44 protein-coding genes, 3 tRNA genes and 1 pseudogene (2 of these 48 running past the window's edge) are annotated in these 57,071 nt (G+C 73.8%); 28 read left to right on the top strand and 20 right to left on the bottom strand.

Annotation, left to right across the window (positions count from 1 at the left end):
• The 3 genes in view from AC0ZLC_RS10790 to AC0ZLC_RS10780 are tightly spaced (each overlapping or abutting the next) and all read left to right on the top strand, a layout consistent with a single transcriptional unit that may run on beyond the window.
• Positions 1-166: the 3' portion of a Trm112 family protein gene (locus AC0ZLC_RS10790; protein WP_476751687.1), read on the top strand. 68 nt of this gene lie to the left of the window's left edge; 166 of the gene's 234 nt are visible here — the last part of the coding sequence; its start codon lies beyond the left edge, outside the window; its stop codon occupies positions 164-166.
• Positions 163-1,041, top strand: a complete 879-nt coding sequence (locus tag AC0ZLC_RS10785; protein ID WP_476751686.1) for an FkbM family methyltransferase — start codon at positions 163-165, stop codon at positions 1,039-1,041. The genes AC0ZLC_RS10790 and AC0ZLC_RS10785 overlap by 4 nt, the downstream gene beginning before the upstream one ends.
• The gene (locus AC0ZLC_RS10780; protein WP_476751685.1) at positions 947-1,552 is read left to right on the top strand and encodes a hypothetical protein; all 606 of its coding nucleotides are present in this window, start codon (positions 947-949) and stop codon (positions 1,550-1,552) included. The genes AC0ZLC_RS10785 and AC0ZLC_RS10780 overlap by 95 nt, the downstream gene beginning before the upstream one ends.
• On the opposite strand, the gene AC0ZLC_RS10775 is transcribed toward AC0ZLC_RS10780, so the two are convergent.
• The 3 genes from AC0ZLC_RS10775 to AC0ZLC_RS10765 all read right to left on the bottom strand — a co-directional run bounded on the left by AC0ZLC_RS10775 (position 1,533) and on the right by AC0ZLC_RS10765 (position 4,543).
• The gene (locus AC0ZLC_RS10775) at positions 1,533-2,447 is read right to left on the bottom strand and encodes an ATP-grasp domain-containing protein (RefSeq protein ID WP_476751684.1); all 915 of its coding nucleotides are present in this window, start codon (positions 2,445-2,447) and stop codon (positions 1,533-1,535) included. The two genes, AC0ZLC_RS10780 and AC0ZLC_RS10775, sit on opposite strands and share 20 nt — an antisense overlap.
• Positions 2,448-2,549: 102 nt before the next feature.
• A complete protein-coding gene (locus tag AC0ZLC_RS10770) occupies positions 2,550-3,767 on the bottom strand; it encodes an MAB_1171c family putative transporter (protein WP_476751683.1) in 1,218 nt (405 codons plus the stop codon).
• Complete coding sequence (locus tag AC0ZLC_RS10765) at positions 3,764-4,543, bottom strand: toxin-antitoxin system, toxin component (RefSeq protein WP_476751682.1); 780 nt, start codon at positions 4,541-4,543, stop codon at positions 3,764-3,766. The genes AC0ZLC_RS10770 and AC0ZLC_RS10765 overlap by 4 nt, the downstream gene beginning before the upstream one ends.
• Positions 4,544-4,905: 362 nt before the next feature.
• Here AC0ZLC_RS10765 and AC0ZLC_RS10760 point away from each other — a divergent pair, with 362 nt between their 5' ends.
• Genes AC0ZLC_RS10760 through AC0ZLC_RS10750 form a run of 3 tightly spaced genes read left to right on the top strand, consistent with a single transcriptional unit; the run spans position 4,906 to position 8,934 of the window.
• Complete coding sequence (locus tag AC0ZLC_RS10760; RefSeq protein ID WP_476751681.1) at positions 4,906-5,991, top strand: O-methyltransferase; 1,086 nt, start codon at positions 4,906-4,908, stop codon at positions 5,989-5,991.
• Positions 5,992-6,035: 44 nt separating this feature from the next.
• Positions 6,036-7,517: an acyl-CoA synthetase gene (locus AC0ZLC_RS10755; RefSeq protein ID WP_476751680.1), complete on the top strand. Its 1,482-nt coding sequence runs from the start codon at positions 6,036-6,038 to the stop codon at positions 7,515-7,517.
• On the top strand, positions 7,510-8,934 hold the full coding sequence (locus AC0ZLC_RS10750; RefSeq protein WP_476751679.1) for a carboxyl transferase domain-containing protein: 1,425 nt from the start codon (positions 7,510-7,512) through the stop codon (positions 8,932-8,934). The genes AC0ZLC_RS10755 and AC0ZLC_RS10750 overlap by 8 nt, the downstream gene beginning before the upstream one ends.
• Here the strand turns inward: AC0ZLC_RS10750 and AC0ZLC_RS10745 are convergent.
• Positions 8,912-12,550: a S8 family serine peptidase gene (locus tag AC0ZLC_RS10745; RefSeq protein ID WP_476751678.1), complete on the bottom strand. Its 3,639-nt coding sequence runs from the start codon at positions 12,548-12,550 to the stop codon at positions 8,912-8,914. The genes AC0ZLC_RS10750 and AC0ZLC_RS10745 overlap by 23 nt on opposite strands.
• Positions 12,551-12,874: 324 nt before the next feature.
• On the opposite strand from AC0ZLC_RS10745, the gene AC0ZLC_RS10740 reads away from it, so the two are divergent.
• The 3 genes from AC0ZLC_RS10740 (at position 12,875) to AC0ZLC_RS10730 (ending at position 15,917) form a co-directional block, all read left to right on the top strand.
• Positions 12,875-13,912 (top strand): rod shape-determining protein, encoded by a 1,038-nt coding sequence (locus AC0ZLC_RS10740; protein WP_358851109.1) that lies wholly within the window; start codon positions 12,875-12,877, stop codon positions 13,910-13,912.
• 9 nt (positions 13,913-13,921) lie between these two features.
• Positions 13,922-15,352 carry a GAF domain-containing protein gene (locus AC0ZLC_RS10735; protein WP_476751677.1) on the top strand — a complete coding sequence of 477 codons (1,431 nt, stop codon included), beginning with the start codon at positions 13,922-13,924 and terminating at the stop codon, positions 15,350-15,352.
• Between the two features lie 88 nt (positions 15,353-15,440).
• Positions 15,441-15,917: a hypothetical protein gene (locus tag AC0ZLC_RS10730; protein ID WP_476751676.1), complete on the top strand. Its 477-nt coding sequence runs from the start codon at positions 15,441-15,443 to the stop codon at positions 15,915-15,917.
• A gap of 82 nt (positions 15,918-15,999) precedes the next feature.
• Here AC0ZLC_RS10730 and AC0ZLC_RS10725 read toward each other — a convergent pair whose 3' ends face one another.
• On the bottom strand, positions 16,000-16,911 hold the full coding sequence (locus tag AC0ZLC_RS10725; RefSeq protein ID WP_476751675.1) for a DUF4231 domain-containing protein: 912 nt from the start codon (positions 16,909-16,911) through the stop codon (positions 16,000-16,002).
• A 338-nt stretch (positions 16,912-17,249) separates the two neighbouring features.
• Here AC0ZLC_RS10725 and AC0ZLC_RS10720 point away from each other — a divergent pair, with 338 nt between their 5' ends.
• Complete coding sequence (locus tag AC0ZLC_RS10720) at positions 17,250-18,083, top strand: AAC(3) family N-acetyltransferase (RefSeq protein ID WP_476751674.1); 834 nt, start codon at positions 17,250-17,252, stop codon at positions 18,081-18,083.
• An 84-nt stretch (positions 18,084-18,167) separates the two neighbouring features.
• Entirely contained in the window at positions 18,168-18,917 is a 750-nt protein-coding gene (locus AC0ZLC_RS10715) for an SDR family NAD(P)-dependent oxidoreductase (protein ID WP_476751673.1), read from the top strand.
• A 405-nt stretch (positions 18,918-19,322) separates the two neighbouring features.
• Here AC0ZLC_RS10715 and AC0ZLC_RS10710 read toward each other — a convergent pair.
• The 3 genes from AC0ZLC_RS10710 to AC0ZLC_RS10700 form a co-directional block, all read right to left on the bottom strand.
• Positions 19,323-19,399: transfer RNA gene (locus AC0ZLC_RS10710), tRNA-Ile, on the bottom strand.
• Positions 19,400-19,565: 166 nt separating this feature from the next.
• A tRNA-Asn gene (locus AC0ZLC_RS10705) sits at positions 19,566-19,638 on the bottom strand.
• A gap of 5 nt (positions 19,639-19,643) precedes the next feature.
• Positions 19,644-19,716 (bottom strand) — tRNA-Asn (locus AC0ZLC_RS10700).
• A gap of 146 nt (positions 19,717-19,862) precedes the next feature.
• On the opposite strand from AC0ZLC_RS10700, the gene AC0ZLC_RS10695 reads away from it, so the two are divergent.
• From AC0ZLC_RS10695 to AC0ZLC_RS10680, 4 genes are all read left to right on the top strand, one after another.
• A complete protein-coding gene (locus tag AC0ZLC_RS10695) occupies positions 19,863-20,165 on the top strand; it encodes a YtxH domain-containing protein (RefSeq protein ID WP_476751921.1) in 303 nt (100 codons plus the stop codon).
• Positions 20,166-20,284: 119 nt separating this feature from the next.
• The gene (locus AC0ZLC_RS10690; RefSeq protein WP_476751672.1) at positions 20,285-21,736 is read left to right on the top strand and encodes a xylulokinase; all 1,452 of its coding nucleotides are present in this window, start codon (positions 20,285-20,287) and stop codon (positions 21,734-21,736) included.
• 174 nt (positions 21,737-21,910) lie between these two features.
• The gene (locus AC0ZLC_RS10685; RefSeq protein ID WP_476751671.1) at positions 21,911-23,644 is read left to right on the top strand and encodes an ABC transporter ATP-binding protein; all 1,734 of its coding nucleotides are present in this window, start codon (positions 21,911-21,913) and stop codon (positions 23,642-23,644) included.
• Positions 23,644-25,572, top strand: a complete 1,929-nt coding sequence (locus AC0ZLC_RS10680) for an ABC transporter ATP-binding protein (RefSeq protein ID WP_476751670.1) — start codon at positions 23,644-23,646, stop codon at positions 25,570-25,572. Before AC0ZLC_RS10685 ends, AC0ZLC_RS10680 begins: the two co-directional genes overlap by 1 nt.
• A 69-nt stretch (positions 25,573-25,641) precedes the next feature.
• Here the strand turns inward: AC0ZLC_RS10680 and AC0ZLC_RS10675 are convergent, their stop codons facing one another.
• The 5 genes from AC0ZLC_RS10675 to AC0ZLC_RS10655 form a co-directional block, all read right to left on the bottom strand.
• Entirely contained in the window at positions 25,642-26,985 is a 1,344-nt protein-coding gene (locus AC0ZLC_RS10675; RefSeq protein WP_476751669.1) for a sigma-70 family RNA polymerase sigma factor, read from the bottom strand.
• Positions 26,986-27,184: 199 nt separating this feature from the next.
• On the bottom strand, positions 27,185-29,086 hold the full coding sequence (gene dnaG, locus AC0ZLC_RS10670; RefSeq protein WP_476751668.1) for a DNA primase: 1,902 nt from the start codon (positions 29,084-29,086) through the stop codon (positions 27,185-27,187).
• A gap of 46 nt (positions 29,087-29,132) precedes the next feature.
• Positions 29,133-30,398: an NAD(P)/FAD-dependent oxidoreductase gene (locus tag AC0ZLC_RS10665; protein ID WP_476751667.1), complete on the bottom strand. Its 1,266-nt coding sequence runs from the start codon at positions 30,396-30,398 to the stop codon at positions 29,133-29,135.
• 93 nt (positions 30,399-30,491) lie between these two features.
• Positions 30,492-31,874, bottom strand: coding sequence for a deoxyguanosinetriphosphate triphosphohydrolase (locus AC0ZLC_RS10660; protein WP_476751666.1), 1,383 nt, complete (start codon positions 31,872-31,874; stop codon positions 30,492-30,494).
• 795 nt (positions 31,875-32,669) lie between these two features.
• Positions 32,670-33,560, bottom strand: a complete 891-nt coding sequence (locus tag AC0ZLC_RS10655; protein WP_476751665.1) for a sirohydrochlorin chelatase — start codon at positions 33,558-33,560, stop codon at positions 32,670-32,672.
• 227 nt (positions 33,561-33,787) lie between these two features.
• Between AC0ZLC_RS10655 and AC0ZLC_RS10650 the strand changes: the two genes are divergently transcribed.
• Together AC0ZLC_RS10650 and AC0ZLC_RS10645 are read left to right on the top strand one after the other, a co-directional pair.
• Entirely contained in the window at positions 33,788-34,519 is a 732-nt protein-coding gene (locus tag AC0ZLC_RS10650; protein WP_476751664.1) for a SanA/YdcF family protein, read from the top strand.
• Between the two features lie 190 nt (positions 34,520-34,709).
• The gene (locus tag AC0ZLC_RS10645) at positions 34,710-36,887 is read left to right on the top strand and encodes a molybdopterin oxidoreductase family protein (protein WP_476751663.1); all 2,178 of its coding nucleotides are present in this window, start codon (positions 34,710-34,712) and stop codon (positions 36,885-36,887) included.
• 6 nt (positions 36,888-36,893) lie between these two features.
• Here AC0ZLC_RS10645 and AC0ZLC_RS10640 read toward each other — a convergent pair whose 3' ends face one another.
• Together AC0ZLC_RS10640 and cutA are read right to left on the bottom strand one after the other, a co-directional pair.
• Positions 36,894-37,325: a gamma-glutamylcyclotransferase family protein gene (locus AC0ZLC_RS10640; RefSeq protein WP_476751662.1), complete on the bottom strand. Its 432-nt coding sequence runs from the start codon at positions 37,323-37,325 to the stop codon at positions 36,894-36,896.
• Positions 37,322-37,654, bottom strand: a complete 333-nt coding sequence (cutA, locus tag AC0ZLC_RS10635) for a divalent-cation tolerance protein CutA (protein WP_476751661.1) — start codon at positions 37,652-37,654, stop codon at positions 37,322-37,324. The genes AC0ZLC_RS10640 and cutA overlap by 4 nt, the downstream gene beginning before the upstream one ends.
• 115 nt (positions 37,655-37,769) lie before the next feature.
• Here cutA and AC0ZLC_RS10630 point away from each other — a divergent pair.
• The 3 genes and pseudogenes from AC0ZLC_RS10630 to AC0ZLC_RS10620 all read left to right on the top strand — a co-directional run.
• A pseudogene (locus tag AC0ZLC_RS10630) lies at positions 37,770-37,955 on the top strand (M4 family metallopeptidase); the annotation flags it as partial.
• A 289-nt stretch (positions 37,956-38,244) separates the two neighbouring features.
• Positions 38,245-38,775, top strand: a complete 531-nt coding sequence (locus AC0ZLC_RS10625) for a hypothetical protein (protein ID WP_476751660.1) — start codon at positions 38,245-38,247, stop codon at positions 38,773-38,775.
• A 234-nt stretch (positions 38,776-39,009) separates the two neighbouring features.
• Positions 39,010-39,594 (top strand): class F sortase, encoded by a 585-nt coding sequence (locus tag AC0ZLC_RS10620; RefSeq protein WP_476751920.1) that lies wholly within the window; start codon positions 39,010-39,012, stop codon positions 39,592-39,594.
• Between the two features lie 87 nt (positions 39,595-39,681).
• On the opposite strand, the gene AC0ZLC_RS10615 is transcribed toward AC0ZLC_RS10620, so the two are convergent.
• On the bottom strand, positions 39,682-40,467 hold the full coding sequence (locus tag AC0ZLC_RS10615) for a sulfite exporter TauE/SafE family protein (RefSeq protein WP_476751659.1): 786 nt from the start codon (positions 40,465-40,467) through the stop codon (positions 39,682-39,684).
• Positions 40,468-40,761: 294 nt separating this feature from the next.
• Here AC0ZLC_RS10615 and AC0ZLC_RS10610 point away from each other — a divergent pair, with 294 nt between their 5' ends.
• The 5 genes from AC0ZLC_RS10610 to AC0ZLC_RS10590 all read left to right on the top strand — a co-directional run bounded on the left by AC0ZLC_RS10610 (position 40,762) and on the right by AC0ZLC_RS10590 (position 46,444).
• Positions 40,762-41,988, top strand: a complete 1,227-nt coding sequence (locus AC0ZLC_RS10610; protein WP_476751658.1) for an NAD(P)/FAD-dependent oxidoreductase — start codon at positions 40,762-40,764, stop codon at positions 41,986-41,988.
• The gene (gene nirB, locus AC0ZLC_RS10605; RefSeq protein ID WP_476751657.1) at positions 41,988-44,591 is read left to right on the top strand and encodes a nitrite reductase large subunit NirB; all 2,604 of its coding nucleotides are present in this window, start codon (positions 41,988-41,990) and stop codon (positions 44,589-44,591) included. Before AC0ZLC_RS10610 ends, nirB begins: the two co-directional genes overlap by 1 nt.
• Positions 44,588-44,938, top strand: a complete 351-nt coding sequence (gene nirD, locus AC0ZLC_RS10600) for a nitrite reductase small subunit NirD (RefSeq protein WP_476751656.1) — start codon at positions 44,588-44,590, stop codon at positions 44,936-44,938. The genes nirB and nirD overlap by 4 nt, the downstream gene beginning before the upstream one ends.
• A 62-nt stretch (positions 44,939-45,000) precedes the next feature.
• On the top strand, positions 45,001-45,585 hold the full coding sequence (locus AC0ZLC_RS10595; RefSeq protein WP_476751655.1) for a TetR/AcrR family transcriptional regulator: 585 nt from the start codon (positions 45,001-45,003) through the stop codon (positions 45,583-45,585).
• 94 nt (positions 45,586-45,679) lie between these two features.
• The gene (locus AC0ZLC_RS10590; protein ID WP_476751654.1) at positions 45,680-46,444 is read left to right on the top strand and encodes an SDR family NAD(P)-dependent oxidoreductase; all 765 of its coding nucleotides are present in this window, start codon (positions 45,680-45,682) and stop codon (positions 46,442-46,444) included.
• Between the two features lie 60 nt (positions 46,445-46,504).
• On the opposite strand, the gene AC0ZLC_RS10585 is transcribed toward AC0ZLC_RS10590, so the two are convergent.
• The 3 genes from AC0ZLC_RS10585 to AC0ZLC_RS10575 form a co-directional block, all read right to left on the bottom strand.
• Positions 46,505-47,431, bottom strand: a complete 927-nt coding sequence (locus AC0ZLC_RS10585) for an oxidoreductase (protein ID WP_476751653.1) — start codon at positions 47,429-47,431, stop codon at positions 46,505-46,507.
• A gap of 208 nt (positions 47,432-47,639) precedes the next feature.
• The gene (ppdK, locus tag AC0ZLC_RS10580) at positions 47,640-50,381 is read right to left on the bottom strand and encodes a pyruvate, phosphate dikinase (RefSeq protein WP_476751652.1); all 2,742 of its coding nucleotides are present in this window, start codon (positions 50,379-50,381) and stop codon (positions 47,640-47,642) included.
• A gap of 428 nt (positions 50,382-50,809) precedes the next feature.
• The gene (locus AC0ZLC_RS10575; RefSeq protein WP_476751651.1) at positions 50,810-52,021 is read right to left on the bottom strand and encodes an ROK family protein; all 1,212 of its coding nucleotides are present in this window, start codon (positions 52,019-52,021) and stop codon (positions 50,810-50,812) included.
• Between the two features lie 143 nt (positions 52,022-52,164).
• Here AC0ZLC_RS10575 and AC0ZLC_RS10570 point away from each other — a divergent pair, with 143 nt between their 5' ends.
• Both AC0ZLC_RS10570 and AC0ZLC_RS10565 read left to right on the top strand, forming a co-directional pair.
• A complete protein-coding gene (locus AC0ZLC_RS10570) occupies positions 52,165-53,673 on the top strand; it encodes an amylo-alpha-1,6-glucosidase (protein ID WP_476751650.1) in 1,509 nt (502 codons plus the stop codon).
• Positions 53,670-55,607: an amylo-alpha-1,6-glucosidase gene (locus AC0ZLC_RS10565; RefSeq protein WP_476751649.1), complete on the top strand. Its 1,938-nt coding sequence runs from the start codon at positions 53,670-53,672 to the stop codon at positions 55,605-55,607. Before AC0ZLC_RS10570 ends, AC0ZLC_RS10565 begins: the two co-directional genes overlap by 4 nt.
• A 51-nt stretch (positions 55,608-55,658) precedes the next feature.
• Here the strand turns inward: AC0ZLC_RS10565 and dusB are convergent, their stop codons facing one another.
• Positions 55,659-56,810: a tRNA dihydrouridine synthase DusB gene (gene dusB / locus AC0ZLC_RS10560; protein ID WP_476751648.1), complete on the bottom strand. Its 1,152-nt coding sequence runs from the start codon at positions 56,808-56,810 to the stop codon at positions 55,659-55,661.
• A gap of 210 nt (positions 56,811-57,020) precedes the next feature.
• Between dusB and AC0ZLC_RS10555 the strand changes: the two genes are divergently transcribed.
• Positions 57,021-57,071, top strand: the start of a protein-coding gene (locus tag AC0ZLC_RS10555) for an MFS transporter (protein ID WP_476751647.1). It continues 1,410 nt past the right edge of the window; the window shows 51 of its 1,461 coding nt (coding positions 1-51); its start codon is at positions 57,021-57,023; its stop codon lies off the right edge, out of view.

Genomic DNA, 57,071 nt, shown 5'->3' with positions numbered 1-57,071 from the left:
CGCCGCGGACGGGTCGGCGGCCCCGGCGACGGACGAGGCGCTCTACAACCCGCGTCTGCGCCGCCGTTACCCGGTCGTCGACGGCATCCCGCAACTGCTTCCGTCCTCCGGGGAGCAGGTCACGGAGGACGAGCACGAGGATCTCCTCAAGCGGATGGTCCGATGACCACGCTCGCCGCCCGGCTCGCTCCGTTCCTGCCGGTGCGGCTGGTCGCCGCGGCCGCCCGGCTGGTCTATCCCCGCTTCGAGCCCGAGCTGGCCCGTCTGGCCGAGCTGTGTCCTGCGGACTGCGACACGGCGGTGGACGTCGGCGGCTGGTACGGGCCCTGGACCCGGCGGCTGTCCGGCCGGGCCCGCCGGGTGGTGACCGTGGAGCCGGTCCCGCACCTGGCCCGGCTGGTGTCCTCGGCCGGCTACCGGAACGTCCGCGTGATCACGGCCGCCGCCGCCGACCGGCCGGGCACCGCCCGGCTGTGGCTGCCCGCGGGCGACGCCGGTGACCGGGGCGTGTCCTCGCTGGTCCGCAGGGACATCCACGCCCGCGCCGTGGAGGTCCCCTGCGTCACCCTGGACAGCCTGGATCTGCGTGGCGTCGGCTTCGTGAAGATCGACGTGGACGGCAGCGAACTGGCGGTGCTGCGGGGCGCGGACACGCTGCTGGCCCGCGACCGGCCCGCCCTCTTCGTCGAGCTGGAGGCCCGCATCCAGCCGGTCGCCCCGGTCGTCGCCCACCTCGCCGAGCGGGGGTACGAGGGCTGGGTGCTGCCCGGTGACACCTGGCGCCCGCTCGCCGGCTTCCCGCTGGAGGAGCACCAGGCCCGCACCGCGCACGTGGTCTCCCACGGCCTGCTGCGCCGGGTGCTGCCGTGGCGCGGGCCCCGTTACGTCAACTCGGTGCTGTTCCTCCCCGACGGCCGGCGTCCGGACGGCGGCCGCGTACGCGACGATGGACCGCATGCCGGCCAAACGCCCCGTGACCCCGTTCACCCCCGCCGACTTCCAGCTGGTCCTGCTGCGCCGCATGGCCGACCACAACCCTGACCTGGTCGAGGACGCCCGGCACGAGCTGGGCGCCTCCCCCGCCGACCTGCGCGAGGCGAACCGCCGCTGGCAGGCGATGCTGCGCTCCCCGCGCTCCTGGGGCGCCGCCGCCCGGTACCGCTCCGTCCTCGGTGCCCCGGAGTCCGTCGAGGAGCGCCGGATCGGCGACCTCGACTGCGAGGCCCTGCTGTGGCCCGTCCCGCTCTGGCCGGACCTGCGCTTCGAGGTGCTGCTCGCCCCGAACGGCGCGGCCTGGAACGAGTGGCTGGTCCGGGCGCCCGGCGCCCCCGGTCCCGAGCTGCGCACGCTGGACGACCTGCGCCCCTGGTCCTGCACGGTCGACGAGGCGGCCCGCGCCTTCGCCCCGGCCCGCCCGCTGGAGGGCAGCGCGCCGACCCGCTGGGGGCTCGCGTTCACCGCCCCGGACGGATCGGGCGTACCGCGCCCGTGCGCCGCCGAGTTCACCTGGGGGCTGCTCCAGCGGGTGGCCGTCAGCGAGCGGCCCGGATGACCGCCTCGGCGACCACGTGCAGCGACTGCGGGTGCAGCCAGAGGAACAGGTTGGGCTCGACCAGTTCCAGTTCCATGACGCGCGGCTCCCCGTCGTCGCCGTCTACGAGGTCGACCCGGGCGTACAGCAGGCCGGGGCCGCCGGAGCCGCCCGCCGCCGCCACGGCGTCCGGGACGGCGGCCAGCGCCCGCTCGGCCACGACGAGTTCGGCGGGGGTCACCTCCCAGTCCTGGAGCCGGGGGTGCGACACCTTCGTTCCGTCGTACGGCGCCCCGGGTTCGAGGACGGCGCCCTTGCGGCTGGCGTGCAGGAAGCGCCCCCCGAAGAACTGCAGCGCCCGCTCCCCGGTGACGTCGACGTTGCGCAGGTAGGGCTGCACCATCGCGGTCAGCCCCTCCGCGTGCATGCGGGCGAGCTGCCGCTCGGCCGTCTCCCGCTCGCCGGGGGTGTAGCGGGCGGCGAGGCGGGCGCCCGCGCCGGTGGTGGGCTTCACCACGAACTCGTGGTCGCCGGGGAGTTCGAAGGTGTCGCCGGGGGCGACGTAGCGGGTCGGGACCACCGGGACGCCCGCCGCGGCCAGGTCCCCGAGGTAGCGCTTGTCGGTGTTCCAGCGCACGACGTCCGCCGGGTTGGCGAGCCGCGTCAGCTTCCCGCACAGCTCGGCCCACGCCACGAACTCCGCCACGCGCCGGCTGTAGTCCCAGGTGGACCGGATCAGGACGAGGTCGAAGGCGGCCCAGTCGACCTCCGGGTCGTCCCAGTACGCGACGACGGCCTGCGCCCCGGCGTCCTCCAGGGCCTCCTGGAGCGCGGGCAGGTCCCGGTCCACGATGCCCACCTCGCCGAGCCGGTAGGTGACGAGTGCGACACGGGCACGGACTGTGTTGCGGGCCACGGCGGCTCCATCCTCGAGTGTTCCGGCGGACGAGCCGCAGGCTAACAAGGTCCCCGTCAGCGGAAACCGGCGGTTGTCGCTCCGCCCCCGGGTGCCCTCCGGTCAGGAGGCCGGCACACCCGCCCTCGCGCCGTTCGCGTGCTCGCGGACCGCCCGGACGTCGTCCGTCCTGCGCAGGGTCCGGGACACGGCCTCGATCTCCGCCAGCAGCTCCTCGACGTCGGGGCTGCCGAGGGAGCGCCCGACGTCGTCGGCGGGCGCGCGTCTCCCGGCCCCGACGGCGTCCTGGACCGTCACGACATGGGCGAGGAGCCGCGCCTCGGCCGCCCCGAAGCCCTGGTGGAGCGCCGCGTCGAGGGCGCGGCGGCGCAGGTCCTCGTCCAGGTACCGGGCGAGGTGGAGCAGCGCGTCCCGGATGAACGTCTCGCGGCGCGTCAGGCGCAGTTCGGGCGTGGCCCGCAGCTTGAACGCGACGCGCCCGCCGGTGACGGTCCGCAGCAGCCGGTACAGGGGCCGCAGGCGCCAGTGGCTGAGCCGGGTGCGCGTGCGGCGCTGGAGGTACTGGCCGCTGTGGGGCAGCACGAAGCCCGCCGCGATCAGGACCGCGGAGACACAGGCGACGGGGGGTGCCAGGTCCGTGCTCAGCCAGTCCAGGTCGCGGCCGGTCCACCGGGCGAGCACGGCGGACAGCTTCGCGCCGTCGTAGAGCAGGTTCATGGCGTAGCCGACGCCCATGAACCGCAGGCCGGCGCGCAGCCATCCGTCGAGTCCGCCGGCGCGGATCCAGTTCCGGATCACCCGGTAGGTGATGAGGCAGGCGGCGGTGTGCGCGAGCAGGTAGAGCAGGATCTCCTCGCGCATGAAGGCCGTGGTGGCGTAGTACGTGTCGAGGTCCCGCACCCGCTCGACGGGGACGTCGGCGAGCGCGAACAGCGCCCACAGCGCGACGATCACGGCCGTGTAGACGGTGACGACGCGTCCGGTGGTCCGCCGGGTCGTCGGCGAGTGCCCGGACAGGCCGTTGCGCCAGGCCAGGGTCAGCAGCAGGCAGGAGCCGCAGAACGCGGTGAGCAGGGTGTAGACCAGGGGCGCAGAGATGTTCGGTACGCCGGTGACGCGGTTGGTCCAGGCGATGGTCGGCGGCGCGGCGAAGACGAAGACCGCGCAGGCGAGCAGGAGCAGGCCGCCGACGGCCCGCAGCAGCGGGTCCTGCCAGAGCTTGATGATGCTGGGCAGCCTGATGGCGAGGGTGAGGGCCAGGACGGCCAGCGGGATCCAGAACGAGATGTACATCCCGTCGAAGAAGCCGGCCGGGCTCATCGCCGCTCGGTCCTCGGGTCGCGGTAGCCCAGGGACGCCTGGATGGGGCTGCCGGCCGCGGGTCCTGTGGTGCCGGGGCGGGTCACCCAGGACCGGAAGGCGCTGGCCAGGTGCAGGCCGAACTCCTCGGCCTCCGCCTCCTCGGCCTCGTGGGAGCCGTTGCGGGCGGCGACGGTGAGGGCGATCCCCGGCCAGCCGGGGGTGCCGGGCACGGCCCGCACCCGGGGGGTGCCGACGGTCCCGGGCGACGTGGGTCCCTCGGGGCGGCCGGGCGACGCGGGGCGGCCGGGCGACGCGGGCCCGTCGGGGCGGCCGGGCGTGTCGGGCGGCGCGATCCGGCCGGGTTCACCGGACAGGGCACGTGCCGCGGCGGCGGCGCCGACCACGTGGTGGTCGTGGTGCCCCTCCTTCAGATGCCACAACTCATGGCCCAAAATCACCAGTTGCTGCACCGTCTCGGCGCGCTCCTCGACGATCACGAGGTCGAAGTCCTGGAACTGCAGCCAGAGGCCGGTGACCTCGATCTCGTCGGGAAAGCGCTCGAAGCGCAGCTCGACGGGACGCCCGTCACGCCGCCGGCTCATCTCCGCGCACAGGGCGCGGGCCAGCTCCCGCACGTCGACCGGTGGTTGGAGCCGGCCGCGCAGCGCACGGGTGAGCTCCGCCGCCAGGGCGCGCATCTCGGAGTCGGCCCTGGGCGGGAACAGCGCGGTGACCGCGCCCGCAGCCCTGCGGACCCGGGCGGCGAACTCCCGTCGTCCGCTGGGGAGTCTCACCGTCGCCCCTCCTCGCGGCTCGGCGTCCCGTCGGGCCCGGGGACGGCCGCCCGTCCGGGCACGCCGTGGCGCTCCGGCGTCCCGGGAGGGGACGGCAGGGACTCACTCACTCATGGGCTCCCGGCAGTTGACCCGTCAAGTGTCTTTGAACGCCGAGACTACGGGCACCGTCCGGCCCGCGCCACGTTTCCCGTGACGATCACGTGCCGGACATGGCCGGAACGGGCACGTGCCGCCCCGGCGGACGCACCGGGTCTCCGGCGGCCCACCGCGGTGAAACGGGCCGGGACGGTCCTCGGCGGGTGGCGCGATCACTCTCCCGGGCGAGGCGGGACGGCCTTTGAAGGGGCACGATCGACTCCATGGCGATCTCAGGAACGGACGCGTACGACCACTTCGCTGAGCCCCTGCCCCCGCTCGTCGGGCGTGCCGTCGCCGCCGCGCGGCGCCATGGCTTCACGCACTCCTGCCGGCCCGAACAGGGGCGGCTGCTCCAGCTGCTGGCGAGCGGCGCCCGGAGCCGCATCGGGGAGACGGGCACGGGCTGCGGGGTGGGCATGGCGTGGCTGGCGTCGGGGGCGCGGGCGGGAGTCGAGCTGTTCAGCGTGGAACGGGACGCCGAGCGGGCCCGGGTCGCCGCCGAGGTCTTCGCCGGCCGGCCCGAGGTGCGGATCGTCCACGGCCGGTGGCAGCGGATCGGCGAGCACGGCCCGTACGACCTGCTGGTCCTGGACGGCGGCGGGCACGGCAAGACGCACGACGACGGCACGGCGGGCCTGTTCCCCCTCCTGTCCCCCGGCGGCACGATCGTCGTCGACGACTTCACGCCGGCCACGAGCTGGCCGCCCCTGCACCACGGCGTCCTCGACCGGGCCCGGCTGCACTGGCTGAACCACCCGCTGCTGCACGCGACGGAGGTCCGGCTGGCCGAGGACCTGTGCACGGTGGTCGGCACCCGCAGACCGCCGGCCGCCGACCGCCTGCACGCGCTGGAACGCGGCCAGATCTGCCGCGGCGTCGTCACGCACACCCCCCGCTTCGGCGTGTTCGTCGACCTCGACGGCATCGAGGGGTTCGTCCGCATTCCCGAACTGACCTGGCGGCACATCGACTCCGTCGACGAGGTGGTGCGGGTCGGACAGGAGGTGACCGCCCAGGTGCTGGACATCGACGCGGAGCGGCAGCAGGTGCAGCTCTCCCTCAAGGCGCTCCAGCCTGACCCGATGGCCGCGCTCGGCCGGGACGGGCTCGGGCGGGTGGTGCGCGGGACCGTCACCCAGGTCGCCCCGTTCGGGGTGTTCGTCGAGGTCGCCGACGGCCTGCGGGGACTGGTGCACAACGACGCGCTCGCCGGTCTGCCAGGACCGCCCCGCGCGGGCGACGAACTCAGCGTCGAGATCGTCGGCATCAACCTGGTACTCCGGCGGATCTCACTGGCCCTGGTGTAGGAACGAGCACGAAGACGAGCCCCTGCGACCTAGGAGTACGCCGCGTGTCCTCCCTCTTTCCGGCCCTGACGGGCGGCTCGGCCGCCGCACGGCCCGCGCTGCGCTTCGGCGACCGTGCCCTGACGTACGCGCAGCTCGCCGCCGCGGCGGACGCCCTGGCCCCGCGGATCCGTGACGCCGGCCGGGTCGCCGTGTGGGCGACGCCTGCCCTGGAGACCGCGGTCGCCGTCGTGGCCGCCCTCCAGGCCGGTGTGCCCGTCGTGCCGCTCAACCCGAAGTCCGGGGAGGGCGAGCTGGGGCACATCCTGGCCGACAGCGCCCCGTCGGCGGTGCTGGCCGCAGGGGGCGACCGGCTGCCGCCCGCGCTGGGCGCCCTGGCGCGGGTGGACGTCGGCGCATCGGGCACCGGCGCGGCCGGACCGCCCGTGGACGCGGATCCCTCGGCGCCCGCCCTCGTCGTCTACACCTCGGGCACCACCGGCCCGCCCAAGGGTGCCGTGATCCCGCGCCGCGCGGTCGCCTCGACGCTGGACGCGCTGGCCGACGCCTGGCAGTGGACCGGCGACGACGTACTGGTGCACGGGCTGCCGCTCTTCCATGTGCACGGACTGGTCCTGGGCGTCCTCGGACCGCTGCGCCGCGGTGGTTCCGTGCGCCACCTGGGCCGTTTCAGCACGGAGGGCGTGGCGCGCGAGCTGGGTGACGGCGCGACGATGCTGTTCGGGGTGCCGACGATGTACCACCGGATCGCGGAGGCGCTTCCCGGCGACCCCGCGCTCGCCGGGGCGCTCGGCCGGGCCCGGCTGCTGGTGTCCGGCTCCGCCGCGCTGCCCGTGCACGACCACGAACGCATCGCGGCCGCCACCGGGCGCCGGGTGATCGAGCGGTACGGCATGACGGAGACACTGATGATCACGAGTGTGCGGGCGGACGGAGAGGCCAGGGCGGGCACGGTCGGGGTGCCGCTGCCCGGCGTCGACGTGCGGCTCGTCGAGGAGGACGGCACCGTCATCGGCGGCTACGACAGCGACGGGACGCCCGTCGGCTCGACGGACGGGGAGCGCATCGGCGAGATCCAGGTGCGGGGGCCCAACCTGTTCTCCGCGTACCTGAACCGGCCCGACGCGCACGCCGCCGCGTTCACCGAGGACGGCTGGTTCCGCACCGGCGACATGGCGGTGCGCGACCCCGACGGCTACGTCCGCATCGTCGGCCGCAAGGCCACCGACCTGATCAAGAGCGGCGGTTACAAGATCGGTGCGGGCGAGATCGAGAACGCGCTGCTGGAACACCCGGCCGTACGCGAGGCCGCGGTCACCGGCGAGCCCGACGCCGACCTGGGCGAGCGGATCGTGGCCTGGGTGGTGCCCGAAGGCCCCGCGGGGCCCACCCTGGAAACCGAGCTGGCGGACCACGTGGCAGGCCGGCTCGCCCCGCACAAGCGCCCGCGCGCCGTGCGCTTCCTGGACTCGCTGCCCCGCAACGACATGGGCAAGATCATGAAGCGGGCGCTGACGCGTGACTGACCGCCCCTCGGCCCGCGAGGCCCTCGCCCTGGCCACCGGCGGCGCCGCCTTCACCGAACTGGACGTTCCTGAGGGGGAGTTCGCGCCCGACGGCCCGCTGGGGTGGCAGGGTTACGGCGCCGCACGCGCCCGGGCCGCCGAGCGCACCGGTGAGACGGAGTCCGTCGTCGTCGGGCACGCGAGCGTCGGCGGCACCGACGCCGTGTTCGTCTCCTTCGAGTTCGGGTTCCTCGGCGGCTCGCTGGGCGAGCGCACCGGCGACCGGCTGGAGGCGGCGCACGTCCACGCCCGCGCGCACGGTCTTCCGGTCGTCTCGCTCGTCGCGACCGGCGGCAGCCGGATGCAGGAGGGCATGCTCGCCCTCACCCAGCTCCAGCGGGTGGCACGGCAGTCGGCGCTCACACGGGACGCGGGGCTGCCGCAGCTGGCGGTGGTACGGGATCCGACGACGGGCGGCGGCTGGGCGACGCTGGGGGCCGGCGCCGACGTGATCCTCGCGCTGCCCGGCGCCCAGGTGGGGTTCGCGGGCTCCCGGGTGCGTCCGCCGGACGCGGATCCGGCGGCGTACACGGCCGAGGCGCAGCTGGCGGCGGGCGCGGTCGACGCCGTCGTACGGCCCGAGGACCTGAGCGGGACGCTGGCCACGTGGCTCTCGCTGCTGGCCTCGCCGTCGAAGGAGCCCGCCCCGCCGGCGCCGTCCCCGGCCGCCCCCGGCGAACTCCCGGCCACCGGCTGGGACGCCGTCCTGCGCGCCCGTTCCCCCGAACGGCCGCGCGCCGAGGCCTACTTGGACGCCTATTTCACCCGGCGCGCGGCGCTCGGCGGCGACCGGTGCGGCGGCACCGACGACGGGATGCGGTGCGGGTTCGGCGAGCACGGGGGACGGACGGTCGCGTACGCCGCCCAGTGCGGGACGGCGACCCGTCCCGCGGGGTACCGCACCGCCGCCCGGCTGATCCGCCTCGCGGGCCGGCTCGGCATCCCCGTCCTGACGCTGGTGGACACGCCGGGCGCCGCGAACGACGCGGACGCCGAGCGGCAGGGTGCGGGGGCCGCGATCGCCGACGTCTTCGCCGCGGTCGCCGGCGCCCGCACCCCGGTCACCACCGTCGTCGTCGGCGAGGGCGGTTCCGGGGGCGCTCTCGCCCTGGCGGCGCCCGGCAACACGTGGGCGGCGCCGGACAGTTACTTCTCGGTCATCGCCCCGGAACTGGCCGCCGCGATCCTCAAGCGCCCCCCGGACCAGGTGCGCGCGACGGCCGGCCAGCTCCGCGTACGCCCCCAGGACCTGGTCGCCCTGGGGGTCGTCCGCGGCATCGTGAGCGCGAAGAATCCGGGGTCCGTCCGACCGTTCCCGTCCGGTCCCGGCCCGACGACGGGAATGGCCACCGGCGCTACTGCACCCCCACCGCCCTGATGATCTCCTGGTGCACCGAGCCGCCCCGGTCGTCGTGCGCCGAGGCGCGCAGCGAGATGTACCGGGCGTCGCGGGGCACGGTCAGCGTGCCCCGCGAGGCCCCCGCGCTCCCGGAGAGCCGCACCGCCCGCCACGTCCTGCCGTCGTCGTACGACACCTCCAGCTTCCCGCCGCCGATGCTGCCGGAGCCGGCCGCCCCGGCGACGTACTCGGCGTGGATGCCGACCGGCACCCGGCCGCCGCGGACGTCGCCCGCGAGGTCGGTGTCGAGGTCGTAGCCGAGGTTGAGCAGGGGCAGCAGGGTCCAGCGGTCCTCGGGGGTGGCCGCCGACCTGAAGGTCCACTCGGAGCGGCCCCTCGTCGACAGCTTCCAGCGGTCCGCGTCGAGGGCCGTGGTCGTGACGACCCGGTAGCCGTGTTCGTCGGCTGGCGCGTCCCAGACGTACGTGCCGGAGCCGGTCCGCCGGTCGACGAGGACGCCGTCCTGGTGGACCTCGGTGACCTGGGTCATGCCGTTGCCCTCGCTCCACGCGTCGCCGAAGCCGGTGTGGTCGGGCCCGGAGTCGCCCCAGCCCGGGGTGTTGAACTGCAGCTGGCTGCCCGCGCGCTGCTGGCCCCAGCCGAGTCCGGTGCCGAGCCACGGGTGCCAGACGGGCTTGAACCAGTCGAGCACGGTGTGCGTCCCGCCCCGGTGGCGGAGCACTCCGCTGCGCTCCTCCAGCGCGCCGTCCGCCGTCGTCACCGACTCCTGCCACTGCTGGCCGGTCGCGGTGGAGACGTAGTCCGTGCGCTCGGCGGGGAGGTCGATCCGCTCCCGGAAGCCGATGCCGACGGGGAAGGTGTCGGTGAGCGAGTAGCGGAACTCGCCGCCGCCCGCCGGCTTCACCGCGTGGAACCGGGCGTCCAGGACCGCGAGTTCGCTCCGGCCGGGAGCGTACGTCAGGTCCCCGCGGGGGACGGCGCCGCGATGTCCCTCGGACAGGTCGTACACGTAGGGCGTGTTGCGCGTGCCGGTCATGTCGACCCGCCCCGCCGCGCGCAGCCGGGCCGCGTCGGCCGCGTTCACGGTGGCGATCTGGAGCGGCCGGTTGGCGTTGTCGTCCGTGCCGAACCAGGCGCTGAGCCGGCCGGGCGCGTCGTCCGTCACGAAGAGGGCCGCGGCGCCGGCGTCCTGGGCCGCGGCGGCGAGCGCCGCGGGTTCGGTCCCGGCGGCCTTCCGTGCGAGGACGGCCTTGCCGCGGACGCCGGTGAGGACGCCGCCCGTGAAGGTTCCCGCGTCGACGAGCGGCAGCCTGCTGCGGCCCTCGGTCAGCGTGCCGCCCGGCTGGACGACGGCCTCGCCGATCCCCTCGACCTCCAGCAGGGGTTTCCCGAGCCGCCACACGGTCCGGTACTCGAAGCCGCCCTCGGTGACCTTCCCGGTGGGCGCCGCGAAGACGCTGTCGTAGGTGACGGGCACCTGCACGGCGCCGAACAGGTCCGAGCCGCCCCCGCTGCGGTCGTACTCCATCAGGAGCTGCCGGGTCTCGGTGCGCCGGTCGACCTTCGCCTCGATCTCCCGCAACGCCCGCCCGTCCAGGGTGACTTCGCGGTCGCGGTCGAGGGTGATCCCGGGTGCGGCGAGGAAGCCGAGTCCGAGGGAGTCGCGGCCGTGGCTGCCGCGCACGTCGAGGAAGGAGGTCAGACTGTACGTGCCCGGCTTCAGGCGCAGCTCCAGCGTCCCGGAGTCACCGACCGCCGCCGGCGACGGGTCGGTGTCCCGAGCGAGTCGCTGCACCGTCAGGTCGGCGGCCGTCGGGGCCCCGTCGCGGTCCTTGACGTGCACGGTGAGGGTGTACCGCTCCTCCTCCTTGACCAGCCCGAACACGGTGTGGGCGACCGGTTCGCCGCCCGCGCTCGCCACGACCTGCCCGGAGGTGTTCCCGACCGGCGCCCTCGCCCCGTCGCCCGTGAGGGTGGTGGACGCGGTCCCGTGCGCGGGCACGGTGAGCGCGGAGTCGGCGAGGGTGGCGACACCGTCCGCAGCGCCCCGCACGGCGAGGGTCAACTCGACCGCTTCGTCCGAGGAGTTGGAGTAGGTGATCGTCCTGTGCACCGGCTGGTTCGCGTCGTACGGCCAGCCGTAGTACCCGAGGTCGGCGCTGCCGGTGGCGGTGATCTCCGCCGTCACCGCGTCCGGCACGTCCACCCGTCCCGCGCCGAGCACGTAGGCGGACGCTTCGAGGGGCGCGGACGTCGACATGAGCGCGTCCTTGAGCCGGGCGCCGGTCCAGTCGGGGTGCGCCTGGGCGAGGAGCGCGGCGACGCCCGCGACATGCGGGGTCGCCATCGACGTACCGCTCATGGAGGTGTAGGCGCCGCTGCCCTCGGTGAGGGAGGAGCGGGCGGCGAGGATGCCGACACCCGGCGCGGACAGGTCCGGCTTGAGGGCGTTGTCGCCGAAGCGGGGTCCCGCGCTGGTGAAGTACGCGGCCTCGTCGGCGGAGTCGACCGCGCCGACGGTCAGCGCGGAGTCCGCGGCGCCGGGCGAGCCGATCGACGACGGGGCTCCGGTGTTGCCCGCGGCGACGACGAACAGCGCGCCGGTCTCCTTGGAGAGGGCGTCGACGGCCGCCGCCATCGGGTCGGTGCCGTCGCTCGGTTCGGACGACCCGAGGCTCATGGACACCACGTCGGCGCCCACGTCCCGCGCCGCCCACTCCATCCCGGCGATGATCTGCGACTCGCTGCCGGCCCCTTGGTCGCCGAGCACCTTGCCGACGGCGAGGACGGCGTCCGGTGCGACGCCCCGCTCCCCGCCGTCGGAGGCGGCGCCGCTGCCGCCGACGGTCGACGTGACGTGCGTGCCGTGCCCGTTGCGGTCGGCGACCTCCTCCCCCTCGATGAAGCTCCGGGCCTCGGCGACCCGTCCGGCCAGGTCGGGGTGGCCGGTGTCGACGCCCGTGTCGAGGACGGCGACGGTGACGCCCTTGCCCGTGAGGCCGGCCTCCCAGGCCTTCGGCGTGCCGATCTGCGCGTTGCTCTCGGCCATGTCGGCCCGGACGCGCCCGTCGAGCCACACCTTGCCGACGCCCTGCTGCCGGGTCAGGGCCCGCCAGAAGGTCCGCCCCTTGGCGGCGTCGACGGCGAGCGCGCGGATGCTGGGCAGCGCCCGGGTCCGGTCGGCGCCGCGCGGGGTCACCACCCGGGTGTCCTCGTCGTACGTCACGATGAGCGGCAGTGCGCCGGCCCGCCGGTCGCCGAACCCCTGCCGTATCAGCCCGCTCACGTCGAACAGCCGCCGGTCCAGGGTGCCCGCCCGCAGGTACGGCAGCGCCTCGTCCGGTGTCACGGTGACGGTGCCGTCGGCGACCTGGGTGCGCACGGCACCCGTCGCGCCCGCCGGCCGCTCGACGGTGACGGTCTGCCGGCCGCCGCCAAGGCCGGTGACGGTGACCTTGTCGCCGGTGACGAGAGTGACGGTGCGGGCGGCGTCCGCGGTCCGCGTCGCGGCGGGGGCGCCTGCGTCCCCCGCGGTCCCGGCGTCCTTGGCGGCCGCGGGCCCCCCGGGCAGCAGCGCCAGCACGAGGCCGGCCGAAAGCAGCGTCGCCCCTCGTCCGGCTCTTCCTCTGGTCATCGAAGCTCTCCGCCTCTCGTCGTCGACCGCGCCGACGGCACGCCGCCCGTGCGGAGCCGTGCCCGCCTGCTGCGACGAGTGTCGGGCCCCGCCGTCGCGGGGGAGCCGACGGGACCTGGCGGGAAGCTGCCCCGGCGGTTTCCCGCCAGCGCCGCCGGACCGCCGCCGTCCGGACCCGCCGCCCGCAGTGCCCCGTAACCACCCGTCCAGCCGCACCCCGCCCGGCCCTCCCCAGCGGGCGACGCCCCGTCAGGTCCCGCACGATGCCAGTGAGGACCGCCGCCCGGCGGAGCCCCACGGTCTGTGCTCTCGGGAGGTACCGCCATGACCGGCAGTCTGGACCAGTTGCGCCGCTGTCATTTCGCCGTCGACCTCGGAGCGGCACGGACCCGTGTGTACGTGAAGGGCGCCGGGCTCGTCGTCGACCAGCCGAGTGCCGCGGCCATCAACACCAGGACCGGCGCCCTGATCGCGGTCGGCGAGTTCGCCGAGAAGATGACCGGCCGCACACCCGACTACATCCGGGTGGTCCGGCCGGTGTCCGGCGGCACGGTCGTCGACATCGAGATGGCCCAGCGCATGCTGCGCCAGCTGCTCGGTGACAAGGTCCGCCGCGCCCTGCGCCGCAAGCCCCGGCTGCGGGCCGCCGCCTGCACCCCGCACGACGCCGACCCGCTGGCCCAGCGCGCCACCATCGAGACGCTGGTGGGGCTCGGGGCGCGGCGCGTCGAACTCGTCGACACGCTCATCGCCGCCGCCGTCGGCTGCGGGCTCCCCGTGGAGCAGCCCGAGGCCACCATGGTCATGGTCTGCGGGGCGGCGGCCACCCAGGTGGCGGTGCTGTCGCTCGGCTCGATCGTCACCGCCGAGCGGATCCCGGTGGGCGGCGAGGCCGTCGACCACGCGATCGTGCAGCACCTGCGCCACCAGCACGAACTGATGCTGCCCAGCCAGTCCGTACGGCCGCTGCAGCTCGCCCTCTCCGGCAACGGGCTCACCCCGCACGGCCCCGCCTCCACCGAGATCCACGGCCGGGACGTCGCCACCGGCCTCGCCCGTTCCGTGCACGTCGACACCGCCGCCGTGCGCAACGCGATCCAGACGCCGCTCACCGCCGTGCTCGACGGCATCGGCAAGGTGCTCCGCGTCTGCCCGCCCGACCTGGTGGCCGACCTCGCCGACCGCGGGATCATGATGGTCGGCGGCAGCGCCCTGCTCCCCGGTCTCGACCAGATGCTGCGGGAGGCGACGGGCATGCCGGTCCACATCGCCGAGCGGCCCGACGTGTGCGCGGTCCAGGGCCTCGGCTACATGCTGGAGGGCAGGGTCGAGCCCCTGGTACTGGACCCGCTGGCGGGCTGACCCGCGCCGATGACCGATCCCGTCCCCCGTCTCCCCTCCCTCCTGGAGGTGGTCCTGAGCGTCGGGACGGACCTGGAGCTGCGGGCCACGCTCCAGCACATCGTGGACGGCGCCGCGGAGCTGACCGGCGCCCGGTGCGCGGCGCTCGCCATGGTCGATCCGAAGCACGACGGCCCCGTGGAGATCCGTACCGCGAATCTGGCCGCGGGCGACCGCAGCCCGGTCGGCCGGACGGACGACTTCCTGGCGGTCCCCATCCGCGTCGACGACGAGGTGTTCGGCAACCTCTACCTGGTCGACAAGCCCCGGGGCCCCTTCACGGACGAGGACGAGCAGCTGCTGCGCGTCCTGGCCGCCCAGGCCGGCATCGCCATCGCCAACGCCCGGCTGTACGAGACGGCACGCCAGCGCGAGCGCTGGATCGAGGGCGCGGCGGCCGTCACGAACGTGCTGCTCACCGGGGAGGCCGCGGCCGACGCCCTGATGACGGTCGCCGAACGGGCCCGGATCCTCGCCGACGCGTCCGCCGGGGTCATCCTGCAGCCCACCGAGGAGGGCGGCATGGAGATCGTCACCGCGTCCACGCCCGACGACCCCGGGGACCTCGTCGGCACCATGATCGAACCGGGCAGCCCGGTCCTCGGACAACTCCTCGGCGGGCAACCGGTGTTCGTGGAGGACTCGGCCACGGACACCCGGATGACGACGCATGTGCGCCACCGGTTCGGGCCCAGCATGCTGCTCCCCCTCCAGACGGCGGGCCGGCTCATCGGCACCCTCGCCCTGCCCCGGCACCGCGGCGGCCGCCCGTACACGCCGGTGGAGCGGCTCCTCGCCACCCAGTTCGCCTCCCAGGCCGCGGTGGCCCTCGTCCTCGCCGACACCCGGCAGCGCCGAGCGCGCCTCGCCGTTCTGGAGGACCGCGACCGGATCGCCCGCGACCTGCACGACCTGGTAGTCCAGCGGCTGTTCGCGACGGGCATGATGCTTGAGTCGGCCCAGCGCCGCACCAAGGGCGGCGACGTGCACGACACGCTCGGCAGGGCCGTGGACGAGCTGCAGTCCACCGTCCAGGAGGTCCGTACGGCGATCTTCGCGCTCCAGCAGCCGCCCGCCGACGCCCCCACCACCTTCCGCGGCAGGGTGCTGCGGGAGACCGCGGGGGCCGCGGCGCTCCTCGGTTTCCAGCCGTCCACGCGCTTCACCGGCGCCGTCGACAACCGTGTCCCCGAACCCGTCGCCGTCCATCTGCTCACCGCGCTGCGCCGCGCCCTCGCCGCCGCGGCCCGGCGCACCGGGGTCTCCCGGGTGGAGGTGGCGGTCGACGCGACGGCCGAACTGCCGGACGGGCGGGCGGGAGTACGCCTGACGGTGTACGACGACGGGACGGCGGACGAGGGCACACCGGGCACGACGATGACGTGGCAGTCACCCCTGTGAGCTGCCCGTGCGCCTCGAACGCACGTCGCCGGGCCGGTGTCCCGACGCTAGTGTGGAAGGGACGGCCTCGACTGCGAAGGTGGTTCTCGTGACCAGGATCGGCGTCACCGGGCACCGAGGGATCCCCGCCGCCGCACTTCCGTCCGTCCGCTCCGGCATCAGGGCCGAACTCCGCTGCTGCGGTGGCACGGAGGCCCTCAGCAGTCTCGCGGCCGGCGCCGACCAGCTCTTCGCGGAGCTCGCCCTGGACCACGGCATCCCGGTCACCGCCGTGATCCCCGGCATGGACTACGAGGCCCATCTCGGCGGCGACGAGGTGCGGGCCGCGTACCAGCGCCTGCTGAAGTCCTGCTCCTCCCGCGTGAGACTGCCCGTCGAGCCGACGCACGAGGAGGCGTACTACGCGGCCGGCCGCTGGATCGTCGACCACACGGACCGCCTGGTCGCCGTCTGGGACGGGCGTCCGGCGCGGGGGCTGGGCGGCACCGCCGACGTGGTCGCGTACGCGCGCCGCAGCGGCGTCCCCGTCCGGGTGCTGTGGCGGCCGGGAGTGGTCCGGCACTGACCCGGGCGCGAAATCCCGGGGCGAACCGCACGAGGGGACCCGGCCGCCAACCCCGGTGCGCGCCAGCGGTGCTGAGAGCCACTCAGCTGCCGAAGCGCACCAGCCAGTCCGTGTGCTGCGGGCTGACCAGCCGCTCCGCCTCGGCGACCGCGTCGGCCCAGCCGTCCTCGGTGACCGTCGTCGCCATCCCGATCCGCGCGGTCTCCAGGTCCTGCTCTATCAGCGAGTGCGCGTACGTGAGCGGGCGGTGCCTGCGGACCTCCTGCCAGGCCACGCCACCCGCCGCCGCGGCGCTCAGCACGCCCGTCAGGTCCCAGTCGCCGAGCGCGCCCATCGCCCGCAGCACGGCCGCGAGCAGCGCCAGCAGGGTCAGTACGGCCGTGACCGTCGACCAGCGTGCGGCGGCGCGGCGGGCCCGCGCGGCCCGGTTGCCGTACCAGACGAGCTGTTCCACGACCCGGTCGCGCAGATAGAAGTCCCGGCGCACCTCGAAGGGCTTGGCCCGCATCGTCCGCATGGCGGGCGTGATCTGGCCGACGGCGAGACCGGTCGCGGCGTGCTCGTCCTCCCAGCCCACCTTGCGCAGTTCCCGCAGCCGGTCGTCCAGCCGTTCCGTGAACATCCCGTCGGGGTCGACGAGCCGGGAGTGGAAGGGGCCGCCGTGCACCATGTACTGCCAGGCCAGCGACTTCACCGTCTCGGCGACGGCCCGGTGCGCCTGCCAGTGCGCACGCGCGCGCCGCCGGGAGGCGTGCACGCCGATCACGATGGTGAGCGCGTACAGGACCGCGGCGGCCGCTGCGACGGCGTGCTCGTTCACGTGTTCCGCCAGCGTGGCGGCGCAGGTGGCGAGCAGCAGGACCACCAGCTGGGCGCGAACGGCGAGAAACGATTCACTCTGTCGGGCGAGCGCCTGCTGATCGCTCGCACGGAACAGCGGGGGCAGGTCACTCACGTTCACAGTGGTGCTCGGTACGGGAGTCCCGTCCCCCATCGCCCGCCCCCCGGTGAGAAAAGGTGTGACTCGCCATCGTCGCGCCGAACGCGGGACAGGACCAGTACTGTCTCGGCCGTGCGACGGCACGGTCCGCGCGCGCAGCCGACCGGAGCCGGGCCGCCCTCTCGACCACCCGGTGCGGTACCGGACCGACGACTTTCAGCCGTCCCGCTCCCCGAGTCCCGCCGTCGACCGGGGTCCGCCCCGGTGGCGTTCTTGCCCGTCCGGCCGATGTGCCCGACCGTGAACCGACAGTGCGTGAACCGACAGTGCGCGAACCGACAGTGACGGACGCCGTACGGGCCGGCCGGCGTGGACGGAGGGGAACCACCACGATGCGACGTGAGCTCAGCCGGCTCCGCGACACCCTCGCGGAGCTGGGCGTGCCCCGCGGCGGAGTCCTTCTCGCGCACGCCTCCCTCGGCGGCAGCGGACTGCGTGCCCGCGAGGTGCGGGACGCACTCCTGGACGTGCTGGGGCCGGGCGGCACCCTGGTCGTCCCGGCCTTCACCCCGGAGAACTCCGACACCTCGCCCGCGTACCGGCGCCGCGTCCGCGGCATGACCGGACGGGAGCGTGCCGACTTCCGGGCGTCGATGCCGCCCTTCGTCCCGGACACCACCCCCTGTCCGGCGATGGGCGTACTGGCCGAAACCGTCCGCACCACTCCCGGGGCCCGGCGCAGCGCGCACCCCCAGACGTCGTTCGCCGGACTCGGGCCGCGCGCCTGTGAGTTGCTCGAAGGACACGACCCGCACTGTCATTTCGGGGAGCGTTCACCGCTGGCCCGGCTGTACGAGGCGGGCGCCCGCGTCCTGCTGTTCCGCGTCGGGTTCGGGGTGTGCAGCGCGTTCCATCTGGCCGAGTACCGGACAACCCCGCCGTCCCCGCCGCGGACCTACCGCTGCGTGGTGCCGGACCCGGGCGGGGGCGGCGGCGGGGGCACGTGGATCTCGTACGAGGACATCGAGCTGGACGACGGCGACTTCGCCGCCGTGGGCGCGGGGCTGCCCCGGGCGCTGCTGCGGGAGCGGGACGTGGCGGGGCGTCCCGTGGTGCTGCTGGCGCTGCGGGACGCCGTCGACCACGCGGCCGTCCGGCTGTCCGCGTCCCGGCGGGGTGCGAGCCGTCCGGGTGATCCCCTTGACGGCGCATCACCCGCTCCGTAGCGTCACGCTTCGTACGTACATGTGATTGCTATTCACATCCAGGGACGAGTGCGCGCACGAGGGCGAGGGCGAGAACTGATGGCCATGATCCAGCGACGTGTGGTGGTGTCCGGCGGAGGTACCGGGATCGGGCTGGCGACGGCGGAGGCGTTCGCCGCGGAGGGGGACCGGGTGGTGCTGCTGGGCCGCCGCGAGGACGTACTGCGCGAGGCGGCCGAGCAGCTCGACGACCGCTACGGCGCGTCGACGGCGACCTGGTACGCGGCGGACCTCTCGGACCCCGACCAGGTGGCCGCGGCGACCGCCTCCATCACCGCGGACGAGACGCCGCTCGACGTGGTGGTCGCCAACGCGGGCGGCAACGTGGCCCCGGCGCACGACGGCACGCTCGCCTCCATCGCCGACAGCTACCGGCGCAACTTCGACGCCAACGTCCTGACCGCCGTCCTGCTCACCGAGGCCCTGCTGCCCCACATGCGCCGCCCCGGCGGCCGCATCGTGCAGCTGTCCTCCATCGCCGCCCTGCGCGGCCCCGGGTCCTACGGCGGTTCGAAGGGCTGGATCAACACCTACACGTTCGACCTGGCCCAGCGTCTCGGCCCCGAGGGCATCACGGTGAACGCGGTCGCGCCGGGCTTCGTCGGCGACACGGAATTCTTCGGCGACCGCGCCACCCCGGAGTTCGTCGAGTCCCGCGTGGCCCAGACCCTGACCCGCCGCGCGGGCCGCCCCGCGGAGATCGCCGCGGCGATCAAGTACGTCAGCTCCCCGGAGGCGGCTAACCTGACGGGCCAGCTCCTGCACATCAACGGCGGCGCGGCCCTGGGCCGCTGACGGAGCGTCGCAAGCCGTGCCGCGAGTCCGGGTCCGGCTCGGCGGCTGATGCCGCGCTGGGAGCAACCTGTCGGGCCGGCACCATCCGTATCGACACCCGGACCCTGTCCGTCCCGGCCCTGGAGGTCGGCCTCGGCGACGGCAGCGCCTGGCGCGGTTTCCTCGCCATGGTGAAGCCGGGCGGCGACCACATCCTCACCGGCACCGACCACCTGCTGTTCCTGCTCCTGCCCGCGCCGCTCGCGGCCACCGGGCGGCGCTGGGACGGCCCGGCCGGCGGCCGGACCGCGCTCGGCCGGATCGGCAGCGGGCCGGTTGGCGATCACCAGAGACGGCGACAGCCCCTCGGCATCCGAGAGGCTGGGGAGTTCCTGCAGCGTGTAACGATTCTTCAGGGGGACGCCTTGGTGGGGCGGGTGGGACTCGAACCCACGGCCGACGGATTATGAGTCCGCTGCTCTAACCGGCTGAGCTACCGCCCCATTACGGCGCGTCGCGCACATGTGTGCGCGCCGTCTGCCGCAGCATAGCCGCTCATACGATCTCCTGCTTCGGATGGTCGGCTTCGCATGACCTTGAGGACCGCGACGCGGAGCGCACGGTTCCCCCGGACATGAAAAAGGACCCCTGAGGGGTCCTCTTCCACTGCTCTCCCGACTGGACTCGAACCAGTAACCTGCCGGTTAACAGCCGGCTGCTCTGCCAATTGAGCTACAGGAGACCGAGCTCCCCCGACTGGACTCGAACCAGTAACCTGCCGGTTAACAGCCGGCTGCTCTGCCAATTGAGCTACAGGGGAATGTCTCGTTGCATCGAACGCACCCACCTGGGTATTCGCCAGGAAGCGCGCGTTCGCTGCGACACATACATTAGCGCAAGCAGGGGGGTGCTCCGCCAATCGGTACTCCCCTGCACCGATGCCGACGCAAGGAAAGGGTGGCTGCCATGCGCTACCGGCTCATGTTCATCACCGGACTGGCTCTGGGTTACGTGCTGGGGACGAAGGCCGGCCGTGAGCGCTACGAGCAGTTGAGGAAGAGCGCCCGACAGGTGGCGCAGAACCCGGCGGTGCGCAACACCGCCGAGACCGCCGCCCAGCAGGGGCGGCAGTTCGCGGGCAAGGCGTACCACGCGGTCAGCGAGAAGGTGGGCGACCGCATGCCCGAGACCGTGGCGGACCGCGTGCGGTCCCTGCGGGAGCGGAACGCCCGTCCCGGTGAGGACGACTGGGGCACCACGAACACCTGAGGTCACACGCCTCACGGCCGCCGGCGGACCGATGTCCGCCGGCGGTCCGGCGTGTCCGGCCGCGCCCGCCCTCCCGGGCCCTGCGCGCACACCCCCCTGCGTACGGCAGAATTTCCGCCATGGGGATAGTCGCCGGGTTGGACAGTTCGCCCGATTTCACTCGTATCGTCGTCTGCGACACGGAAACGGGTGCCGTGCTCAGGCAGGGGTATGCGCCGCACCCGGTCGACAGCGCGGAGGGCGGCCGCCCCTCCGACGTCGATCCACAGGCCTGGCTGCTGTCCCTGGGCGAGGCCGCGAGCGGCGGCCTGCTGGAGGGCGTGCAGGCCATCGGCGTCTCCGCCCAGCAGAACGGGCTCGTCCCCCTGGACGCCCAGGGCAACACGGTCCGCCCGGCGCTCGTCGGCGGGGACAAGCGGGCCCAGGTCGCGGCCGCGGACCTGATCGACGCGCTCGGCGGGCGCGAGGCCTGGGCGCAGGCCGTCGGGTGCGTGCCGCAGGCGGCGCAGCCGGTGACCAAGCTGCGCTGGCTGAACAGGACGGAACCCGACGCCGCGCTGCGCACCGGCGCCCTGCTCCAGGCGCACGACTGGCTGGTGTGGCAGCTGCTCGGGCGTCCCGCGCGACGAACCACCGACCGGGGCGGGGCCTCGGGGACCGGCTACTGGTCGGCGGCGACGGGGGCGTACCGGCCGGATCTGGTCGAGCTGGCGCTCGGGCACCAGGCCCTGCTGCCCGAGGTGCTCGGGCCGTCGGACGCCGCGGGCACCACGCCCGAGGGGCTGCTGATCTCAGCGGGGACCGGCGAGACCATGGCGGCGGCCTTCGGCCTCGGGATCGGGCTCGGGGACGCGGTCGTGTCCCTGGGTGCCTCCGGTTCCGTGATGGCCGTGCACCCCGAGGCGCTGGTCGACTCGTCCGGGATGATCACCTCGCTCGCGGACGCCACCGGCATGCACCTGCCGGTCGTCACCACCCTCAACGCCGTACGGGCCCTGCGCGGCGCCGCCGAACTCCTCGGGCTGCCGGACCTGGAGAGCCTGTCCGACCTCGCCATGAAGTCGACGCCCGGCTCCCACGGCCTGGTCCTGCTGCCGTATCTGGAGGGCGAGCGGACGCCCAGCCTGCCGTACACGGCGGGCACCCTGGCCGGGCTGCGGCGGGAGTCGATGAAACCCGAGCACCTGGCGCGGGCCGCCTTCGAGGGCATGCTGTGCGGGCTCGCGGACGCGCTGGACGTGCTGCGCGGCCGCGGAGTCGACGTACAGCGGGTGTTCCTGCTGGGAGCGGCCGCCGAGCTGCCGGCCGTACAGGCCGCCGCCCCCTCGCTGTTCGGCGCGCAGGTCGTGGTGCCGCAGCCCGCGGACTACGCGGCCCTCGGCGCGGCCCGGCAGGCGGCCTGGGCGCTCGGAGCGTCGCAGGGCACGCTCGACCCGCGGCTGCCCCCGGTCTGGCAGGGTGCCGTCGCGCAGGTGCTGGAGCCCGGTGAGGAGCTGGCCGTGGGCCAGGCCGTACGGCAGCAGTACGTGTCCGTACGGGAACAGACGCATCCGGGGGCGTTCCAGGTCTGAGCGGGCGCCGGGACCTACGTCCCGGGACCGGGGCCGGGCCCGCCCCGGTCGGATTTCCGCCAGACCTTGGACCGCTCTTGGGTTAATCGGTTGAGGTAACACGGGTGGCGTGCCCGACGATAGGGGGTGGGGCACCACCCCCTACCTGCCCTCGACGACTCCGAGAGACCCCGCGTGCTCATACGACTTCTGCGGACCCACCTCAGTCCGTACCGAAAGCCCATCGCCCTGCTGATGCTGCTGCAGTTCCTGCAGACCAGCGCCACGCTCTACCTGCCCACCCTCAACGCGGACATCATCGACAACGGTGTCGTGAAGGGCGACACGGGCTACATCCTCTCCTTCGGCGCCCTCATGATCGGGATCTCCCTGGTCCAGGTCGTCTGCAACATCGGCGCCGTGTACTACGGCGCCCGGACCGCCTCGGCGGTCGGCCGGGACATCCGGGCCGCCGTCTTCGACCGCGTGCAGTCGTTCTCCGCCCGCGAGGTCGGCCACTTCGGCGCGCCGTCGCTGATCACCCGCACCACCAATGACGTGCAGCAGGTGCAGATGCTCGCGCTGATGGCGTTCACCCTGATGGCGTCGGCGCCGATCATGTGCGTGGGCGGCATCGTCCTGGCGCTCGGACTCGACGTTCCGCTGTCCGGGGTGCTCGTCGCCGTGGTGCCCGTGCTCGGGATCTGCGTGACTCTGATCGTGCGCCGGCTGCGGCCCCTGTTCCGGACCATGCAGGTGCGTCTGGACACGGTGAACCGGGTGCTCCGCGAGCAGATCACCGGCAACCGCGTGATCCGCGCCTTCGTCCGCGACGGCTACGAGAAGGACCGGTTCCGCAAGGCCAACGCCGACCTGACCGAGGTGTCGCTGGGCACCGGTCGGCTGCTGGCGCTGATGTTCCCGATCGTCATGACCGTGGTGAACCTGTCGTCGATCGCCGTGGTCTGGTTCGGCGCGCACCGCATCGACAGCGGCGGCATGCAGATCGGCGACCTGACCGCGTTCCTCGCCTATCTGATGCAGATCGTGATGTCCGTGATGATGGCCACCTTCATGTTCATGATGGTGCCGCGCGCGGAGGTCTGCGCCGAGCGCATCCAGGAGGTCCTGGAGACGGACAGCAGTGTCGTGCCGCCGAAGGCGCCGGTGGTCGAACTGCGGCGGCACGGGCATCTGGAGATCCGCGGCGCCGGCTTCCGCTTCCCCGGCGCCGAGGAGCCGGTGCTCAGGTCCGTGGACATGGTGGCGCGGCCGGGCGAGGTGACCGCCGTGATCGGGTCCACCGGCAGCGGCAAGTCCACGCTGCTCGGGCTGGTGCCCCGCCTGTTCGACGCCACCGAGGGGAACGTCCTCGTCGACGGCGCGGACGTGCGGACCCTCGACCCGAAGCTGCTCGCGAGGACCGTCGGACTGGTGCCGCAGAAGCCGTACCTGTTCGCGGGCACGGTCGCCACGAACCTGCGGTACGGCAATCCGGACGCCACCGACGAGGAGCTGTGGCACGCGCTGGAGGTGGCGCAGGCCAAGGGCTTCGTGGAGCAGCTCGAGAACGGTCTTGACTCCCCCGTCGCGCAGGGCGGCACGAACGTCTCCGGCGGTCAGCGGCAGCGGCTCGCGATCGCGCGGACCCTGGTGCAGCGCCCGGAGATCTACCTCTTCGACGACTCCTTCTCGGCGCTCGACTACGCGACGGACGCGGCGCTGCGGGCGGCTCTCGCGGAGGAGACCGCGGAGGCGACCGTGGTGATCGTCGCGCAGCGGGTGTCGACCATCCGGGACGCCGACCGGATCGTGGTCCTCGACGAGGGCCGGGTCGTGGGCACCGGCCGGCACCACGAGCTCATGGCGGACAACGAGACCTACCGGGAGATCGTGCTCTCCCAGCTGACGGAAGCGGAGGCCGCCTGATGGCCGGGCCCATGGGACGGATGATGGCCGGGGGCGGCCCCGATCAGCGCTCGATGGATTTCAGGGGGTCGGGGAAACGGCTCCTCACCCACTTCAGGCCCGAGCGCGGCACGATGTACGCGATGCTGGTCGTCGTCGTCCTGAGCGTCGGTCTGTCCGTGGTCGGACCGAAGATCCTGGGCCGTGCCACCGACCTGGTGTTCGCCGGGATCATCGGGCGGCAGCTGCCCGCGGGCGCCACCAAGGCCGAGGTCCTGGAGTCGATGCGCGAGCGTGGTGACGGCGGGACGGCCGACATGCTCTCGGGGACCGACTTCACGCCGGGCCAGGGCATCGACTTCGACGCGGTCGCCAGGGTGCTGGGGCTCGCGCTCGTGGTGTTCGTCCTGGCCGGGCTGCTGATGGCGGTGGCGACGCGCCTGGTGAACCGGGCGGTCAACAGGACCGTGTACCGGCTGCGGGAGGACGTGCAGACGAAGCTGTCGCGGCTGCCGCTGTCGTACTTCGACAAGCGGCAGCGCGGCGAGGTGCTCAGCCGGGCCACCAACGACATCGACAACATCGGTCAGACCCTCCAGCAGTCGATGGGCCAGCTCATCAACTCGCTGCTGACCATCGTCGGCGTGCTGGCGATGATGTTCTGGGTGTCGCCGCTGCTGGCGCTGGTCGCGCTGGTCACCGTGCCGCTGTCGTTCGTCGTGGCCACGCGGGTGGGCAAGCGGTCGCAGCCGCACTTCGTGCAGCAGTGGCGCACCACCGGCAAGCTGAACGCACACATCGAGGAGATGTACACCGGGCACACGCTGGTGAAGGTGTTCGGGCGGCAGGACGAGTCGGCGGCGCAGTTCGCCGAGCAGAACGAGGAGCTGTACGAGGCCGGTTTCAAGGCCCAGTTCAACAGCGGGATCATGCAGCCGCTGATGATGTTCGTGTCGAACCTGAACTACGTGCTGGTGGCGGTCGTCGGCGGCCTGCGGGTCGCGTCGGGCTCGCTGTCCATCGGTGACGTGCAGGCCTTCATCCAGTACTCGCGGCAGTTCTCGATGCCGCTGACGCAGGTCGCGTCGATGGCGAACCTGGTGCAGTCCGGGGTCGCCTCCGCCGAGCGGATCTTCGAGCTGCTCGACGCCGACGAGCAGGGCGCGGACCCGGTCACGGCCGAGCGGCCCGCCGAGATCCGCGGGCGGGTGGCGCTGGAGAACGTGTCCTTCCGGTACGACCCCGACAAGCCGCTCATCGAGGACCTCTCGCTGAAGGCCGAGCCCGGTCACACGGTCGCGATCGTCGGGCCGACGGGAGCGGGCAAGACGACGCTCGTGAACCTTCTGATGCGGTTCTACGAGGTCACCGGCGGGCGGATCACACTCGACGGGGTCGACATCGCGAGGATGTCCCGGGACGACCTGCGGGCCGCCATCGGCATGGTGCTCCAGGACACCTGGCTGTTCGGCGGGACGATCGCGGAGAACATCGCGTACGGCGCCTCCCGGGACGTCACCCGGGGGGAGATCGAGGAGGCGGCGCGGGCGGCCCACGCCGACCGCTTCGTCCGGACGCTGCCCGACGGGTACGACACCGTCATCGACGACGAGGGGTCCGGGGTCAGCGCGGGCGAGAAGCAGCTCATCACGATCGCGCGGGCGTTCCTGTCCGATCCGGTGATCCTCGTGCTCGACGAGGCGACCAGCTCGGTGGACACCCGGACGGAGGTCCTCATCCAGAAGGCGATGGCGAAACTCGCGCACGGGCGTACGTCGTTCGTGATCGCGCACCGGCTCTCCACGATCCGGGACGCGGACACCATCCTCGTGATGGAGAACGGGGCCATCGTCGAGCAGGGGGCGCATGAGGAGCTGCTCGCCGCGGGGGGCGCGTACGCGCGGCTGTACCAGGCCCAGTTCGCCCAGGCGGTGGCGGAGGTCGACTGACCGGCCTCCTCGTACGCCGGACGCCGGAGGGGCCTGACAATGCTCAGCCCCCTCCGGCGTCCGCGTCCCTCAGTCCAGGTAGCCGCGGAGCTGGTCGGCGAAGGCGTGGTCCCTCAGCTTGTTGAGCGTCTTGGACTCGATCTGGCGGATGCGCTCGCGCGTGACGCCGAAGATGCGGCCTATCTCCTCCAGCGTGCGGGGGCGCCCGTCGGCCAGCCCGTACCGGAGCTGGACCACCTTCCGCTCCCGCTCGCCGAGCGTGGACAGGACCGCCTCCAGGTGCTCGCGCAGCAGCAGGAACGCGGCGGACTCCACCGGGGACGCCGCGTCACCGTCCTCGATCAGGTCGCCGAGGGCCACGTCGTCCTCCTCGCCGACCGGGGCGTGGAGGGAGACCGGTTCCTGGGCGAGCCGCAGGACTTCGCTCACCCGCTCGCCGGGCAGGTCGAGCTGGGCGGCGACCTCCTCGGGGGTCGGCTCGTGGCCGCGTTCCTGGAGCATGCGGCGCTGGACCCGTACGACCCGGTTGATCAGTTCGACCACATGGACGGGCACGCGGATCGTGCGGGCCTGGTCGGCCAGCGCCCGCGACATGGCCTGCCGGATCCACCAGGTCGCGTACGTCGAGAACTTGTACCCGCGGGCGTAGTCGAACTTCTCGACCGCCCGGATCAGGCCGAGGTTCCCCTCCTGGACCAGGTCGAGCATGGTCAGGCCGCGGCCCACGTACCGCTTGGCGACGGACACCACGAGCCGCAGATTCGCCTCGATGAGACGGCGCTTGGCCATCCGGCCCATGACGACCAGCCTGTCCAGGTCGAGGGCGAGCCGGCTGTCCAGGTCCGAGGCGAGCCGCAGCCTCTCCTCGGCGAACAGGCCGGCCTCGACCCGGCGGGCGAGCTCGACCTCCTCGGCCGCGGTGAGCAGGGGGATGCGGCCGATCTCCCGCAGGTACTGGCGGAACAGGTCCGAGGAGGGGCCGCTGGTGTCGGCGGTGCGCCTGCGGGGCGGCCGGGCGGGCTCGACGCCCTCGGCCCCGGCCGCCTCGCGCTCGGGTGCTCCGGCCCCGGGTGCTCCCGCCTCGGGCTCCCCGTCGGCGTCGGCGCCGGGCTCGTCCGGCCCGGGCGGGCTCTGCGGCCGCGCCTCGGGGTGGTGCGCGGCACGGCTCTGCGGGGGGACCGCCGTGGTGCCGTCGCTCTTCGCGTCCGTGACCGCGGTGTCGTCGGTCTGGGTGAGGGTCCGGGTCTGCACGGGGGCGACCTCCAGGAATGTCGCTGCTGAGGCGTGCGGCAGCGGTACGTCCGGGATGGGTCCGGCGGCCTCGCCGCAGTCCATCCCGAAGTCGTTTGGCGGAACCGCGGGAATGGGGGACCCGTCGCGTACGGGTCGGCCGCGCTCCGAGGACTCAGGCACCGGGACCCAGTGTGGAGTACGACACATCACTGTCACGAGGGGCGTGCGGTGACTTTTTGCGTCCGGACCGTGACGGCACGCTCACCGTGCCGCACGCGTGCGCGGCCCGGGAGGTCCGGGAACGGGGGAAAGCCGCACGTGCCGGGTGCGGGCGGCGGACCAAGCCCGTCCGCCGAGCCCGGCGGACGCGGTCCAGAGGTCAGAGGGCGGCCGCGCCCCGCTCGCGCAGCGCCTGCCCGTACTGCTGGAGCACCCACAGCTCGTTCTGCACGGCGGCCAGCCGGGCCGGGTCGCCCTGGGCGCTCGCCCGGGCCAGCGAACCCTGGACCTGCTGGACGCGGCGGTCCACGGCACGGCGGCGGACCATGACGAGCTGGTCGCTCGCGTAGGCCTCGTCGACGGTCCTGCGCAGGATGGCCTCGACGGCCAGCTCCGTGACCATGGCGCGCACCACGTCGTCCGGGGCGGTGTCGCGGACCCGGACCAGGTACTCCTGCGGGTCCTGGACCCCGGCCTCCGCGCCGCCCGCGTCCATGATCGCCTGGCGTACGGCCGCGTACGGCGGGGCGGTGAACTCGTCGATGCCGTACGCGTCGAAGGCCGGGGAGACCAGCTCGGGGCGCTGCAGGGCGAGTTTGAGCAGTTCGCGCTCGGTGGCGAACACGGGGTTGCGCAGGTTGAGCGCGGCGCCGCCGGGGGCCGACTGCACGGTCCCGTACGCCTGCTGGGAGCGCTGCCGGTCGGGGGCCGGGCCCTTGCCACCGCGGTCGCGGGCCCAACGGGCCAGCTGCGCCACCCGCTTGACGACGAACTGGGTGTCGAGGATGCCGAGCATGCCGGCGAGCTGCACCGCGACCTCGTGCTGGGCGCCGCTGTTCTTGATGCGGGCGACGACGGGCGCGGCCTCGTCGAGGGCGGCGGCACGGCCCGCGGGGGTCTCCAGGTCGTAGCGCAGGACGATCTGGCGGAGCGCGAACTCGAAGAGGGGGGTGCGCGGTTCGACCAGGTCGGCGACGGCCTCGTCGCCCTTGGCGAGCCGCAGGTCGCAGGGGTCCATGCCGTCGGGGGCGACAGCGATGTACGTCTCGGCGGCGAACTTCTGGTCGTCCTCGAAGGCGCGCAGGGCCGCCTTCTGGCCCGCCGCGTCGCCGTCGAAGGTGAAGATCACGCGCGCCGAGCCGTTGTCCATGAGGAGGCGGCGGAGGATCTTGATGTGGTCGGTGCCGAAGGCGGTGCCGCAGGTGGCGATGGCGGTGGTGATGCCGGCCAGGTGGCAGGCCATGACGTCCGTGTACCCCTCGACCACGACCGCGCGGCTGGTCTTGGCGATCTCCTTCTTGGCCAGGTCGATGCCGTAGAGGACCTGCGACTTGCGGTAGAGCGCGGTGTCGGGCGTGTTCAGGTACTTGGGGCCGTTGTCGGAGTCGTAGAGCTTGCGGGCGCCGAAGCCGACGACGTCGCCGCCGATGTCGCGGATGGGCCACATCAGCCGGCCGCGGAAGCGGTCGATGGGGCCGCGGCGACCCTCCTGGGAGAGGCCGGAGAGGACCAGCTCCTTGTCGGTGAAGCCCTTGCCGCGCAGGTGACGGGTGAGGTGGTCCCAGCCCTGGGGGCTGTAGCCGACGCCGAAGTGGGCGGCGGCGGCCTGGTCGAAGCCGCGCTCGGCGAGGAACTTGCGGCCCGCGTCGGCCTCGGAGGCCGTGTCGAGCTGCTCCACGTAGTACTGGGCGGCCGCCTTGTGCGCCTCGACCAGGCGGATGCGCTCCCCGCGCTGGTGGGAGGGGTTGTACCCGCCCTCCTCGTACCGCAGGGTGATGCCCGCCTGGCCGGCGAGGCGCTCGACCGCCTCCGAGAAGGTGAGGTGGTCGACCTTCATCACGAACGTGATGGTGTCGCCGCCCTCCTGGCAGCCGAAGCAGTGGAAGAGCCCCTTGCCCGGGCTGACCTGGAAGGACGGTGACTTCTCGTCGTGGAACGGGCAGAGGCCCTTCAGGTTGCCGCCGCCGGCGTTGCGCAGCTGGAGGTACTCGGACACCACGGCGTCGATCGAGACCGCGTCCCGAACAGCCTTCACGTCCTCGTCGTTGATCCGTCCTGCCACGCGTGAATTCTACGGGGACGGTGTGACAGCCGGGAGCCGCGGGCGGTCACGGTACGAGGCTCGCCAGCGGGACGTGCGGGTCGGCGAGCGCCTCGGTGTCCACGCGCGCCCGGGACCGGATCAGTGACTGGATCGGATCCGTGACGTCCCACACATTCACGTTCATCCCGGCCAGCACGCGCTGCTCCTTGACCCAGAAGGCGATGAACTGCCGCTTGCCCGCGTCGCCGCGGATCACCACCTGGTCGTACGTGCCCGGCGGCGCCCAGCCGGAGTACTCCAGCCCGATGTCGTACTGGTCGGAGAAGAAGTAGGGCACGCGGTCGTACACCGTCTCGCGGCCCAGCATCGCGCGGGCGGCCGCCGGTCCGCCGTTCAGGGCGTTGGCCCAGTGCTCGACGCGCAGCCGGGCGCCGAAGAGCGAGTGGTGGAAGGAGGCCACGTCCCCGGCGGCGTAGATGTCGGGGTCGGAGGTGCGCAGCCGTTCGTCGACCGCGATGCCGCCGCCGTGCGCCGGGCCGGCCAGGGTGAGGCCCGCCGTCTCGGCGAGGGCGGTGCGCGGGGCGGCGCCGATCGCGGCTAGCACGTCGTGCGCGGGGTGCTCCTCGCCGTCGTCTGTGCGGGCGGCGAGGACCAGGCCGTCCTGTCCGGTGATCTCGGTGAGGCGGGCGCCGAAGTGGAAGCGGACGCCGTGCTCGCGGTGCAGCTCGGCGAAGAGCTGGCCGAGCTCGGGGCCGAGGACGCCGTGCAGCGGGGTCGGCTCGGGCTCGACGACGGTGACCTCGGCGCCGTACTCGCGGGCCGCCGCGGCGACCTCGAGGCCGATCCAGCCGGCGCCCGCGATGACGATGTGCCCGTTGTCGCGGCCGAGGGTGGCGAGGACGCCCTTGAGCCGCTCGGCGTGGGCGAGGCGGCGCAGGTGGTGGACGCCCGCCAGGTCGGTGCCGGGGATGTCCAGCCTGCGGGGCTCCGCACCGGTGGCGATCAGCAGTTTGTCGTAGTGCACGAGTGTGCCGTCGTCGCCGAAGCGGACGGTCTTGGCGGTCCGGTCGACCGCGTCGACGGTCTGGCCGAGGTGCAGCTCGATGTCGTGCCGCGCGTACCAGCCGGGTTCGTGGACGAAGACGCTGTCGCGCTCCTCCTTGCCGAGCAGGTAGCCCTTGGACAGGGGCGGCCGTTCGTAGGGGTGGTCGCGCTCGTCACAGATCAGTATCACCCGGCCGGTGAACCCCTCCGCGCGGAGCGTCTCGGCCGCCTTCGCGCCGGCCAGGCCGCCTCCGACGATGACGAATGTCTGATCCGCGTCGACCACTTGATTCCTCCTCGTAAGGATGTCGCCACATGCGAGCGTCCCGCACGCGGCGTGGTGCGGGAAGAGGGAGTGGCCCGATCAGGCCACCCGGTGTCACCGTCCGGCGCCGCCACCGGGCCGGGTGGTGAGGCTGAGATGCAGGGAGCGTGCCGAGGCGTCCGTGAGCGAGGCGATCTGGTCGACGATCACCCGCTTGCGGGCCCGGTCGTCGGGGGCCTCGTCGAACTGGGCACGGAACTGCGGCTCCAGGCCGTCGGGGGCGCGGGCGGTGAGGGCCTCGGCCAGTTCCGCGACGACGATCCGCTGGTCGGCGCGGAGCAGCTCCTGCTCGGCGCGCTGTATGACGTACCGGTCGGCGACCGCCTTGAGGACGGCGCACTCCAGGCGGGTCTCGCGGGGGACGACCAGCTCCGCCGTGTACCGCGTGAGCCGCCCGGTGCCGTACTCGGCGCGGGTGGCGGCCTCGGCGGCCAGGCAGAAGCGGCCGATGAGCTGGCTGGTGGCGTCCTTCAGCCGGGCCTGGGCGACGGCCGAGCCGTCGTATCCGTGCGGCCACCACTCCTGCTCCAGGAGGCGGTCGAGGGCCGCGGCGAGCTCGGCGGGGTCGGTGTCCGCGGGCACGTACCGCCCGACGGCGACGGCGAAGACCGCGTCCCGTTCGGGGTCGGCGTGCAGGCAGTTGGGGTCGAGGTGGCCGGCGTGCAGGCCGTCCTCGACGTCGTGCACGGAGTACGCCACGTCGTCCGACCAGTCCATGACCTGGGCCTCGAAGCACGTACGGGTGCCGGGGGCGCCCTTGCGGACCCAGTCGAAGACGGGCCGGTCGTCCTCGTAGACCCCGAACTTGGGGGACGCGGGGTCGGCCGGGTGTCCGCCGCGCGGCCAGGGGTACTTGGTGGCGGCGTCGAGGGCGGCGCGTGTGAGGTTGAGGCCGACGCTGACCAGCTCGCCGCTGTCCTCGCTGCGGACGAAGCGCTTGGGTTCGATCCGGGTGAGCAGCCGCAGCGACTGCGCGTTGCCCTCGAAGCCGCCGCAGTCCTCCGCGAACTCGTTCAGCGCCTGTTCGCCGTTGTGCCCGAAGGGCGGGTGGCCCAGGTCGTGCGAGAGGCAGGCCGCCTCGACGAGGTCGGGGTCGCAGCCGAGGGCGGCGCCCAGCTCCCGGCCGACCTGGGCGCACTCCAGGGAGTGGGTCAGCCGGGTGCGGGGGCTGGCGTCCCAGGCCCGCGTGCGGGTGCCGGGGGTGACGACCTGGGTCTTGCCGGCGAGCCTGCGCAGGGCCGCGGAGTGCAGGACGCGGGCGCGGTCGCGCTGGAAGGCGGTGCGGCCGGGACGCTTGTCGGGCTCGACGGCCCAGCGCTCGACGGCCGGCTCGTCGTACTCCCCGCGCACGGCGAGGTGTTCACGGACCCGTCGCAGGCCGCCTCCGGTCTCGGACGCGGTCGTCCCGGGCGTGGTCTTCGGTGCGGTGCCTTCCATGCCCCGACAGTAGACGCAGGCGGTGACGGACGGGACGCGGCGGGGGGCCGCGGGGCGGGGCCGGCGGGTGGGACCGGCGAGGGGCGGGACCTTCGCGGGGCGGGGACTTCGGGCCGGTGGCCGCGAGACGGGACCGGCACCGGGCCGGTGGTCGCGAGACGGAGCCTCGGCGGGGCGGGACCGGCGCGAGGCGGTGGGCCACCAGGCTGGTGGGCGGCCAGGCGGGACCTTCGCGGGGCGGGACCGGCGCCGGGCCGGTGGCCGCGGGGCGGGGCCTCGGCGGGGCGGGACCGGCCGCGACGCGGTGGGCCACCAGGCTGGTGGGCGACCAGGCGGGACCTTCGCGGGGCGGGACCAGCGCCGGGCCGGTGGCCGCGGGGCGGAGCCTCGGCGGGGCGGGACCGGCCGCGACGCGGTGGGCCACCAGGCTGGTGGGCGACCAGGCGGGACCTTCGCGGGGCGGGACCGGCGCCGGGCCGGTGGCCGCGAGACGGGACCTCGGCGGGGCGGGACCGGCCGCGACGCGGGACCGGCGCAAGGCGGGACCGGCCGCGACGCGGGACCGGCGCAAGGCGGGACCGGCCGCGACGCGGGACCGGCGCAAGGCGGGACCGGCCGCGACGCGGGACCGGCGCAAGGCGGGACCGGCCGCGACGCGGGACCTTCGCGACGCGCCACCGGCACAAGGCGCGACCGGCCGCGGCGGTCGGCCGCCCGGCCGGTTGGCCGCAAAGCCGGTCGTCGCCAGGCCGGCCCCCCAGGTCAGGCCGGTGGCCGCCAGGCCGGACCCCCCCGTCAGGCCGAGGCCAAGGCGTGTTCGGCTGGCTCGGTGCCCGCTACCGCACGGTCGTAGCGGTGCAGGACGAGGCGGGCCATCGCCGGGTGGGCGCCCAGCGGGGCCGCGGCGATCCAGGGCGCGGCCGCGGCGCACTCCGTGGCGAAGCGGCCCGGGGCGGTGAAGTAGGAGGCGACGGCGACCCGGTGGCGTCCCCGGGCGGCGAGGGCGCGCACCGCGGCGGCGACGGTGGGCGCGGCGGCGGACGCGTACGCGGGGACGACGGGGACGCCGAGCCGCTCGGCGAGCAGCCGCGCGGTGCGGCGGGTGTCGACGGCCGCGTCGGGATCCCGGGAGCCGGCCGCGGCGAGGACGACGCCGCCGGCGCGGCGGGTGGCGTCGCTCGTGCGCGTCCGCCATCCCGCCTCGACGAGCCGCGCGTACAGCGTCTCGACGAGCAGCGGGTGCGGGCCGAGCGGGGCGGCGACCCGGGTGGACAGCTCCGGGAAGGCGGCCGCGGCCTCGGGGATGTCCTGCTTGACGTGGTAGCCGCGGCTCAGGAGCAGCGGTACGAGGACGGCCTCACCGGTGTCAAGCGAGGCGAGCGTGCCGGGCAGCAGCGGCTCGTTGAGCTCGATGTGGCCGAGGCGCACCGGCAGCAGGGGCCGCAGCTCGCGGACCCGCTCGGCCAGGGCGCGCACGGTGGCGAGGGCGCGCGGGTCGCGGCTGCCGTGGGCCACCATGACGAGCGCGGGCGGCGCCGGGCGGGGGCCGCCGTCGCGGGGGACGAGACTGAGCTGGCTGCTGATCCGGTTCATGGGGTGCGCCGAACTGTCGGGGTGGACGCCGCGGAGCGGCCGGCCGCCGGGGCGGGTCTGGGGCTCGTCGTGCGGGGATCTCGACGCCGTCATGGACCGATCCTGGCGGCGGGAGGTTGCCGTGCCGTTGCGCCGGCGTCACGGGTGTTTTCCGGCGGTTCACCGCGGGGCGGGGCCGGGTGTGAGGGGCGGACGAGCCGCTGCGGCCCGCGGTTTCGGGCGTCCGGGGTGAGCCCTGTCACGGCCCGTCCCCTGAACCGTACCTCCGTGCGGCGCGTCCCCACCTGTCGATAGCCGACGTCACCTGGGGGACCTTGATCATGCGCCTGCCGCGCCTTCGCCGACCGCCGCCGCGTCTTCGGGTGCCGGCGGTGCGTCCGCGCCGGCCGTCCCTGCCGCGCACCCGCGCGGGACGGCGGCGGGCCGTGCAGGCGATCATGCTGCTCTGCGTGCTCGCGCTGCTGCCCGCGACCTGGATGTACGTGACGACGGGCGACCGGCTGCGGACGACCGCGGACGTGCCGCGGACCGGGGTGGCGGTGGTGTTCGGGGCGGGGCTGTGGGACGGCGAGCCGTCGCCCTACCTCGCGCACCGGCTGGACGCGGCGGCGGAGCTGTACCGTGCGGGGCGGGTGAGGGCCGTGCTCGTGACCGGGGACAACAGCCGCGAGGACTACGACGAACCCGACGCGATGCGGGCCTATCTCGTCGGACGGGGGGTGCCCGACCGGCGCATCGTCAGCGACTACGCCGGGTTCGACACCTGGGACTCGTGCGTGCGCGCCAAGAAGATCTTCGGCGTCGACCGGGCGGTGCTGATCAGCCAGGACTTCCACATCCGGCGGGCCGTCGCGCTGTGCGAGGCGGCGGGCGTGCGGTCGTACGGCGTCGGGGTCGCGGCCAAGCACGACGTGACCTGGTACTACGGGGGTGCGCGGGAGGTGCTCGCGGCGGGCAAGGCCGCGCTGGACGCGGTGTTCGAACCTGATCCACGGTTCCTGGGGCCCCGGGAGCCGGGGGTGGACCGGGCGCTGGGGACGACGGGTCCGTGACGTGGGCTGATCTTCAGACAGTCCGGCGTTGGAGGACGAGCGCGTCGGCGCAGTACGGGGGTTCCGGGGGCGAGCCCCCGGGACGGGACGGCGCCCTCACGGTGACGTCCGCCCCGTCGGGAGGTCCCCGTGCCGGGGGCGTAACGGGGTACGTCCCGGTGCGTAACACGGCCGACGCACGCTGGGCGGCATGCAGATCTCCGCGACGCCCACGCACTGCCCGTACTGCGCCCTGCAGTGCGGGATGAACCTGACGCCCACGCCTGACGGGGGCGTCGAGCTGACGGAGCGCGCGGACTTCCCGGTGAACCGGGGCGCCCTGTGCGGCAAGGGCCGTACCGCGCCCGCGCTGCTGTCGTCCCGGGTACGGCTGACCTCCCCGCTGGTCCGCAGGGCGGGCGTCCTGGAACCCGCCGGCTGGGACGAGGCCCTCGACCGGATCGCCGAGGGCCTGTCCCGTACGCGTACGGAGCACGGCCCGGACGCGTGCGGTGTCTTCGGCGGAGGCGGCCTGACGAACGAGAAGGCGTACGCGCTGGGGAAGTTCGCGCGCGTCGTCCTCGGCACCTCGCAGATCGACTACAACGGACGCTTCTGCATGTCGTCCGCCGCGGCCGGCGGGCTCAGGGCGTTCGGCCTCGACCGGGGGCTGCCCTTCCCGCTGGAGGACATCCCGAAAACGGGCTGTGTGATCCTCGTCGGCTCGAACCTCGCCGAGACGATGCCGCCGGCCCTGCGCTACCTCACGGAGCTGAGGGAGAACGGCGGCACGCTGATCGTGATCGACCCGCGCCGGACCCGCACGGCGGAGCAGGCGGACCTGCATCTGGCGCCGCGGCCGGGCACGGACCTGGCGCTGGCGCTCGGGCTGCTGCACCTGGTGGTGGCCGAGGGGCGCACGGACGAGGCGTACATCCAGGACCGTACGAGCGGCTGGGAGGAGACACGGGCCGCGGCGATGGCGCACTGGCCGGAGTACGTGGAACGGATCACGGGGGTGTCCGTTCCGCAGCTCCGGGAGACGGTGCGGATGTTCTGCGAGCCCGCGTCCGCGATGGTGCTCACCGCCCGCGGGCCCGAGCAGCAGTCGAAGGGCACCGACACGGTGGGCGCGTGGATCAACCTGTGCCTGGCGACCGGCCGCGCGGGGCGGCCGCTGTCCGGCTACGGCTGCCTGACCGGGCAGGGCAACGGGCAGGGCGGCCGTGAACACGGCCAGAAGGCCGATCAGTTGCCGGGTTACCGCAAGCTGACGGACCCGGCGGCCCGGCGGCACGTGGCCGAGGTGTGGGGTGTGGACCCGGACTCGCTGCCGGGGCCCGGGCGCAGCGCGTACGAACTGCTCGACGCGATGGGCACCGACATCCGTTCGCTGCTGCTGATGGGCTCCAACCCGGTGGTGTCCGCGCCGCGCGCCGCGCACATCGAGGAGCGGCTGAAGTCGCTGGACTTCCTGGCGGTCGCGGACGTGGTCCTGTCCGAGACGGCCGCGCTGGCCGACGTGGTCCTGCCGGTCACCCAGTGGGCGGAGGAGACGGGCACGACGACGAACCTGGAGGGCAGGGTCCTGCTGCGCCGGCGGGCCGTGCCGCCGCCCGAGGGGGTACGCAGCGATCTCGACGTCCTGCACGAACTGGCAGGACGGCTGGGTGTGGAGAAGGGCTTCCCGGCGGATCCGGAGGAGGTCTTCGAGGAGCTGCGCCGGGCGAGCGCGGGCGGACCCGCGGACTACTCCGGGATCACCTACCGCCGGCTGGCCGAGGGGAACGGGGTGTTCTGGCCCTGCCCGGCACCGGAGGCCGCCGGTGGCCCCGAGGACTGCGAGGACGCGGCGTTCGACGCGCTGCCCGACGACCCGGCCGGTGAGTCCGGTGAGTCCGGTGAGTCCGGTGACGGGGTCCATCCCGGCACGCCGCGCCTCTTCCTCGACCGGTTCGCCACCGAGGACGGGCGGGCGCGGTTCGTTGCCGTGTCGCACCGGGCGATCGCCGAGGAACCGGACGCCGAGTACCCGGTCCTGCTCACCACCGGGCGGGTGGTCGCGCAGTACCAGTCGGGCGCCCAGACCCGGCGGGTGGACGAGCTGAACGCCGCCGCGCCCGGCCCGTTCGTGGAGATGCATCCGCGGCTCGCCGAGCGGCTCGGGGCCGTGGACGGAGACCCGGTGGCCGTCGTGTCCCGGCGGGGGCGGGCCGTCGCGCCGGCCCGCGTCACCACCGGCATCCGGCCCGACACCGTCTTCATGCCCTTCCACTGGCCCGGCGAGGGCCGCGCGAACACCCTGACCAACCCGGCCCTCGACCCGACCTCCCGCATGCCGGAGTTCAAGGCGTGCGCGGTGCGCGTGGAGGCAGTGGGCAGGCCCTAGGTCGGCTCAGCGGTGGATGTGGATGTGCCAGTCACCGCTCTCGATGCGTCTGCCGCGGGCGCGCAGCCGGGCGGCGACCGCGGGCGCGGCCACGTACACCCAGGCCCGCACGGGCGTGCCGTCCGCGCGCGTCACGTCCCGGGCGATCCGCTCGTAGAGGTTGCGGGGGTCGCCCGGCGCGTGGGTGTACTCCTCCAGCCGGTCCAGTTCCGCGAGCAGTTCCCCGTACGCCTCGGGCAGCACGGTGACCAGCTCGCCGCTCACCGCGGCGCCGGGCTCCGGGACTGCGTACGGGTAGCCCGGCCCGTCGTACAGCGCCGCTCCCCGCATCCGGCCGGGTTCCCCGGAGCGGGTCCGGCCGCGCAGGAAGAGGCCGTGGTTGGGCTCGCCGGGGCGCAGGGTGCCGTAGACGAAGAAGGGCAGCGGCGGCCGGCTCATGCCCCGGTCCCCGTCTCCTCCGCGACCCACCGCAGGTAGTCCGCGCTCCCCCGCACGACGGGCGTCGCGATGATCTCGGGGGTGTCGTAGTCGTGCGCCTCGCGCAGGTACGCCTCCAGCGCGTCGTACCGGGCACCCGTCGTCTTGAACAGCACCTGCCACTCCTCGGCCGTCTCCACGGCGCCCTGCCAGCGGTAGACGGAGGTGACCGGGCCGGAGATCTGCGCGCACGCCGCGGCCCGGGCCTCCACCGCGCCCCGGGCGAGCGCCTGCGCCTTCCCCGCGGTGTCGGTCGTGGTCAGGACGGTCAGCCAGTCGGCCTTGGCCATGATCGGTCTCCCTCTTCCGGGCCTCGTTCGCGCCTTCGCAGGAACGATTCTCGCTCCACACACCCACACACATCCCCCCGTCAACGCCATGGACATGACTAGGGACGGCATCGAGACGGCGACCGGCCGGGACGGGCTCGGCGCCGTCTGGTACCGCGCCCTCACGGTGTACATGACCTCCTCGACGAACTACGCGGGCGCCCGGACGGCGACGCTGAACGCGGCGGAGGATCCGTACGGCGCTGACAGCACGGAGTACCGCGCGGTGGCGGCGGCCTGGAGTGCGGTGTCCGTGGGCTGAGCGGGGCCCGCGAGCCGGGGGGCGCGGCGGCCGGGTCACCCGTTCACACCCGCGCCCCGCGCCCTTGGACATCTCTTCGAGGACACACCGGCCGTACGCCGGTGACCTGCTGGAACGGCAGCGGTCGGGCCCCGGCGCGCCCGGTGACCGGCCCTGTGCACGCCGTTTCTGACGCCTTCTCGGCAAGCGGGCCGGGCCCGGTGCCACTTACCTCGGTAGGGCAGGGGTGCGACCGACGCAGCGGCACATGGGGGTGCCGCGGGCCGCGCCCTCTCGGAGGAGCAACACGATGCGCACAACCCGTCTGCTGACCGGTACCGCGCTCGCCGTCGCCGCCGCGGGGCTTGCCGCCGCGCCCGCGTACGGCGCGCCCGCGTACGGCGAGGACACCGGAACCCTGGAGGTGTACCCGGCCGCCGTCGCCCCCGGCGCCGACGTCGCCGTGGACACGGAGGCGTGCGGTGCCGAGGACACGGTGACGGGCGACGCCAGCGCCGTGGGCGCGGGCACGTTCGCCCTGGCCCCCGGCTCCGACGGACAGGACTCGGCCGGCCGGTTCCGGGTGCCGCCGGGCGCGCAGCCCGGGACGTACGAGATCGTCGCGAAGTGTTCCGGCGGGCGGCGCGCGGCCGGTGACCTGGTGGTGACCCTGACCTCCACCGAGCAGCGGACGCACCCGCGCGGAAGTGTGAAGACGGGGGTCGGCGGCGCACTCGGCCCCGACCCCGTGCAGACCGCGGCGGGAGTGGCGGCGCTGGCCGTCGCCGCCGCGGGCGGTACCTGGCTCCTGCATCGCCGGGCGAGAGGCGACGGGTTCTGACGGACACCCTCCGCTGTCCGTCCCCAGGCACCGCCGTCCCCTCCCCCTCCGGGTCCGACGCCCCTCGCGGCCCGGAGGGGGCGGCGGACCCGGCCCGTCCCACCGGCGCGGCCCCCGTGGCACCGGGACCGGACGCGGGCACCCGTGGCACCGGTGGCACCCGTGGCACCCGTGGCACCGAGACAGGAGGCTCATGTGCGCGGACTGAGCAACCTCGCCATATCGGCCGTCACCATGACGGCACTGTGTTCCGGCGCGTGGCTGCTGCACAGCGGCACCGAGCGGCGGACGCCGCCGCAGCCCTCGGCCGCGCAGGCGGCGTCGCCCGCAGCGGCCGGGAGGCAGTCCGCGGCACCGGCGCTGCCGCCCTCCCCGCCCGACCGCATCCGCATCCCCGCCATCGCGGTGGACGCCCCGCTGACGGGGCTCGGGCTGACCCCGCAGGGCAGCCTGGACGTACCGCCGGCCGCCAGGAAGAACCTCGCCGGGTGGTACGAGGCGGGCACCACCCCGGGTGCGACGGGCACGGCCGTCGTCGCCGGTCACGTCGACAACGCCGAGGGCCCCGCCGTGTTCTACCGTCTCGGCGGCCTGAAGAAGGGCAGTCCCGTCGAGGTGGCACGGCGGGACGGCTCGGTCGCCGTCTTCACCGTGGACGCGGTCGAGGTGTACGACGCCCGCCACTTCCCCGACGAGAAGGTGTACGGCGCCGCCCGGCGCCCCGAGCTGCGCGTCATCACCTGCGGCGGCGGCTATTCGAGGGCGACGGGCTACCAGGGCAACGTGGTCGTCTTCGCCCATCTGACCGGGAGCCGCTGAGCCTGCCTGCACAGGAGCGGCTGAGCCGGGCGGGACGGCCGGGAGCCGCCGGGCGGGACGGACCGGCGGGCCGGTTCCTGCCGGGGCTCAGGCCGACCACTGCTGGTAGGCCAGGTTCACGACCAGGGCGAAGACCACCGTCAGCAGCACCACCCGGACGAACCCGCTGCCCCGCTTGAGCGCGGTGTGCGCCCCGACCATGCCGCCGGCGAGGTTGAAGACCGCCATCAGCGCGGCCAGTTGCCAGAAGACCGTGCCCTTCCAGGCGAACATCGCCAGCGCGCCCACGTTGGTGCAGCAGTTGACGATCTTGGCGGTGGCAGAGGCGGTCACCAGGTCGAGGTGGAGGAGCGCGGTGAGGGCGAGCACCAGGAACGTGCCGGTGCCCGGGCCGATCAGTCCGTCGTAGAAGCCGATGCCGAGGCCCGCGAGCCCGATCGCGGCGAGGACCCGGCGGGCCGGGACCGGTTCCGTCGACGGGGCGGTGCCGAAGGCGGGGCGCAGGATCACGAAGGCCCCGACGCCGAGCAGGACGACCATGACGACGGGCTTCAGCACCTCGGTGCTCATCCCGGCGGCGACGAACGCGCCCGCCGTGGAGCCGGCGAGCGCCGCGAGTCCGATGCGCACGGCCGTGCCGACGTCCACGGGCGCCTTCCGCGCGTAGGTCACCGCCGCGCCGGTCGTGCCGACGATCGCCACCGCCTTGTTGGTGCCGAGCGCGTACTGTGCGGCCGACCCGGAGCTCGGCAGGCCGAGCAGCAGGGCGGGGAGCAGGAGCAGCCCGCCCCCGCCGACCACGGCGTCGACCCAGCCGGCCGCGAGGGAGGCGAGGCACAGGACGACGACCATGGTCAGCGATATGTCGGGCATGGACCGGACCCTACGGACGAGGTAGTTGTGGCGTCCATCGACCTGAGGGTCTTCTGAGGTTGGGGCGGGGGCGGCGTGATGCGCTCACCTGCGGTCCGGGGCCCGGGCGGCGGGGCCGAGACCCGGCTCCCGGGGTCGCCGCACCCGTCGGCGTGGGGGCCGGCTCTCTCACAGTGCCCCGCGGGCTGCCCGCCACAACCCTCACACCCGTCCCGGGCCCGCGCTGAGCGCAGCGTTCCCCGCGGGAAACGGGAGTGATGCCACCGGGTAACACCGGCCGCGCACGCTGTTGGCATGACCTCGAAAACGCGTGTGGTGGTGATCGGCGCCGGGATCGCGGGCGCCCGGCTCGCCCGGCGGCTCGACGAGCTCGGCATGTCCGTCGTGCTCGTCGGCGAGGAGGAGCACCGCCCCTACAACCGGGTGCTGCTCGCCGAGGTCCTCGCCGGGCGGTACGCCCCCGAGGTGATCGCCCTGCCGGCCCCGGCCGGTCTGGTCCGCACCCGGGTCACCGGAATCGACCGCGCCGCCCGCACGCTGCGCTGCGCGGACGGTTCCGTGATCGCCTACGACACGCTGGTCCTTGCGACCGGCTCGAACCCGGTACTGCCGCCCCTGCGGGGCCTGTTCGCCCAGGAGCGGCACGAACTGCCCGAGGGCGTGCACGCGTTCCGGACCATGGACGACTGCCTCGGCCTGTCCAAGGCCGTACGGCAGGGCACCCGGGCCGTCGTCATCGGCGGCGGTCTCCTGGGTGTCTCGGCGGCCAGGGCGCTGGCCGTGCGGGGAGCCCAGGTGGTTCTCGCCCAGCAGGCCGAGCGGCTCATGGAACGCCAGCTCGACCCGTCAGCGTCCCGGCTGGTGCACCGGCACCTCACCGACCTGGGCGTCGAGGTGCACACGGAGACCCGGGTGCGGGACGTGCGCTGCGTCGCCGGGGCGGTCCGGTCGGTCGAGATGGCCGACGGGTACGCCCTCGACACCGAGCTCGTCGTCCTCGCCTGCGGGGTCCACCCCCGGGTGGGGCTCGCCCAGGACGCGGGCCTGGCCGTCCACAAGGGCATCCTCGTCGACGACCAGCTGCGGACGTCCGACCCGCACATCCGCGCGATCGGTGACTGCACCCAGCACGAGGGCACGGTCTACGGCCTGGCGACACCGGCCCTCGAACAGGCCGACGTACTGGCCGAACTGCTCGCCGGCGCCACGGGCGACGCCGCCGCCCGCTACGGCGGCACCCGCGCGCTGACCCGGCTCACCCTGACCGGGCAGGCCCCCTTCGACCTCGCCGCCTTCGGCGAGACCGACCCCCGCCCGGGCGACGACGTCATCCAGCTCACCGACGCCACCCGGGGCACCTACCGCAAGGTCGTCGTCCGCGACGACCGCCTGGTCGGCGGCGTACTCGTCGGCGAACTCGGCACCGTCGGCGCGCTCGCGCGCGCCTGGGAGGGAGCAGAGCCGCTCCCCACGGACGGCGCCCCACTGCTCCACCTGCTCACCAACGACGGAGGCTCCTGATGACCGCCACCCTGGGGGGCACCCCAACGATCGTGCTCGTCGGCCACGGCATGGTCGGCCAGCGCTTCCTCGAAGCGCTCGCCGAGCGCGGCCTGACCGCCACGCACCGCGTGGTCGTGCTGTGCGAGGAGCCCCGCCCCGCGTACGACCGGGTCCAGCTCACCTCGTACTTCTCGGGCCGCACCCCTGAAGAACTGTCGCTCAGCGACGAGGAGTTCATCAAGGAGCACGGCATCGAGCTGCACCTCGGCGACCCGGCCGAGACGATCGACCGGCAGGCCAGGAAGGTGACGGCCCGCTCGGGTCAGGTCTTCGGCTACGACACCCTCGTCCTCGCCACCGGCTCGTACCCCTTCGTGCCGCCGGTCCCCGGCAAGGACGCCGAGGGCTGCTTCGTCTACCGCACGATCGAGGACCTGCTCGCCATCGAGGAGTACGCGAAGTCGCGGGCGACGACCGGTGCCGTGGTCGGCGGCGGTCTGCTCGGCCTCGAGGCCGCGGGCGCCCTCAAGGGGCTCGGACTGACCTCGCACATCGTGGAGTTCGCGCCGCGTCTGATGCCGGTGCAGGTCGACGAGGGCGGCGGCGCGGCGCTGCTGCGCACCATCGAGGAGATGGGCCTGACCGTGCACACGGGCACGGGCACGCAGGAGATCGTCGTCGGCGAGGACGGCGCGGTCACCGGCATGAAACTGTCCGACGGCTCCGAACTCGCCACGGACCTCGTGGTGTTCTCCGCCGGTGTCCGGCCGCGGGACCAGCTGGCCCGCGACACCGGGCTCACGGTCGGCGAGCGCGGCGGCATCAGCGTCGACGAGCAGTGCCGTACCTCGGACCCGCAGGTGTTCGCCATCGGCGAGTGCGCTCTCGCGTCGGACGGCCGGGTCTACGGCCTGGTCGCGCCGGGCTACGAGATGGCCGAGACGGCCGCCGCCACCATCGCGGCGGACGAGGCGAGCTTCACGGGCGCCGACCTCTCCACCAAGCTCAAGCTGCTCGGCGTCGACGTCGCCTCCTTCGGTGACGCGCACGGCACGGCCGCGGACTGCCTCGACGTCGTCTACGCGGACTCCCGCTCGGGCACCTACAAGAAGCTGGTCATCGGCCGCGACGGCCGGCTGCTCGGCGGGATCCTGGTCGGCGACGCGGACGCGTACGGCACCCTGCGTGCCCTCACCGGGTCCGTGCCGCCGGTCGCGCCCGAGCAGCTCGTCCTGCCCGCAGGCTCCGGCGGCCAGGTCACCCTCGGCCCGTCGTCGCTGCCGGACGAGGCCGTCATCTGCTCCTGCCACAACGTCACCAAGGGCACCATCCGCGGCGCGGTGACCGAGCACTCCTGCACGACCGTGCCCGAGGTGAAGAAGTGCACCAAGGCCGGTACGGGCTGCGGCAGTTGCGTGAAGGTGCTCGGACAGCTGGTCAGCGCCGAGCTGGAGGCGAGCGGCGTCGAGGTCGACAAGGGACTGTGCGGCTGCTTCCCGCAGACCCGCGAGGAGCTGTACGAGATCGTCCTCGCCCTGCGCATCAACTCCTACCGGGCACTGCTGGACCGCTACGGCCGCGAGGACGCCCGGGGCGGTGACGGCTGCGAGACCTGCAAGCCCGCCATCGGTTCGATCATCGCCTCGCTGGCCCCGACGATCGGCGCCGGCGGCTACGTCCTGGAGGGCGAGCAGGCCGCACTCCAGGACACCAACGACCACTTCCTCGCCAACCTCCAGAAGAACGGTTCGTACTCGATCGTGCCGCGCATCCCCGGCGGTGAGATCACCCCGGAGAAGCTGATCGTGATCGGCGAGGTGGCCCGGGACTTCGGCCTCTACACGAAGATCACCGGCGGCCAGCGCATCGACATGTTCGGCGCGCGCGTCGAGCAACTGCCGCTGATCTGGGCCCGGCTGGTGGACGCGGGCTTCGAGTCGGGGCACGCTTACGGGAAGTCGCTGCGGACCGTCAAGTCCTGCGTGGGCCAGACCTGGTGCCGCTACGGCGTGCAGGACTCGGTGCGCATGGCGATCGACCTGGAGCTGCGCTACCGGGGCCTGCGCTCCCCGCACAAGCTGAAGTCGGCGGTCTCCGGGTGCGCCCGCGAGTGCGCCGAGGCCCAGTCCAAGGACTTCGGCATCATCGCCACCTCCAACGGCTGGAACCTGTACGTCGGAGGCAACGGCGGCGCGACCCCGCGCCACGCCGACCTGCTCGCCCAGGACCTGTCGGACGCCGAACTGGTGCGTCTGGTCGACCGGTTCCTGATGTTCTACATCCGCACGGCCGACCGCCTGGAGCGCACCTCGACCTGGCTGGAGCGGATCGAGGGCGGCCTCGACCACGTGCGCGACGTGGTGGTGCACGACTCGCTCGGCATCTGCGAGGAACTGGAGGGCCTGATGCGGGCCCATGTCGCGGGCTACCGCGACGAGTGGGCCGAGACCATCAACGACCCCGAGAAGCTCGCCCGGTTCGTGTCCTTCGTGAACGCGCCCGACACTCCCGACCCGGTCGTCGGCTTCGTGCCGGAGCGCGACCAGATCAAGCCCGACCTGCCGCTGCTCACCATCGGCACGCGGCCCGCCGAAGCCCTGGAAGGAAGCGTCCAGCGATGACGATCGCCCCCGAGACCACGGTCCTGAAGGTCCAACTCCGCCTCGCGGACGACTGGTTCACCGTCTGCGACCTGTCCCTGCTGACGCCGGGCCGCGGCGTCGCGGCGCTGCTGCCCGACGGCCGCCAGGTCGCGCTCTTCCTCGACCGCGCGGGCCGGACGTACGCCATCGACAACCGCGACCCGTTCACCGGCGCCGCGGTCCTCTCCCGCGGCCTGACCGGCAGTCACGGAGGGCGGCCGTTCGTCGCCTCGCCGCTGCTCAAGCAGCGGTTCGACCTGACCTCCGGGCAGTGCCTGGACGACGAGTCGGTGAGCGTGGCGGCCTACGAGGTGCGCGCGTTCTGAAGCCCCACACGCCGCACACCTTTACTTGACCGATCATTCCACAAAAGTCTAGGCTGCCGTGCGTGGCCAGGACCAAGGAGTTCGACCCGGACGCCGCGCTGCAGTCAGCCCTGGAGCTGTTCTGGCAGCGCGGCTACGAGGCGACGTCGATGGCGGACCTCGTCGAGCGCCTCGGCATCGGACGCGCCAGCCTCTACGCGACGTTCGGCAGCAAGCACGAGCTCTACCTCAGGGCGCTGGACCGGTACGGCGAGTCCCGCGACCCGGACCTGCTGCGCGAGCTGTCCCAGCCGGGCCCGGCACTGCCCGCAGTACGCACGGTGGTGCGGCGCTTCGCCGTCGAGGCGGCGACCGAGGACACCCGCCTGAACGGCTGTTTCGTCACCAACACGGCGGCCGAGCTGGCCCCGCACGACACGGCCGCCGCGCGCCGGGTCGAGCACAGCTGGGACCACTTCGAGACCCTGCTGCACTCCACCCTCGTCCGCGCCCGCGCCCAGGGGGAGCTGGCCGCCGGCCGCGATCCCCGCGCGCTCGCCCGCATGCTGCTGGTCCTGATGCAGGGCCTGCGCGTGGTGGGCAAGTCCTCGCCGGACCCGGCCCGGGTCCGGGACGCCGCGGAACAGGCACTGACTCTGCTCGACTGAGACCCCCACCCCTCCCCCGCGAGGGCGCACCCGTGCGCCTTCCGCCCTTCCGCACGCCCGCATATTGAAACGATCGGTCTAGAAAAGAGACATCATGGCTCAGCGCTTCTCCCGCCGGACCGTCCTCGTCACCGGCGCCGGCTCCGGCATCGGCCGCGCCACCGCCCTCGCGTTCGCGGCCGAGGGCGCGCACGTCGTCGTGGCCGGGCGCACCGCGGCCCCGCTCGACGAGACCGTCGCGCTGATCGGGGAACGGGGCGGCACGGCGCTGGCCGTGCCCGCCGACGTGGCCCGCCCCGGCGGGGCGCAGACGCTCGTCGAGGCGGCCGTCGGCCACTTCGGTTCGCTGGACGTGGCGGTGAACAACGCGGGCGTCTTCCGGGGCGGCCTGCCGGTCGCCGACCTCCCGGAGGCGGACTGGCACACCCAGCTCGACACCAACGTGACGGGTGTGTTCCTGGCCCTGCGGGCCCAGATACGCCGGATGCGCACCCAGCCGGACGGCGGCGCGATCGTCAACGTCGCCTCCAACATCGGCGCCCACACCCGCGTTCCCGGCACCGCCGCCTACGGCGCTTCCAAGGCCGCCGTGACCGCGCTGAGCCGGGCGGCCGCCCTGGACCACATCGGCGAGGGCGTGCGCATCAACGCCGTCAGCCCCGGCGCCACCGCGACCACGATGTCGCTGCGCCCCGGGGAGACCGAGGCCGGGCGCGCGGAACGCATGCGGCACGCGGTGCCGCTCGGCCGCGTGTCGAGGACCGAGGAGGTGGCCGCCGCCGTCCTGTACCTGGCGTCCGACGACGCGGCCTCGGTCGTCGGCACGGACCTCGTCGTCGACGGCGGCGGCTCCCTCTGAGCACACCGGCCGCCGCGTGAGCCGTTCGGCGCCGGTCCCGGAGGGTCCCGGCGCCGGCCGTCACGCCTTCAGGGCGTCGTACGTGACCCCGGTCAGCCGTTCGGAGGCGGCCCACAGGAGTTCGCCCGCCCGGTCGTCGCGGGTCCACGGGGCACGCCAGGACGCCGCGGGCGCGCCGCGCCACATCGCGAACGAGGGCCCGACGAAGGAGTCGGGGCGGACACCGTGCGCGGTGGCCGCGTACAGCGTGGGCAGGGCGCCCGCCTCGGCGCTCTGGGCGAGGACCCGGTTGCCGATCTCCGCGAACCGCTCGGCACGCCGGCGCCCTTCCATCCGCGGCCCTGCGGCCTGGAGGTTCGTGGACGCGTACCCGGGGTGCGCGGCGGCGGGCACCAGGCCGGCCCCGGCGGCGGCGAGCCTGCGGGCCAGCTCGTGGGTGAAGAGCAGGTTCGCGGTCTTGGAGCGGGCGTAGGCGATCCAGCGCCGGTACTCGCGCTCGCTGTTGAGGTCGTGGATGTCGAGGTTGGCGAGGGCGTGGACCATGCTGGAGAGGGTCACGACCCGCGCGCCGGGAGTGCTCAGCAGGGCGGGCAGGAGCAGTCCGGTGAGCGCGAAGTGCCCGAGGTGGTTGACCCCGAACTGGGTCTCGAACCCGTCGGCGGTGCGGCCCCGGGGCAGCGCCATGACACCGGCGTTGTTGACGAGGAGGTCGAGCCGCTCGTAGGGGTAGGCCGCGGCGAACTCCCGTACGGAGGCCAGCTCGCCGAGGTCCAGTCGGACGAACCGCACGTCCGCGCCCGGCACTTCGGCGACGAGGCGGTCACCGGCCTCCTGTCCGCGCTCCGCGCTGCGGCAGGCGAGAAGCACACGGGCGCCACGGCGGGCCAGCTCCCGTGCGCTCACGTAGCCGAGGCCGCTGTTGGCGCCGGTGACGACGGCGGTACGGCCGCTCTGGTCGGGGATGTCGCTCGCGTTCCAGCCGGTCATGACGGATGTTCCCTCTCCGACGACGTGTCCCCTCACCGTACGCCCGCCTCCCGGCCGCCCCCGGGACCCCGCACCCGGAACCGGGACGCGGACGCCGGAGAGGGCGGCACCCCCCGCACAGGGGTACCGCCCTCTCCCGGTGCACCGGGGTCGTCGCCGTGTCGGTGAGGGTCAGGAAGTGACCGGCGGCGATCCCGGGGGTCTGGTGCTAGCGGTGGTCGCTCCCCGCGGAGGAGGACGCCGCACGCCCGGCCTCCAGTCGCGCCACCGGGATCCGGAACGGCGAGCAGGAGACGTAGTCGAGGCCCACCTCGTGGAAGAAGTGCACCGACTCCGGGTCACCGCCGTGCTCGCCGCAGACGCCGAGCTTGAGGTCGGGGCGGGTGGCCCGCCCGGCCTCGACGGCGCTGCGCACGAGCGAGCCGACGCCGTCCCGGTCGATGGTCTCGAACGGGGAGACTCCGAAGATGCCCTTCTCCAGGTACGCGGTGAAGAAGCTGGCCTCCACGTCGTCGCGGGAGAAGCCCCACACCGTCTGGGTGAGGTCGTTCGTGCCGAACGAGAAGAACTCCGCGGCCTCGGCGATCTGACCGGCGGTCAGCGCGGCCCGCGGCAGCTCGATCATCGTGCCGATGGCCAGGTCGAGCTGGACTCCGGTGGCCTCCTGGACCTCGGCGATGACCTGGTCGGCCTCCTCGCGGACGATCTCCAGCTCCTGGACCGTGCCGACGAGCGGGATCATGATCTCCGCGCGCGGGTCGCCCTTGGCGTTGCGGCGTTCGGCGGCGGCCTCCGCGATCGCCCGTACCTGCATGGTGAACAGGCCGGGGATCACCAGGCCGAGGCGCACGCCGCGCAGGCCCAGCATCGGGTTCTGCTCGTGCAGGCGGTGCACGGCCTGGAGCAGGCGCAGGTCGTTCTCGTTTGCGTCCTTGCGGGACTCGGCGAGGGCGACCCGGACCGACAGCTCGGTGATGTCGGGCAGGAACTCGTGCAGCGGCGGGTCGAGCAGCCGGACCGTCACCGGCAGGCCGTCCATCGCCGAGAACAGCTCCACGAAGTCCTGCTTCTGCAGCGGGAGCAGTGCCTTCAGCGACTCCTCGCGCTCGGTGTCCGTGTCGGCGAGGATCAGACGCTCGACCAGTCCGCGGCGGTCGCCCAGGAACATGTGTTCCGTACGGCACAGGCCGATGCCCTGGGCGCCGAAGCGCCGCGCCCGCAGCGCGTCCTCGGCGTTGTCCGCGTTGGCGCGCACCCGCAGGCGCCGCTTGCGGTCGGCGAACGCCATGATCCGGTGCACGGCGGCGACCAGTTCGTCGGCGTCGTTGGCGCCCGCGTGCATCCGGCCCTCGAAGTACTCGACGACCGGGGACGGGACGACCGGGACCTCGCCCAGGTAGACCTTTCCGGTGGAGCCGTCGATGGAGATGACGTCGCCCTCCTCGACGACATGGCCGCCCGGCACCGTCATCCGGCGCCGCTTGGTGTCGACCTCCAGCTCCTCCGCACCGCACACGCACGTCTTGCCCATGCCGCGCGCGACCACGGCCGCGTGCGAGGTCTTGCCGCCGCGCGAGGTGAGGATGCCCTCCGCCGCGATCATGCCGTCCAGGTCGTCCGGGTTGGTCTCACGGCGGACCAGGATGACCTTCTCGCCCGAACGCGACCACTTCACCGCGGTGTACGAGTCGAAGACCGCCTTGCCGACCGCCGCACCGGGCGAGGCGGCGATGCCCCGGCCGACCTGCTGGACCTTCGCGGCCTCGTCGAAGCGCGGGAACATCAGCTGGGCGAGCTGCGCGCCGGTGACGCGCTGGAGCGCCTCGGCCTCGTCGATCAGGCCCTGGTCGACGAGCTGCGTGGCGATGCGGAAGGCGGCACCGGCGGTCCGCTTGCCGACGCGGGTCTGGAGCATCCACAGCTGGCCGCGCTCGATGGTGAACTCGATGTCGCAGAGGTCCCTGTAGTGGTTCTCCAGGGTCTGCATGATCTGCATCAGCTGGTCGTACGACTTCTTGTCGATCTGCTCGAGATCGGCGAGCGGGACCGTGTTGCGGATGCCCGCGACGACGTCCTCGCCCTGGGCGTTCTGCAGGTAGTCGCCGTACACGCCCTGGTGGCCGGAGGCGGGGTCGCGGGTGAAGGCGACACCGGTGCCGGAGTCGGGGCCGAGGTTGCCGAAGACCATGGAACAGACGTTGACGGCCGTGCCGAGGTCGTGCGGAATGCGTTCCTGACGGCGGTAGAGCTTCGCGCGGTCGGTGTTCCAGGAGTCGAAGACCGCGTGGATGGCGAGGTCCATCTGCTCGCGCGGGTCCTGCGGGAAGTCCCGGCCCGCCTCGGTCCTGACGAGCTTCTTGAACTTGGTGACGAGCTTCTTCAGGTCGGCGGCCTCGAGGTCCGTGTCGACCGTGACCTTCTTCGCCGCCTTGGCCGCCTCCAGCGCCTCCTCGAAGAGGTCGCCGTCGACGCCGAGGACCGTCTTGCCGAACATCTGGATGAGGCGGCGGTAGGAGTCCCACGCGAAGCGCTCGTCGCCGGCCTGCTCGGCCAGGCCCAGCACCGACTTGTCGGAGAGCCCGATGTTCAGGACGGTGTCCATCATGCCCGGCATGGAGAACTTCGCACCGGAACGGACCGACACCAGGAGGGGATCGTCGGCCTGGCCGAGCTTCTTGCCCATCTTCTGCTCGAGGGCGTCGAGGTGTGCACTCACCTCGTCACGCAGTGCCGCCGGCTCCTCGCCGCTGTCGAGGTAGGTCTTGCACGCCTCGGTGGTGATGGTGAAGCCCGGCGGGACGGGAAGACCCAGGTTGGTCATCTCGGCGAGGTTCGCACCCTTACCGCCGAGCAGGTCCTTGAGGTCCTTGTTGCCTTCCGTGAAGTCGTAAACGAACTTCACGTCCTCGGCACCGCTCTGCGCTACATGGGGATCTTTGTTTTCCGACACGGGTCTCGACTCCTCGACGTGACGGTGGCTGCCCTGACGGCGAGGAACATACCCAGATCGAAGGCACCTGGGTACGTCTACTTGCGCGTCATGCGCCCGTAACCACTCGTCCGCCACCAGATCCAAAGTCGTCGGCGGGCAGCGGAAGGAGGGGTCTGTTTTCACTTCTTGAACGGGTTCACGCTCGCAGATCCCTCATGGCGCTCAACTGAGCAGCACCTGACACGTCTGAGTTCATGCCGTGAACGATCAAGGGGTGGCACTGAGTGCCACCCCTTAGGGAAGTGGATCCGCCCCTATTTCGCTCATCTGAGCGCTACCCCTATCAGGGGTGGCGAGAATCACGCCGTCGACAAGGCCCGTATTTCATCATGCGGACGACGTCACGGACGCGTCACACGGACGACACGTACGAGGTCCCGGCCCCCTCACAGCCCCAGCACGGCGAGCCGCTCCTCGGCCCGCTCGGGCGCGTACAGGTGCTCCACGACCAGCGCCCCGGCCCCGACCAGGGCGGCCCGGTCACCGAGACGGGAGGTCACCACCTGAAGACGAGCGGTGGAGCGGGGCAGCGCCCGCTGGTACAGCAGCTCGCGCACGCCCGTGAGGAAGTGGGTTCCGGCCAGATCGCCCGCGATCATCAGGACACCCGGGTTCAGCAGCGTCACCACGGTCGCCAGGACGTCGCCGACGTGCCGGCCGGCCTCCCGTGCCAGAGTGACCGCCTCGGGGTGCCCGGCCGCCAGCAGCTCCCGCACGTCCGAACCCGAGGCCGCCGGCACCCCCGCCTCGGTGAGCCGCCGCGCCACGGCGCCGCCGCTCGCCAGGGCGGCCAGGCAGCCGTACGAGCCGCACCGGCACAGCGCGTCGGCGCCCTGCGGAACGCGGATGTGCCCGATGTCCCCGGCGCCCCCGTCGATGCCGCGGTAGATCGCGCCGCCCACCACGACCCCGGCGCCGATCCCGGTGGAGACCTTGACCAGGGCGAACGCGGAGCAGTCCGGATAGCCGGCGCGCTGCTCGCCGTACGCCATCAGGTTGGCGTCGTTCTCGACCAGGACCGGCACGCGGGCACCGCCGTCGGCGCCCGCGTGCTCGGCGAAGGCACGGCCGAGCCGGCCGCGCAGGTCGTAGCCGTCCCAGCCCGGCATGATCGGCGGCTGCACCACCAGACCGGTCTCGCTGTCGACGGGCCCCGGTACGGCCAGCCCGATCCCGCACACCGTCCCGGCGCGCCGTCCGGCCTTGTCCAGCAGCCGGGCGAAGCGGCGGCCGAGTTCACCGAGGACGACGTCCGGACCGTCCCCGAGGACCAGGACCCCCGTGTGCTCCGCCAGGATCTCCCCGCCCAGGGTGAGGACGGCCACCCGGGCGTGCCGGGTGTCGAGGTCGGCCGCGAGGACGACGGCATGGGTGTCGTCGAACTCCAGGGTGATGGAGGGCCGTCCGCCCAGCGGGGAGCCGACCGGGCCGCCCGCGCCCTCGCGCAGCCAGCCCGCGCGGAACAGCCGGTCGAGGCGCTGTCCGACCGTGGCCCGGGACAGCCCCGTCGCCTGTTGCAGCGCGCCGCGCGTCGTCGCCCGGCCGCTGCGCACCAGTTGGAGCAGTTCGCCCGCGCTCGCCTGGCTCCCGGCCCTCATGACCCTCGCCGCCCTTCCTGTTGCGCACACCCTCTTGCGCTCACCAACTCTGCATTACATATTGGGTTTTGCGTGTTAAATAGACGTAACCCTCTGCTGGGTACGGCCGAACCGGCCGACCGGACGTCTTCGGGGAGACCTGAGTGGACCGCACAGCCCCAATCGCCGCCCGCCGCACACAAGTCGCCTCCGCCGTACGCGCCTCGGGCCCGCCGCCCGCGGCCGGTCCGGGCCGGAGCACCGCCGCCGGGACGGTGGTGTACGACCCGGGCGGGGCCTCCGGTGCGCTGCTCAGGAGTGCCTCGCGCGTGCTGAACGGCAACTGGACGGGGACGTCGACGGTGCCCTCGCGGGACCTGTACCCGCACCAGTGGTCCTGGGACTCCGCGTTCATCGCGATCGGCCTACGTCATCTGTCCCCCTTACGCGCGCAGACCGAGCTGGAGACGCTGCTCGGCGCCCAGTGGGCCGACGGACGGATCCCGCACATCGTCTTCAACCCCTCCGTACCCCTCGACGCGTACTTCCCCAGCCCGGACTTCTGGCGTTCCACCACCGCGGGGCGCGCCGCCGGCGCCCCGCGCACCGTACAGACCTCGGGCATCGTCCAGCCACCGGTGCACGCCCTGGCGGCCTGGCTGGTGCACCGCGCCGACCCCGGCCTGTCCCGCGCCCGCGGCTTCCTGTCCCGGGCCTACCCGCGCCTCGCCGCCTGGCACCGCTATCTGCTGCACCGCCGCGACCTGGGCGGCGGCGGCCTCGCGTCGGTCGTCCACCCCTGGGAGCAGGGCATGGACAACAGCCCCTGCTGGGACGGGCCGCTGAGCAGGATCACCCCGGCGTCACCCCGGTCGTACAGGCGGGCCGACCTCGACCACGGAGCCGCTGAGGACCGGCCGACGGACCTGGACTACGGGCGGTACGTGCGCCTCGCCGCCGGCTACCGGGACCGCGGATACGCGGACGGGCCCGGTGAGTTCGCCGTCGAGGACCCCGCCTTCAACGCCCTGCTGATCGCCTCCGAGCACGCCCTGGCCCGTATCGCGCACGAACTCGGCGCGACGGGGACCGCCCGTCGCAGCCGGGCGGAGCGCCTCACCGCGGCGCTGGTCGCACGGCTGTGGGACCCGGCGGCGGGCATGTTCCTCTGCCGGGACGTGCACGGGGAGCCGATCCCCGAGCGCGGGGTCGCCGGCCTCGTACCGCTGATGCTGCCCATGCTCCCCCGCGAGGTCGCGGCCGCACTCGTCGGCACCGTGTCCGGCCCCCGCTTCGGACTCGGCACCGCCACCCGGCTCGTGCCGAGTTACGACCTCACCGGCGAGGCGTTCGATCCGCGCCGGTACTGGCGCGGCCCCGCGTGGTTCAACACCAACTGGCTGCTGGAGCGGGGGCTGCGGCTGCACGGGGAGCACGGCCGGGCCGACGGGCTGCGGGCCGCGCTGCTCGACACGGCCGGCGCGACGGGGTTCGCCGAGTACGTGGACCCGTACACCGGGGACGGCTGCGGGGCGTCCGGCTTCGGCTGGACGGCCGCGCTCACCCTCGACCTGCTTCACGAGTCCCCCGGACACGCCGCGCGAGGCGTGTTCCGCACGGGGACCGGCACGTTCGGCATCGGGGACGAGGAAGAGGAAGGGGACCGGGGATGACGGACCGGCATCATCTGCTCGTGCGGGGCGGCACGTTCGCCGCCGTGGGCGACGGCGGGGACATCAGCGGGGTGCGGGGCAGCGGTTCGCCGGACGGCCTGTTCGTGCGCGACGCGCGGCATCTGAGCCGCTGGCAGCTGACCGTCGACGGCGCCGTTCCCGAGGCGCTGACTCCGGTCGCGGACGGGGACACGGCGCGCTGCGTGCTCGTGCCGCGGGGCAGCCGCCAGGAACCGCCCGCGTACACGCTCTTCCGTGAACAGGCCGTCACCGAAGGGGCGCTCGTGGAGGCGGTGCGGGTGACCAGCAACCGTCCGACGCCCATGACGGTCCGCGTCGCCGTCACCGCGGACGCCGACTTCGCGGACCAGTTCGAACTGCGCTCCGACCACCGCACGTACGCCAAGAGCGGCGCCGTCCGCACCCGTGACGTCCTCGACGACGGGGTGGAGTTCGGCTACCGGCGCGGCGAGTGGCGGTCCTGTACCACCGTCACGTCCGAGCCGGCGCCGGACGGCGTGGAGGAGACCGGCACCGGCGCGCGCCGCCTGGTCTGGTCCCTGGATCTCGCCCCGCACGGTTCGGCGGAGCTGGCGCTGCGGGTCGCGGCCCGCCCGCACGGCGCGGTCCTGGCGGCGGACGCCCCGCCCTCCCCCGCCGTCGCCACCGAGCAACTGCTCGCCCTGGAGGACGAGTTCGCGGAGGGTGTCCCCTTCCCGACGGGCTGGCCGGAGCTGGCCGCCGCCTGCGCGCGGGGCCTGTCCGACCTCGCGGTGCTCCAGGTGCCGGCCCGGGGCCCGGACGGCGAGGAGCTGCGCGTCCCGGCGGGCGGAGTGCCCTGGTTCCTCGCCCTGCTGGGCCGCGACGCCCTGCTCACCTCGCTCTTCGCCCTGCCCTACCGCCCCGGGCTGGCCGCCGCCACGCTGCCGGCGCTCGCCGCGACGCAGGCGACCGGGACGGGCACGGGACCGGTCGCCCAGCCCGGCAAGATCGTGCACGAGGTGCGGCACGGGGACCTGGCCCACTTCGGGCAGGTGCCGTACGGCCGCTACTACGGCTCGGTGGACGCGACCCCGCTGTTCCTCGTGCTGCTCGGCGCCTATGTGGAGCGGACCGGTGACGTCGCACCGGCCCGCCGGCTGGAGCCCCACGCGCGGGCGGCCGTCGGCTGGATGCTGGACCACGGGGGGCTCACCTCCCGCGGGTACCTCGTCCACCGGGCGGACAAGGGCACTCTCGCCGACCAGAACTGGAAGGACTCCCCCGGTGCCATCTGCTCGGCCGAGGGCAACCGGGCCACCGGCCCGGTGATGTCGGCGGCCGCGCAGGGATACGCGTACGACGCGCTGCGCCGGACCGCGCACCTGGCGCGGACGGTGTGGGACGACGAGGTGTACGCGGCCCTGCTGGAGCAGGCGGCGGGCGATCTGCGCGACCGCTTCCAGCGGGACTTCTGGATGCCGGAGCACTCCTTCCCCGCGCTGGCCCTGGACGGCGAGGGCCGGCGCGTCGACGCGCTCGCCTCCGACGCGGGGCATCTGCTCTGGTCGGGGCTGCTGGACAAGGAGTACGGCGAGCTGGTGGGCCGCCGTCTGCTGGCACCGGACTTCTTCTCCGGCTGGGGCGTGCGCACGCTCGCCGCAGGCCAGTCGGCGTACCATCCGCTCTCGTACCACCGGGGGTCGGTCTGGCCCCACGACAACGCCCTGATCTGTCTGGGTCTTGCCCGCTACGGCCTGCACGACGAGGCCCGTACCGTCGCCCACGCCCTGGTCGACGCGGCCACGGCCGCCGGCCACCGGCTCCCGGAGGTCATCGCGGGCTACGGCCGCGACACCCACCCGGAGCCGGTCCCCTGCCCCCACGCCTGCGTCCGTGAATCCCGCTCGGCGGCGGCACCGCTGGCGCTGCTCACGGCCGTGGGAGGCGCCTGAAGGGATTCGGGCGGTGCGGCCGGGGACCCGGCGGCTCTGCCGACGGCGGGCTCAGCCGCCGGACGTGTCGAGTTCCGCGTCCTCGGAGAGGCCCGCGCAGTCGTACGGGTCCTTGAGCCAGCCGTCCGGCAGGACGACCCGGTTGTTGCCCGAGGTCCGGCCGCGCGGGCCGTCGGCGCCCGCGGGCCACGGCTGGTCGAGGTCCAGCTCGTCCAGTCCGGCGCGCAGTTCGGCCAGGGACGAGGTGATCGCGAGGCGCTTGCGCATCTCCGAGCCGACCGCGAAGCCCTTCAGGTACCAGGCCACGTGCTTGCGGAAGTCGATGACCCCGCGGGCCTCGTCGCCGATCCACTCCCCGAGGAGCGTGGCGTGCCGGACCATGACCGAGGCGACCTCGCGCAGGGTCGGGCTCGCGCACTCCGCGCGCCCCTCGAAGGCGGCGACCAGGTCGCCGAAGAGCCACGGCCGGCCGAGGCAGCCGCGGCCGACGACGACCCCGTCGCACCCGGTCTCCCGCACCATCCGCACCGCGTCCGCGGCCGACCAGATGTCGCCGTTGCCGAGGACCGGGATCTGTGGCACGTGCTCCTTGAGGCGGGCGATGGCGTCCCAGTCCGCCGTGCCGCCGTAGTGCTGCGCGGCGGTCCTGCCGTGCAGGGCGATGGCCGTCACGCCCTCCTCGACCGCGATGCGTCCCGCGTCGAGATACGTGATGTGGTCGTCGTCGATGCCCTTGCGCATCTTCATCGTCACCGGCAGGTCGCCGGCTCCGGCGACGGCCTCGCGCAGGATCGCGCGCAGCAGGTTCCGCTTGAACGGGAGCGCCGAGCCGCCGCCCTTGCGGGTCACCTTGGGCACCGGGCAGCCGAAGTTCAGGTCGATGTGGTCGGCGAGGTCCTCCTCCGCGATCATGCGGACGGCCTTGCCGACGGTCGCCGGGTCGACGCCGTACAGCTGGATCGAACGCGGCTGCTCGCTCGCGTCGAAGTGGATCAGCTGCATGGTCTTCTCGTTGCGCTCGACCAGCGCCCGCGTGGTGATCATCTCGCTGACGAACAGGCCCTTGCCGCCGGAGAACTCCCGGCAGAGCGTGCGGAAGGGAGCGTTCGTGATCCCGGCCATGGGCGCGAGGACCACGGGCGGCTGCACCGTGTGGGGGCCGATCGACAGCGGGGACGCGGAGGTGAGGGTGGGCGCGGACATTCCCCCATTGTCGCGTACGCGGGCGAGTGCTCGTACGGGGGCGGAACGCCGCACGCCGCCGGCACACGGACCGGCACACCAGCCGGCACGCGGACCCGGACACCGGCCGGTACACGGACCGGCGCCGGGCGCCCTCCCGGCCTCCCCCGCGAAAACCCATGTAGTGGTCATTAGTTAGACGCACTACCGAAGGCGGAGTACTGTGCAGGGATGCCCGAGCCGAGTCCCCGCCGCCGCGTGCTGGTGCTCGCGATCTGCTGC

Source organism: Streptomyces sp. GLSS-08, from assembly GCF_056387915.1.
This window is presented reverse-complemented; position numbering and strand designations above follow the sequence as displayed.

Bases quoted from the DNA above. Each gene is read 5' to 3' on its own strand.
- AC0ZLC_RS10785 (WP_476751686.1), top strand. From the start codon at position 163: ATGACCACGCTCGCCGCCCGGCTCGCTCCGTTCCTGCCGGTGCGGCTG.
- AC0ZLC_RS10780 (WP_476751685.1), top strand. From the start codon at position 947: ATGGACCGCATGCCGGCCAAACGCCCCGTGACCCCGTTCACCCCCGCC.
- AC0ZLC_RS10770 (WP_476751683.1), bottom strand. From the start codon at position 3,767: ATGAGCCCGGCCGGCTTCTTCGACGGGATGTACATCTCGTTCTGGATC.
- AC0ZLC_RS10760 (WP_476751681.1), top strand. From the start codon at position 4,906: ATGGCGATCTCAGGAACGGACGCGTACGACCACTTCGCTGAGCCCCTG.
- AC0ZLC_RS10745 (WP_476751678.1), bottom strand. From the start codon at position 12,550: ATGACCAGAGGAAGAGCCGGACGAGGGGCGACGCTGCTTTCGGCCGGC.
- AC0ZLC_RS10740 (WP_358851109.1), top strand. From the start codon at position 12,875: ATGACCGGCAGTCTGGACCAGTTGCGCCGCTGTCATTTCGCCGTCGAC.
- AC0ZLC_RS10735 (WP_476751677.1), top strand. From the start codon at position 13,922: ATGACCGATCCCGTCCCCCGTCTCCCCTCCCTCCTGGAGGTGGTCCTG.
- AC0ZLC_RS10725 (WP_476751675.1), bottom strand. From the start codon at position 16,911: ATGGGGGACGGGACTCCCGTACCGAGCACCACTGTGAACGTGAGTGAC.
- AC0ZLC_RS10720 (WP_476751674.1), top strand. From the start codon at position 17,250: ATGCGACGTGAGCTCAGCCGGCTCCGCGACACCCTCGCGGAGCTGGGC.
- AC0ZLC_RS10715 (WP_476751673.1), top strand. From the start codon at position 18,168: ATGATCCAGCGACGTGTGGTGGTGTCCGGCGGAGGTACCGGGATCGGG.
- AC0ZLC_RS10695 (WP_476751921.1), top strand. From the start codon at position 19,863: ATGCGCTACCGGCTCATGTTCATCACCGGACTGGCTCTGGGTTACGTG.
- AC0ZLC_RS10690 (WP_476751672.1), top strand. From the start codon at position 20,285: ATGGGGATAGTCGCCGGGTTGGACAGTTCGCCCGATTTCACTCGTATC.
- AC0ZLC_RS10680 (WP_476751670.1), top strand. From the start codon at position 23,644: ATGGCCGGGCCCATGGGACGGATGATGGCCGGGGGCGGCCCCGATCAG.
- AC0ZLC_RS10660 (WP_476751666.1), bottom strand. From the start codon at position 31,874: ATGGAAGGCACCGCACCGAAGACCACGCCCGGGACGACCGCGTCCGAG.
- AC0ZLC_RS10655 (WP_476751665.1), bottom strand. From the start codon at position 33,560: ATGACGGCGTCGAGATCCCCGCACGACGAGCCCCAGACCCGCCCCGGC.
- AC0ZLC_RS10650 (WP_476751664.1), top strand. From the start codon at position 33,788: ATGCGCCTGCCGCGCCTTCGCCGACCGCCGCCGCGTCTTCGGGTGCCG.
- AC0ZLC_RS10645 (WP_476751663.1), top strand. From the start codon at position 34,710: ATGCAGATCTCCGCGACGCCCACGCACTGCCCGTACTGCGCCCTGCAG.
- AC0ZLC_RS10640 (WP_476751662.1), bottom strand. From the start codon at position 37,325: ATGAGCCGGCCGCCGCTGCCCTTCTTCGTCTACGGCACCCTGCGCCCC.
- cutA (WP_476751661.1), bottom strand. From the start codon at position 37,654: ATGGCCAAGGCCGACTGGCTGACCGTCCTGACCACGACCGACACCGCG.
- AC0ZLC_RS10625 (WP_476751660.1), top strand. From the start codon at position 38,245: ATGCGCACAACCCGTCTGCTGACCGGTACCGCGCTCGCCGTCGCCGCC.
- AC0ZLC_RS10620 (WP_476751920.1), top strand. From the start codon at position 39,010: ATGACGGCACTGTGTTCCGGCGCGTGGCTGCTGCACAGCGGCACCGAG.
- AC0ZLC_RS10615 (WP_476751659.1), bottom strand. From the start codon at position 40,467: ATGCCCGACATATCGCTGACCATGGTCGTCGTCCTGTGCCTCGCCTCC.
- AC0ZLC_RS10610 (WP_476751658.1), top strand. From the start codon at position 40,762: ATGACCTCGAAAACGCGTGTGGTGGTGATCGGCGCCGGGATCGCGGGC.
- nirB (WP_476751657.1), top strand. From the start codon at position 41,988: ATGACCGCCACCCTGGGGGGCACCCCAACGATCGTGCTCGTCGGCCAC.
- nirD (WP_476751656.1), top strand. From the start codon at position 44,588: ATGACGATCGCCCCCGAGACCACGGTCCTGAAGGTCCAACTCCGCCTC.
- AC0ZLC_RS10590 (WP_476751654.1), top strand. From the start codon at position 45,680: ATGGCTCAGCGCTTCTCCCGCCGGACCGTCCTCGTCACCGGCGCCGGC.
- AC0ZLC_RS10585 (WP_476751653.1), bottom strand. From the start codon at position 47,431: ATGACCGGCTGGAACGCGAGCGACATCCCCGACCAGAGCGGCCGTACC.
- AC0ZLC_RS10575 (WP_476751651.1), bottom strand. From the start codon at position 52,021: ATGAGGGCCGGGAGCCAGGCGAGCGCGGGCGAACTGCTCCAACTGGTG.
- AC0ZLC_RS10565 (WP_476751649.1), top strand. From the start codon at position 53,670: ATGACGGACCGGCATCATCTGCTCGTGCGGGGCGGCACGTTCGCCGCC.
- dusB (WP_476751648.1), bottom strand. From the start codon at position 56,810: ATGTCCGCGCCCACCCTCACCTCCGCGTCCCCGCTGTCGATCGGCCCC.